Annotated in this window: 46 protein-coding genes (2 of these 46 cut by a window edge); 22 read left to right on the forward strand and 24 right to left on the reverse strand. The window is 62.5% G+C overall.

Annotated features, from left to right (window positions below):
• Positions 1-2,373: the 5' portion of a nitrite reductase large subunit NirB gene (gene nirB, locus TU80_RS12880; protein ID WP_017846423.1), read on the reverse strand. It extends 189 nt beyond the left edge of the window; the window shows 2,373 of its 2,562 coding nt (coding positions 1-2,373); the start codon lies at positions 2,371-2,373; its stop codon lies off the left edge, out of view.
• 517 nt (positions 2,374-2,890) lie between these two features.
• Between nirB and TU80_RS12885 the strand changes: the two genes are divergently transcribed.
• Positions 2,891-6,946 (forward strand): bifunctional nitrate reductase/sulfite reductase flavoprotein subunit alpha, encoded by a 4,056-nt coding sequence (locus TU80_RS12885; protein ID WP_057004618.1) that lies wholly within the window; start codon positions 2,891-2,893, stop codon positions 6,944-6,946.
• Positions 6,947-7,027: 81 nt separating this feature from the next.
• On the opposite strand, the gene TU80_RS12890 is transcribed toward TU80_RS12885, so the two are convergent.
• Together TU80_RS12890 and TU80_RS12895 are read right to left on the reverse strand one after the other, a co-directional pair.
• Entirely contained in the window at positions 7,028-7,507 is a 480-nt protein-coding gene (locus TU80_RS12890; protein ID WP_046383619.1) for a P-loop nucleotide/nucleoside kinase family protein, read from the reverse strand.
• A 94-nt stretch (positions 7,508-7,601) separates the two neighbouring features.
• The gene (locus TU80_RS12895) at positions 7,602-8,510 is read right to left on the reverse strand and encodes a LysR substrate-binding domain-containing protein (protein ID WP_057004619.1); all 909 of its coding nucleotides are present in this window, start codon (positions 8,508-8,510) and stop codon (positions 7,602-7,604) included.
• Between the two features lie 177 nt (positions 8,511-8,687).
• Here TU80_RS12895 and TU80_RS12900 point away from each other — a divergent pair, with 177 nt between their 5' ends.
• Positions 8,688-9,524 (forward strand): alpha/beta fold hydrolase, encoded by an 837-nt coding sequence (locus TU80_RS12900; protein ID WP_057004620.1) that lies wholly within the window; start codon positions 8,688-8,690, stop codon positions 9,522-9,524.
• 70 nt (positions 9,525-9,594) lie between these two features.
• Positions 9,595-10,515: a bifunctional helix-turn-helix transcriptional regulator/GNAT family N-acetyltransferase gene (locus TU80_RS12905; protein WP_057004621.1), complete on the forward strand. Its 921-nt coding sequence runs from the start codon at positions 9,595-9,597 to the stop codon at positions 10,513-10,515.
• A gap of 33 nt (positions 10,516-10,548) precedes the next feature.
• Here the strand turns inward: TU80_RS12905 and TU80_RS12910 are convergent, their stop codons facing one another.
• On the reverse strand, positions 10,549-11,952 hold the full coding sequence (locus TU80_RS12910; RefSeq protein ID WP_057004622.1) for an MFS transporter: 1,404 nt from the start codon (positions 11,950-11,952) through the stop codon (positions 10,549-10,551).
• A gap of 352 nt (positions 11,953-12,304) precedes the next feature.
• Between TU80_RS12910 and TU80_RS12915 the strand changes: the two genes are divergently transcribed.
• From TU80_RS12915 to TU80_RS12940, 6 genes are all read left to right on the forward strand, one after another.
• The gene (locus TU80_RS12915; RefSeq protein ID WP_057004623.1) at positions 12,305-15,013 is read left to right on the forward strand and encodes a type VI secretion system Vgr family protein; all 2,709 of its coding nucleotides are present in this window, start codon (positions 12,305-12,307) and stop codon (positions 15,011-15,013) included.
• Positions 15,010-16,917, forward strand: a complete 1,908-nt coding sequence (locus TU80_RS12920) for a phospholipase D-like domain-containing protein (RefSeq protein ID WP_046383624.1) — start codon at positions 15,010-15,012, stop codon at positions 16,915-16,917. The genes TU80_RS12915 and TU80_RS12920 overlap by 4 nt, the downstream gene beginning before the upstream one ends.
• 86 nt (positions 16,918-17,003) lie before the next feature.
• Complete coding sequence (locus tag TU80_RS12925) at positions 17,004-18,200, forward strand: SEL1-like repeat protein (protein WP_318533473.1); 1,197 nt, start codon at positions 17,004-17,006, stop codon at positions 18,198-18,200.
• 99 nt (positions 18,201-18,299) lie between these two features.
• Positions 18,300-19,583, forward strand: coding sequence for an SEL1-like repeat protein (locus TU80_RS12930; RefSeq protein ID WP_057004625.1), 1,284 nt, complete (start codon positions 18,300-18,302; stop codon positions 19,581-19,583).
• A gap of 108 nt (positions 19,584-19,691) precedes the next feature.
• A complete protein-coding gene (locus TU80_RS12935; protein WP_057004626.1) occupies positions 19,692-20,792 on the forward strand; it encodes an SEL1-like repeat protein in 1,101 nt (366 codons plus the stop codon).
• A 153-nt stretch (positions 20,793-20,945) separates the two neighbouring features.
• Positions 20,946-23,522 carry a bifunctional diguanylate cyclase/phosphodiesterase gene (locus tag TU80_RS12940; protein WP_057004627.1) on the forward strand — a complete coding sequence of 859 codons (2,577 nt, stop codon included), beginning with the start codon at positions 20,946-20,948 and terminating at the stop codon, positions 23,520-23,522.
• A gap of 18 nt (positions 23,523-23,540) precedes the next feature.
• Here TU80_RS12940 and TU80_RS12945 read toward each other — a convergent pair whose 3' ends face one another.
• Positions 23,541-24,380: an AraC family transcriptional regulator gene (locus TU80_RS12945; RefSeq protein WP_017846438.1), complete on the reverse strand. Its 840-nt coding sequence runs from the start codon at positions 24,378-24,380 to the stop codon at positions 23,541-23,543.
• Positions 24,381-24,463: 83 nt separating this feature from the next.
• Between TU80_RS12945 and TU80_RS12950 the strand changes: the two genes are divergently transcribed.
• A complete protein-coding gene (locus tag TU80_RS12950; RefSeq protein ID WP_046383630.1) occupies positions 24,464-25,675 on the forward strand; it encodes an MFS transporter in 1,212 nt (403 codons plus the stop codon).
• 83 nt (positions 25,676-25,758) lie between these two features.
• Here the strand turns inward: TU80_RS12950 and TU80_RS12955 are convergent, their stop codons facing one another.
• A complete protein-coding gene (locus TU80_RS12955; protein ID WP_046383631.1) occupies positions 25,759-26,181 on the reverse strand; it encodes an MAPEG family protein in 423 nt (140 codons plus the stop codon).
• Positions 26,174-26,479 (reverse strand): DUF2834 domain-containing protein, encoded by a 306-nt coding sequence (locus tag TU80_RS12960; RefSeq protein ID WP_057004628.1) that lies wholly within the window; start codon positions 26,477-26,479, stop codon positions 26,174-26,176. Before TU80_RS12960 ends, TU80_RS12955 begins: the two co-directional genes overlap by 8 nt.
• A gap of 83 nt (positions 26,480-26,562) precedes the next feature.
• Between TU80_RS12960 and TU80_RS12965 the strand changes: the two genes are divergently transcribed.
• Together TU80_RS12965 and TU80_RS12970 are read left to right on the forward strand one after the other, a co-directional pair.
• On the forward strand, positions 26,563-27,351 hold the full coding sequence (locus TU80_RS12965; protein WP_057004629.1) for a helix-turn-helix domain-containing protein: 789 nt from the start codon (positions 26,563-26,565) through the stop codon (positions 27,349-27,351).
• 54 nt (positions 27,352-27,405) lie between these two features.
• A complete protein-coding gene (locus TU80_RS12970; RefSeq protein ID WP_169796384.1) occupies positions 27,406-29,115 on the forward strand; it encodes an amidase in 1,710 nt (569 codons plus the stop codon).
• Positions 29,116-29,166: 51 nt separating this feature from the next.
• Here TU80_RS12970 and TU80_RS12975 read toward each other — a convergent pair whose 3' ends face one another.
• From TU80_RS12975 to TU80_RS12985, 3 genes are all read right to left on the reverse strand, one after another.
• Positions 29,167-29,904, reverse strand: coding sequence for a CPBP family intramembrane glutamic endopeptidase (locus tag TU80_RS12975; RefSeq protein ID WP_057004631.1), 738 nt, complete (start codon positions 29,902-29,904; stop codon positions 29,167-29,169).
• Positions 29,901-30,113 carry a DUF6434 domain-containing protein gene (locus TU80_RS12980; RefSeq protein ID WP_046383635.1) on the reverse strand — a complete coding sequence of 71 codons (213 nt, stop codon included), beginning with the start codon at positions 30,111-30,113 and terminating at the stop codon, positions 29,901-29,903. The genes TU80_RS12975 and TU80_RS12980 overlap by 4 nt, the downstream gene beginning before the upstream one ends.
• Positions 30,114-30,189: 76 nt before the next feature.
• Positions 30,190-31,515 carry an aminotransferase-like domain-containing protein gene (locus TU80_RS12985; RefSeq protein ID WP_057004632.1) on the reverse strand — a complete coding sequence of 442 codons (1,326 nt, stop codon included), beginning with the start codon at positions 31,513-31,515 and terminating at the stop codon, positions 30,190-30,192.
• A 91-nt stretch (positions 31,516-31,606) separates the two neighbouring features.
• On the opposite strand from TU80_RS12985, the gene TU80_RS12990 reads away from it, so the two are divergent.
• The 3 genes from TU80_RS12990 to yghX all read left to right on the forward strand — a co-directional run bounded on the left by TU80_RS12990 (position 31,607) and on the right by yghX (position 34,007).
• The gene (locus TU80_RS12990; RefSeq protein ID WP_057004633.1) at positions 31,607-32,497 is read left to right on the forward strand and encodes a DMT family transporter; all 891 of its coding nucleotides are present in this window, start codon (positions 31,607-31,609) and stop codon (positions 32,495-32,497) included.
• 83 nt (positions 32,498-32,580) lie between these two features.
• Positions 32,581-33,075, forward strand: a complete 495-nt coding sequence (locus TU80_RS12995) for a PaaI family thioesterase (protein WP_046383638.1) — start codon at positions 32,581-32,583, stop codon at positions 33,073-33,075.
• A gap of 44 nt (positions 33,076-33,119) precedes the next feature.
• The gene (gene yghX, locus TU80_RS13000) at positions 33,120-34,007 is read left to right on the forward strand and encodes a YghX family hydrolase (protein WP_046383639.1); all 888 of its coding nucleotides are present in this window, start codon (positions 33,120-33,122) and stop codon (positions 34,005-34,007) included.
• 64 nt (positions 34,008-34,071) lie between these two features.
• Here the strand turns inward: yghX and TU80_RS13005 are convergent, their stop codons facing one another.
• On the reverse strand, positions 34,072-34,950 hold the full coding sequence (locus tag TU80_RS13005; protein ID WP_057004634.1) for a LysR family transcriptional regulator: 879 nt from the start codon (positions 34,948-34,950) through the stop codon (positions 34,072-34,074).
• Between the two features lie 128 nt (positions 34,951-35,078).
• Between TU80_RS13005 and ampC the strand changes: the two genes are divergently transcribed.
• Positions 35,079-36,233 carry a class C beta-lactamase gene (gene ampC, locus TU80_RS13010; protein ID WP_057004635.1) on the forward strand — a complete coding sequence of 385 codons (1,155 nt, stop codon included), beginning with the start codon at positions 35,079-35,081 and terminating at the stop codon, positions 36,231-36,233.
• A gap of 34 nt (positions 36,234-36,267) precedes the next feature.
• Here the strand turns inward: ampC and dctM are convergent, their stop codons facing one another.
• From dctM to TU80_RS13050, 8 genes are all read right to left on the reverse strand, one after another.
• A complete protein-coding gene (gene dctM, locus TU80_RS13015) occupies positions 36,268-37,548 on the reverse strand; it encodes a C4-dicarboxylate TRAP transporter large permease protein DctM (RefSeq protein ID WP_017846452.1) in 1,281 nt (426 codons plus the stop codon).
• Positions 37,548-38,180, reverse strand: a complete 633-nt coding sequence (locus TU80_RS13020) for a TRAP transporter small permease (RefSeq protein ID WP_057004636.1) — start codon at positions 38,178-38,180, stop codon at positions 37,548-37,550. Before TU80_RS13020 ends, dctM begins: the two co-directional genes overlap by 1 nt.
• 81 nt (positions 38,181-38,261) lie before the next feature.
• Positions 38,262-39,245, reverse strand: a complete 984-nt coding sequence (locus TU80_RS13025; RefSeq protein ID WP_057004637.1) for a TRAP transporter substrate-binding protein — start codon at positions 39,243-39,245, stop codon at positions 38,262-38,264.
• A gap of 156 nt (positions 39,246-39,401) precedes the next feature.
• Complete coding sequence (locus TU80_RS13030; protein WP_057004638.1) at positions 39,402-40,217, reverse strand: HpcH/HpaI aldolase/citrate lyase family protein; 816 nt, start codon at positions 40,215-40,217, stop codon at positions 39,402-39,404.
• Positions 40,218-40,231: 14 nt separating this feature from the next.
• On the reverse strand, positions 40,232-41,428 hold the full coding sequence (locus TU80_RS13035; protein WP_057004639.1) for a CaiB/BaiF CoA transferase family protein: 1,197 nt from the start codon (positions 41,426-41,428) through the stop codon (positions 40,232-40,234).
• 9 nt (positions 41,429-41,437) lie between these two features.
• On the reverse strand, positions 41,438-42,787 hold the full coding sequence (locus TU80_RS13040) for an MmgE/PrpD family protein (protein ID WP_057004640.1): 1,350 nt from the start codon (positions 42,785-42,787) through the stop codon (positions 41,438-41,440).
• Between the two features lie 10 nt (positions 42,788-42,797).
• Positions 42,798-43,961, reverse strand: a complete 1,164-nt coding sequence (locus TU80_RS13045; protein WP_057004641.1) for an acyl-CoA dehydrogenase family protein — start codon at positions 43,959-43,961, stop codon at positions 42,798-42,800.
• A 28-nt stretch (positions 43,962-43,989) separates the two neighbouring features.
• A complete protein-coding gene (locus TU80_RS13050; protein WP_057004642.1) occupies positions 43,990-44,808 on the reverse strand; it encodes an HTD2 family dehydratase in 819 nt (272 codons plus the stop codon).
• Positions 44,809-45,037: 229 nt separating this feature from the next.
• Between TU80_RS13050 and TU80_RS13055 the strand changes: the two genes are divergently transcribed.
• The 4 genes from TU80_RS13055 (at position 45,038) to TU80_RS13070 (ending at position 49,178) form a co-directional block, all read left to right on the forward strand.
• Positions 45,038-45,928: a LysR family transcriptional regulator gene (locus TU80_RS13055; RefSeq protein WP_017846460.1), complete on the forward strand. Its 891-nt coding sequence runs from the start codon at positions 45,038-45,040 to the stop codon at positions 45,926-45,928.
• 33 nt (positions 45,929-45,961) lie between these two features.
• Positions 45,962-46,450, forward strand: coding sequence for a GFA family protein (locus TU80_RS13060; protein WP_057004643.1), 489 nt, complete (start codon positions 45,962-45,964; stop codon positions 46,448-46,450).
• Positions 46,451-46,544: 94 nt separating this feature from the next.
• Positions 46,545-48,368, forward strand: a complete 1,824-nt coding sequence (locus TU80_RS13065; protein WP_057004644.1) for a serine hydrolase domain-containing protein — start codon at positions 46,545-46,547, stop codon at positions 48,366-48,368.
• 18 nt (positions 48,369-48,386) lie between these two features.
• Complete coding sequence (locus tag TU80_RS13070) at positions 48,387-49,178, forward strand: MipA/OmpV family protein (protein ID WP_057004645.1); 792 nt, start codon at positions 48,387-48,389, stop codon at positions 49,176-49,178.
• A 110-nt stretch (positions 49,179-49,288) separates the two neighbouring features.
• Here the strand turns inward: TU80_RS13070 and TU80_RS13075 are convergent, their stop codons facing one another.
• The 3 genes from TU80_RS13075 to TU80_RS13085 form a co-directional block, all read right to left on the reverse strand.
• Positions 49,289-50,563 carry an ATP-binding protein gene (locus tag TU80_RS13075; RefSeq protein WP_057004646.1) on the reverse strand — a complete coding sequence of 425 codons (1,275 nt, stop codon included), beginning with the start codon at positions 50,561-50,563 and terminating at the stop codon, positions 49,289-49,291.
• Complete coding sequence (locus TU80_RS13080) at positions 50,564-51,271, reverse strand: winged helix-turn-helix domain-containing protein (protein WP_017846464.1); 708 nt, start codon at positions 51,269-51,271, stop codon at positions 50,564-50,566.
• Positions 51,272-51,442: 171 nt separating this feature from the next.
• A complete protein-coding gene (locus TU80_RS13085) occupies positions 51,443-52,045 on the reverse strand; it encodes a MiaE family protein (protein WP_017846465.1) in 603 nt (200 codons plus the stop codon).
• Between the two features lie 149 nt (positions 52,046-52,194).
• On the opposite strand from TU80_RS13085, the gene TU80_RS13090 reads away from it, so the two are divergent.
• Complete coding sequence (locus TU80_RS13090; RefSeq protein WP_057004647.1) at positions 52,195-53,058, forward strand: universal stress protein; 864 nt, start codon at positions 52,195-52,197, stop codon at positions 53,056-53,058.
• A 3-nt stretch (positions 53,059-53,061) separates the two neighbouring features.
• On the opposite strand, the gene TU80_RS13095 is transcribed toward TU80_RS13090, so the two are convergent.
• A complete protein-coding gene (locus tag TU80_RS13095) occupies positions 53,062-53,532 on the reverse strand; it encodes a DUF1289 domain-containing protein (RefSeq protein ID WP_017846467.1) in 471 nt (156 codons plus the stop codon).
• A 396-nt stretch (positions 53,533-53,928) separates the two neighbouring features.
• On the opposite strand from TU80_RS13095, the gene acnB reads away from it, so the two are divergent.
• Positions 53,929-56,529 carry a bifunctional aconitate hydratase 2/2-methylisocitrate dehydratase gene (gene acnB, locus TU80_RS13100; protein ID WP_017846468.1) on the forward strand — a complete coding sequence of 867 codons (2,601 nt, stop codon included), beginning with the start codon at positions 53,929-53,931 and terminating at the stop codon, positions 56,527-56,529.
• Positions 56,530-56,579: 50 nt separating this feature from the next.
• Here acnB and TU80_RS13105 read toward each other — a convergent pair whose 3' ends face one another.
• A protein-coding gene (locus TU80_RS13105; RefSeq protein ID WP_057004648.1) for a SulP family inorganic anion transporter crosses the window boundary here: on the reverse strand, positions 56,580-57,671 show its 3' portion. Its footprint extends 561 nt past the window's final position; only the last 1,092 of its 1,653 coding nucleotides appear in the window; the start codon falls outside the window, past its right edge; the stop codon is at positions 56,580-56,582.

The raw sequence follows: 57,671 nt of genomic DNA on the forward strand, positions 1-57,671 counted from the left end.
CAGTTGCATTTGCGCTTCGAGTTCGGCGCCCAGGCCCAGGCTGTCGTCGAGGATCACGTCCTTGAGGAAATCCAGGCCGCCTTCCAGGCTTTCACGCCACACCGAGGTGCGTTGCAATTTGTCGGCCGTGCGGATGTAGAACATCAGGAAGCGGTCGATGTAGCGGATCAGCGTGGCGTCATCCAGGTCGGTCGCGAACAGCTCGGCGTGGCGTGGGCGCATGCCGCCGTTACCGGCGATGTAGAGGTTCCAGCCCTTCTCGGTGGCGATCACACCGACGTCTTTGCTTTGCGCTTCGGCGCATTCGCGGGTGCAGCCGGACACCGCGAACTTGAGCTTGTGCGGCGAACGCAGGCCCTTGTAGCGGTCCTCGATCAGCAGCGCCATTTTCACGCTGTCCTGCACACCGTAGCGGCACCAGGTGCTGCCGACGCACGACTTCACCGTGCGCGTGGATTTGCCGTAGGCGTGCCCGGTTTCAAACCCGGCGTCGATCAGCTCGGCCCAGATGTCCGGCAACTCATGCAATTGCGCGCCAAACAGGTCGATACGCTGGCCGCCGGTGATCTTGGTGTAGAGCTGGTATTTCTGCGCGACCACACCGATGGCGATGAGTTTTTCTGCGGTGATTTCGCCGCCCGGAATACGCGGCACCACCGAATAGGTGCCGTTCTTCTGCATATTGGCCATGAACGTGTCGTTGGTGTCCTGCAACGGCACCAGCGAGGCGTCCATGATCGGTTGGTTCCAGCACGATGCGAGGATCGAGCCCACCGCCGGTTTGCATACATCGCAACCAGTGTGGCCACGGCCGTGCTTGGCCAGCAACTCTTCGAAGGTGATCACCCCTTCCACGCGTACCAGGGCATACAACTCCTGGCGGGTGTAGGCGAAGTGTTCGCACAAGCTCTTGTCGACGCTGACGCCACGGGCGACCAGTTCATGCTCGAACACCTGCTTGAGCAAACCGGCGCAGCCGCCGCAACCGGTGCAGGCCTTGGTCTGCGCCTTGAGCAGGCCGAGGTCGGCGCAACCGCTGTCGATGGCCGCGCAAATCGAACCTTTGGTGACGTTATGGCAGGAACAGACGGTGGCCGACTCCGGCAACGCGCCAGGGCCGAGGCTCGGTGCGCCGGCGGACGACGGCAAGATCAGGCCGGCCGGTTCGGACGGCAACGCAATGCCGTTCTGCATGTACTGCAGCAAGGTGTCGTAGTAGCTGTTGTCGCCGACCAGCACCGCGCCGATCACCTGCTTGCCGCTGGCGTCCACCACCAGGCGCCGGTAGCTGGCGCTGGCCTCGTCGATGAACTGGTAGCTGCGCGCACCGGGGGTGTGTGCATGGGCGTCGCCGATGGAACCCACGTCCACCCCCAGCAGTTTGAGTTTGGTCGACATGTCCGCGCCGACAAAGGGCTCGGCGGTCTGCCCGCACAACAGGGCGGCCACCCCTCGGGCCATCTGGTAACCCGGCGCGACCAGGCCGAACAGGCTGCCGTTCCACGACGCACACTCGCCGATCGCGTAGATGTCCGGGTCGCTGCTCAGGCATTCATCATTGATCACCACCCCGCCGCGCGGGCCGATCTCCAGGCCGGCCTGGCGGGCCAGTGCGTCCTGGGCGCGGATGCCAGCGGAGAACACGATAAGATCAGTTTCCAGAAATTCGTCATTGGCAAAGTTCATGCGATAGCGGTACTGCTCGCCCGCGCTGATCGATTGAGTGGCGCGGGACAAATGCACGCCCACGCCCAGGCGCTCGATCTGCGCCTTGAGCGCCAGCCCGCCGAAGTCATCCAGTTGCACCGGCATCAAGCGCGGCGCGAACTCCACCACATGGGCTTCAAGGCCCAGGCTTTTCAGGGCGTTGGCGGCTTCCAGGCCGAGCAGGCCACCGCCGACCACCACACCACGCCGCGCATTCGCGGCGGCGCCACGGATGGCATCGAGGTCTTCAAGGGTGCGGTAGACCAGCCGCGAATCGCCTTGCGCGCCGTCGATCGGCGGCACAAACGGATAAGAGCCGGTCGCCAGGACCAATTTGTCATACGCCACGCTGCCTGTAGCGGTGATCACCTCACGGCGGGCGCGGTCGATTTCCAGTACCGGCGCCCCCAGGTGCAGGGTCACGCCCGGCGTCTGGTACAGCGAAGCGTGCGACAACGCCAGCGACTCGGCATCACGGCCAGTGAAGTATTCGGACAAATGCACGCGGTCATAGGCACGCATCGGCTCTTCGCTGAACACATGCAGGCGATAGTGCTCCAGGGCGCCGCGCTCGATCAGTTGCGCCACACAATGATGGCCGACCATGCCATTGCCGACGACGATCAGGGTTTTCAGCTGTTTCAGACTGGCGAGAGTGGAATTCATATCAAGCACCCGACAAAGCTCATCACGGTTTAAAAAGCAAAAAAAAACGCCTGAAACCTTGCGGTTCCAGGCGCCTTTGCCTGTTCTGATGCGGGGTCGATCCGGACGTCTTCGCCGGTTCTACCGCTGGTGCCCATGACCTGTATGGCCTGTCGATCGTCGTTGACCGAGGTGGGTTGTACAGTGTGCTTGCAGGCTCTGTGCCAACCAGCCGCCATGCCCGTCGCAAAGGCTGCAAACGGTGCTCAACCCTGCCAGACACCGCTGGTTGTGCCTCCAACTGGTGCGCTCCGGCGTCATAAAAGTGCACTTCTGCGCGTGACGGGCCCGCGCTGGGGGCAACCAGGCCCGTCACAGCGGCGTGTGAAAAACCTGGCGCGTGACTTGCTAGGAATACGCATACCAAGCAGTCAACGCAGACTGCCACTCACGACAAAGGCGCCGTGTAATCCCCGTTTCCAACGGAGGGTTGCAGGGCGTTTTTTTATGGGCGGCAGAAATGATCCGAGGGTTACCGATGGCAAACCAAAGTGTACGCAGCGTGTGTCCTTATTGTGGCGTGGGCTGCGGCATCGTCATGCAGGTCGAGCACAACCGCGTGGTCAAGGTGATCGGCGACAAGGCCCACCCCACCAACGCCGGCCGGCTCTGCACCAAAGGCACCACCTGCGGGCAAGCCATCGCCGAGTCCGGCCGCATGGAAAACGCCTACCTGCGCCAGGCGCGGGAGCATGACCCGGTGCGGATCGGCATGGACAAGGCCATCAGCGAGACCGCCGGCCGCTTGCGCGCCATCCTCGACCGCGATGGCCCGGACGCCCTGGCGTTCTACGTGTCCGGGCAGATGTCGCTGGAAGCCCAGTACCTGATCAACAAATTGGCCAAGGGCTTTGTGCGGACCGCGCATATCGAATCCAACTCACGCCTGTGCATGGCCAGCGCCGGCAGCGGCTACAAACTCTCCCTCGGTGCCGACGGGCCGCCCGGCTCGTATGAAGACTTCGACCGCGCCGACCTGTTCTTCGTGATCGGCGCCAACATGGCCGACTGTCACCCGATCCTGTTCCTGCGCATGATGGACCGGGTCAAGGCCGGCGCCAGACTGATCGTGGTCGACCCGCGGCGCAGCGCCACGGCCGACAAGGCCAACCTGTTCCTGCCGATCAAACCGGGCACCGACCTCGCGCTGCTCAACGGTTTGCTGCACCTGCTGGTGAAAAACGGGCACACCGACCCGGCCTTTATCGCCGCGTTCACCGAAGGCTGGGAGGCCATGCCCGGCTTTCTGGAAGACTACCCGCCGCATCGGGTCGCCGAACTGACCGGCCTGGCCGAAGCCGACATCCGCCAAGCCGCCGACTGGATCGGCCAGGCCGCCGAGTGGATGAGCTGCTGGACCATGGGCCTCAACCAAAGCACCCACGGCACCTGGAACACCAACGCGCTGTGCAACCTGCACCTAGCCACCGGCGCGATCTGCCGCCCCGGCAGCGGGCCGTTCTCCCTGACCGGGCAACCCAACGCCATGGGCGGTCGTGAAATGGGCTACATGGGCCCCGGCCTGCCTGGGCAGCGCTCGGTGCTGGTCGACGCCGACCGCGCATTTATCGAAGCACTGTGGAACCTGCCCGCCGACAGCCTGCCGCGCCAGGCCGGCAGTGGCACCGTGGGCATGTTCGAACAAATGGCGGCCGGGCAGATCAAAGCCTGCTGGATCATCTGCACCAATCCGGTGGCCAGCGCGCCCAATCGCCAGACCGTGATCGAAGCGCTGCAAAGCGCCGAACTGGTGATCACCCAGGATGCGTTCCTCGATACCGAGACCAATCGCTACGCCGACATCCTCTTGCCCGGCGCGCTGTGGGCCGAAGCCGAAGGGGTGATGATCAACTCCGAGCGCAACCTGACCCTGATGCAAAAAGCCGTGGAGCCACCCGGCGAGTCGCTGGCCGACTGGCAGATCATCGCCAGGGTCGCGTGCGAAATGGGCTTCGCCGACGCTTTCACGTATGCGTCCGCCGCCGAGGTGTTCGACGAGATCAAGCGCGCCTGGAACCCCGCCACCGGCTACGACATTCGCGGCGCCAGCTATGCGCGCCTGCGCGAACGACCGCTGCAATGGCCGTGCGCGTCGATTGAGGCCGCAGAGCGCAACCCGATCCGCTACTTGAACAACGGCATCAACCAGCCCCTCAAGACCGACGCCGACGGCCGCCAGCCGACGATCGTTTTCGCCACCGAACACGGCAAAGCCCGGTTTTTCCCGCGCCCGCACCTGTCCCCGGCGGAAATGCCCGATGAAGCGTTCCCGTTCGTGCTCAACACCGGCCGCCTGCAACACCAGTGGCACACCCTGACCAAGACCGGCAAGGTCGCCACGCTGAACAAACTCAACCCCGGCCCTTTCGTGGAAATCCACCCCGACGACGCCGCCAGCCTGGGCATCAAGCACAAAGACCCGGTCGAGGTGCGCTCACGACGCGGCCGCGCCGTGCTGCCTGCGGTGATCAGCGACCGTGTGCGGGCGGGCAACTGTTTTGCGCCGTTTCACTGGAACGATGTGTTCGGCGACAACCTGGCGATCAACGCCGTGACCCATGACGCGGTCGACCCGATTTCGTTGCAGCCCGAGTTCAAGTTCTGTGCGGTCGCCCTGCAACGGGTCGAGCTGATCGAGCACCAGTTCCTCGATGTATCGGCACCGGCCGCCCACCCCGTTTCCCCCTTAACAGAGGAACTCGCCATGTCGCGCCTCGACGCCTTCGCCGACCTGGTCGGCATCCGCAACCTGCCGTCGCCGTCATTGAGCGACAATGAGCGTACCTACCTCGCCGGTTTTCTCAGTGGCCTGCAATCCAGTGCTGCGCGCCAGGCCAGCGGTGTTCCGACACTGCCGGCGAATGCGCCCGTGGCCAGGGACGCGCGGCTGTGGCTGGACGGCCTGTTGGGCGGCTTGTTCAGCCGCACCGAGGCCAGCGCCGTGGCACCGGCGCCCGCTGCCGACACCCCGGCCGTCACCTTGCTGTGGGCCTCGCAAACCGGCAACGCCGAAGCCTTGGCCGAGCGCTTTGCCCAACGCCTGCGCGCCGGCGGCATCGCGGTGGAGCTGAGCGCGATGGCGGACTTCCCCGCGAGCAAACTGGCGCACACGCAGAACCTCGCGCTGATCAGCAGCACCTTCGGCGACGGCGACCCGCCGGACAACGGCGAAGGTTTCTGGCACAGCCTGACCCTCGCCGAAACCCGCCTGGAGTCGCTGCGCTTCGCGGTACTGGCGTTGGGCGATCCCAACTACGACCAGTTCTGCCAGCACGGCAAACAACTCGACCGGCGCCTGCTCGAATTGGGCGCCACGCGCTTGCTGGAGCGCGTCGACTGCGATACCGAATTCGAAGAGCGCGCCGATGCCTGGTTCACACAGTTCCTACACACCCTCAACCCGGCAACGCCCATCGCGCTCGCCACGCCGAGCGGCAAACCCAAACCTCATGCGTCACGGTTGCTGCTCAACCTGCACCTGAACCAGCAAAGCCCGCACAAGGAAACCCGCCAGTTCTCCCTGGACCTGGCGGACTCCGCGCTGACCTACGAAGCCGGCGACGCCCTGGGAGTGATGCCACGCAACTGCCCGGAACTGGTCAGCGAGTTGCTCGAGCTGACGCGCCTGGGTTCCAGCACCTGCGTAAACATCGACAGACTCGGCGACGTGCCGCTGCACCAGGCCCTGACCGAGCACTTTGAAATTGCCCGGCCCAACAGCGAGACCCTGGCCTTCATTGCCGCACGCAGCGCCAAGCCAGGCCTGAAACACCTGCTCGAACCTGAGCGCAAAGCCGAACTGAAAGATTGGCTGTGGGGCCGGCAACTGGCGGACGTGCTGCACGAATACCCCGTCGACTGCTCGGCGGACGAACTGCTCGGCACGCTCAAGCGCCTGCAACCGCGCTTGTATTCGATCGCGTCCAGCGCCAAGGCGTACCCGCGTGAAGTCCACCTCACCGTGGCGGCCGTGCGCTACGGCAAGCGCAAGGGGGTGTCGTCCACCTTCCTCGCCGACCGTGCCGGCAACGGCGAAGTGCCGGTGTTCGTGCAGCCCTCCAAGCACTTCCGGCTTCCCGCCGACGGCGATGTGCCGATCATCATGATCGGCCCCGGCACCGGCGTGGCGCCCTTCCGCGCGTTTTTGCAGGAACGTCGGGCCCTGGGGCATCAGGGCCGCAACTGGCTGTTTTTCGGTGAGCAACATGCGGCGAGCGATTTTTACTACCAGGATGAACTGCAGGGCATGCAGCGCGACGGTTTGCTCAGCCACCTGAGCCTGGCGTTTTCCCGCGACCAGGCGCAGAAGATCTACGTGCAGGATCGCATCCGCGAACACGGCGCCGAGCTGTGGCGCTGGCTGCAGGAAGGCGCGCAGTTGTATATCTGCGGGGATGCCAGCCACATGGCCAAGGATGTCGACCAGGCGCTGCGCCAGGTTGCCCATCGCCACGGCGGGCTGGGCGTCGAGAGCGCCGTCGATTACTGGCGGCGGATGAGTGAGCAGAAGCGTTACTTGCGCGATGTCTACTGAGCCGTGACAGAACGGTCACGCCGCGTCAGTGTCGGCGTGACCGATGACATCAGCGCTGAAATCCCGCTGGCCATTCCATGCTCATGGGCGATGGACCTCAATGACCAAGCCCTCGTCCTCACTCGGCACACAGAAGTGGCGGGTGATCAGTTCGAACTCGGCATCGGTCGCGGCAAAGTCATGCTCACCCTGGGCATTGCGAGCATGCAGGCGGCTGCGGCAGGTGTCGTCATCCAGCTCCAGATAGTGCAGGCGATGTTCCACCTGTGCGGCCTGGGCCAGGCCACGCAACCACTCGCGACTGGCCAGGGTGTTCGCCGGGAAGTCCAGCACCACGTTGACGCCCGACTGCAGCAGATCGATCACCAGCGGCCCCAGGACCCCGCGAATGCGTTGGGCGCAGCGCACGTAATCGGCCACCGCGAGTATTTCACCGGGATAGAGTTGTGCCAGCCACAGGTCTTCGCTGAGCAAGATGGCGGCGTGTTCACTGACGAGCGCCTTGGCAAGCGTCGACTTGCCCGAGGCGATCTTGCCGCACAGCAGGTGCAGGGTGGGCATAAGGAAAGGCTCCGTTTTCGCTGTCGAAGGATGTTTGAAATACGCGTAGAACGCTTACATTGCCACATGGTTGGCGCAAGCGGTTTCGCTCCCGTCAGCCCTCATTCTGCAACTGCGCCTCAAGCCAGGCCAACAGCGCCATCACCTCGGGGTGGTTGCCGCCTCCCTGCTGCCGGTACACCGAGAGCGCCTGCGGTAAATGCACGCTCTCGACACACGGCCTTACCAGCGCCCCGCTTTCAATCAGCCGGCTCGCGGTGCGCCGCCAGCCCATGGCGATCCCATGCCCTTCGACAGCGGCCTGGAGCATCAGCGGGTAGCTGTCGAACGTGGCGCTGCGCGCGTCGCTGGCCAACGTCTGACCGAACACCTGCAACCAGCTGTCCCACTCCATCAAATGGGGCGGCTCGGAGCTGTGGTGCAAAAACGTACAGGGCTGCAGCTCGCTGAGGTGCAGCGGTCGTTCCGCACTCAGGTAGGCCGGGCTGCACACCGGGAACACCTCGTCGGCGGCAGAGAACATCAACGCATGCGGCCCGCTGGCGCGCCGCGTGCTTTGCAGGGCCACATCGAAGTGGTCATTGAATTCGGCGAGTGGCCGGGTGGACGTCACCACTTGGATTTCGATGGCCGGGTATTGCTGGTGGAAGCTCGACAGCCGCGGCATCAGCCAGTAAAACGCTTCGCACAACTGACAGAGCAGGACCACACGGTTGCGCTGGGGCGTCGCACGCAGAGCGGCGGCCTTCTCGCTGATGCTGAGCAGTGCCTGGCTGACCACCTGCGCCAGTTCACGCCCCTCTTGCGTGAGAAACACCGCGCGATTGCGCCGGCAGAACAGCTTCACCCCGACGTTGTCCTCAAGCCCGCGGATCTGCCGGCTGACGGCGGCCTGGGTGATGTGCAGCTCATCGGCGGCCCTGGAGAAACTCTCCAGGCGCGCCGCCGCCTCGAAGGGCAACAAGCTGGCGAGCGGCGGTAAGGTTTTGCCGAACATATTCATAATCTGAAGTTATGCATTCAGGGCCGAGAACTCGTTTGTAGCACAGCATCGGGGTTATGCACCATGCAGGCACGGCCTCATGGATAAGCCTGATGACCGCTGCGCACTCCTCAACATTCGCCGGTGTCGGGCGGCGTGTTCATAACCGTTCGCATCATCCTCACAGGAGATTCATCGATGACCATCGTGCGTGACGCCATTGCATTACCCGACACCTTTGATTTCCACGGCCAGGCCGTGCGCTGGGGGCACATCGGCACGGCGGGACCGGCGCTGGTGATGGTTCACGGCACGCCCTTCTCGTCCCAGGTCTGGCGGCGTATTGCGCCGTTGTTCGCGCAACGGTGTCGCGTGTTCTATTACGACCTGCTCGGCTACGGCCAGTCGGAAAAAGCCCCCGGCCAGGACGTCTCCCTCGGCATGCAAAACACCCTGCTCACGGCGCTGCTCGAGCATTGGCAACTGGACCGCCCGCACGTGCTCGCCCACGATTTCGGCGGTGCCACGGCGCTGCGCGCCCATCTGCTGGATGGCTGCAACTACGCCAGCCTGACCTTGGTCGATCCCGTCGCGATGGCGCCCTGGGGCTCCCCATTGATCCAGCACGTGCGTCTGCACGAATCGGCGTTCAGCGAAGCACCGGCATATATCCACGAGGCAATTGTGCACGCCTACATCCAAGGTGCCGCCTTCAAGCCGCTGCCGGCCGAGGTGCTGCAAACCTATGTCGCACCGTGGACCGGCGAAACAGGCCAGATGGCCTTTTATCGACAGATCGCACAGATGGATCAACGCTACACCGACGCGATCGAACAGCGACTCGCCGAGATCCGCTGCCCGGTGACGCTGCTGTGGGGCGAGGAAGATCAGTGGCTCGCCGTGGCGCAAGGCGACGCACTCGCGAGCCGGCTGGCGGAGCCGACCTGCATTCGCGTCCCGCACGCGGGGCATCTGGTGCAGGAAGACGCACCGGAAGCCATCGTTGCCGCGCTGATGAAGGTGCTGTTCGGCTGAATTAAACATATTGACATGATTGCCTAAGGCAACAATATAATTGCCCAAGGCAACTATTAGAGCGCACATCATGTCCACTCCCCTGCTTGTGCAGCGCGCCGGTATCGTGCGCGGCTTCAACCGTTTCTATACGCACCAGATCGGCGTGCTGCAGGAACACCTGCTGCAAAGCGACTTCTCCCTCACCGAAATCCGGGTGATGTACGAACTGTCCTCGCGTGGCGACCTGACCAGCGCCGACTTGTGTCAGATGCTCAGTCTCGACGCGGGTTATTTGAGCCGGTTGATAAGCGGGCTAGAGAAGAAGGGCTTGATCCAGAAAGTCCGCTCGATCACCGATGCGCGCGCGGTGCAACTGCACCTCAGCGACCTCGGCCGGTCAGTCCTGGCTCCGCTGGAAGAGAAAACCCAGCAAGAAGTCATGGCCTTATTGAGTGCCTTGCCCGAGCCGCAACAACAGCAATTGACCGCAGCCATGCAGCGCATTCAGACGTTGCTGCAAGGCAGCACGCCGAACTACGTGTTGCGCGACCCCCAACCTGGCGATATGGGCCTGGTGGTGCAGCAGCAATCGGCACTGTATGCGCGAGAATACCAATGGAATTGGGAGTTCGAAGCGTTGGTGGCGGAGATTGTCGCCAAGTACCTGCGCGAGTTCGACCCGACCCGTGAGCGCTGCTGGATCGCGGAGAAAGACGGCGCGGTGGTAGGTTCAGTGTTCGTCGTGCGCCATGACGACAGCACCGCTAAGTTGCGCATGCTCTACGTCGACGCGAGTGCGCGGGGCCTGGGCATCGGCCAGCGTCTGGTGGACGAATGCCTGCGCTTTGCCCGACATGCCGGGTACACGCGCATGATGCTGTGGACCATGAGCGCCCTCACCGACGCACGCAGGCTCTACCAGAAAGCCGGTTTTGAGCTGGTTGAAGAAGAGCCCACTCTCAGTTTCGGCAAGCCATTGATCAGCCAGACCTGGGCGCGTGCGTTGTGATGCGGGGCTGGCACGACTCAAGCCCCGCCCGGTTTACAGGTCGGTGATTTCCTTGTGGCGCGGCACGAGCGTCTTCATCACGCTCCAGGCCACCAGGTACGCCAGCGCACAGATCGCGAACATGATCATGTAGCCGGTGTGGATATCGCCGATGGACTTGTAATAATCGAACACCCAGCCGCCGACCTTGGTCATCACCACCCCGCCCAGGCCACCGGCCATGCCGCCGATACCGACCACCGAGGCCACGGTTTTCTGCGGGAACATGTCGGACACGGTAGTGAAGATATTGCACGACCACGCCTGGTGCGCCGACGCTCCCACGCCGATCAGCAACACCGGCACCCAGAAGCTGATGTAGCCCAACGGTTGCGCCAGCAGCACCACCAGCGGGAACAGCGCGATGACCAACATGGCTTTCATGCGGCCGTCGTAGGGCGCATCACCACGCGCCATGAAGTAGCTGGGGAACCAGCCGCCGCCGATGCTGCCGACCATGGTCATGCTGTACAGCACCGCCAGCGGCATGACGATATCGGCGCCTTTCATGCCGTACTGCGCCGACAGATAAGTCGGCAGCCAGAACAGGAAAAACCACCACACGCCGTCAGTCATGAACTTGCCGAAGGCAAAGGCCCAGGTCTGGCGATAGGTCAGCAGTTTGAACCATGAGACTTTTTGCGACGCCGCGCCTGCAGACTGCGCGGTGAACGGCTGGACCGTCTGATCGCTGCGGATGTAGGCCAGCTCCTCGGCCGACAGGCGTTTTTGCTGATCGGGCTTTTCATACAGCGCGGCCCACACCGCGACCCAGATGAAGCCGAGCATGCCGATGATCATGAACGCCGCTTCCCAGCCCCACACCCCGGCGATCAGCGGCACACAGATCGGCGCCAGGATCGCGCCGACGTTGGCGCCCGAGTTGAAAATACCGGTGGCCAGCGAGCGTTCTTTCTTGGGGAAATACTCGGCGGTGGCCTTGATCGCAATCGGGAAGTTGCCCGCCTCGCCGATCGCCAGCACCGCACGGGCCAGCATAAAGCCCGCGATCGACACCGGAATCACCGCCAGGCCAATCGCGCCGCTCACGGCCGCGATCCCCTCGCCCATCGGCACCGCGAACGCATGCATGATGGCGCCGGTGGACCAGATGCCGATTGCCACGACATAGGCCGCCTTGGTGCCGATCTTGTCGACGAACCGCCCGGCGAACAGCATGGAAATCGCATAGACAAACTGGAACACCGCCGCAATGTTCGCGTAATCGGTGTTGCTCCAGCCAAATTGCGTGGACAACTGTGGCGCCAACAGGCTGAGCACCTGGCGGTCGAGGTAGTTGACGGTGGTGGCGAAGAACAGCATCGCGCAGATGGTCCAGCGATAGTTGCCTACCGCTTGGCCCACGCGATGGGCGTTGATGGGCTCGTTCAAGTTCATGGCATCACTTTTTATTTTTGTTAGATAAGACATATGTAACGTCATATGTCGTCGTACAACTGTGACTTTTATAGCGGGCGCCCTCTGCGCTGTCAATCTGAAATATTGCCGTTTATCTGGGTATTCTGCGGATACAGCGCTGACCATGAAAACCATGGTTGTAGGATGACACGCCAAATTGCCAAGTTCGGCGCCTCACTGAGGACATCGTCGAGCACGCCGCATTCCCTGTGTGAGCGGGAGCGCAAAAACACGTTCAGGAAGTGGCTGTCTCGTAAAGGCGAATCTTCCGACATTAATCACCGAGACCAAATCTTTACTCTTCGGGCTTTCGCGCCTAGGAGTAAAAGGAATGGCTTCCAGCGTATTACCGAGCGTTTTCTTCGACCATCGTCGGCACACGCTCACTGTTTGCGATGTTGACGAGTCGCTCGACGTCCTGGCCTTCGAGGGCACAGAAGGCCTGAGCCAACCATTCAACTATGCTGTGGAATTCACCAGCACCGACGGCGACATTGCCGCTGAAAAGATGCTCGGCCAAAACGCCTGCTTCAGTCTGTACGGGGCGCCGCAGCCTCCGCCCTTTCGCGGCCTGAGCGTGCCCTCGAGCGAACCGCTGCGTGTCTTGCACGGCGTGGTTACCGGCTTCAAACGCCTGTCCGGCTCCGTTGATGAAGCCCGCTACGAAATCACTCTGCAACCGCGCCTGGCCCTGCTTGGGCGAGGCCGCCAGTTCCGCATTTATCAACACCAATCTGTCCCGCAGATCGTCGAAAGCATCCTGCGCAGCCGCCACGACTTTGAAGGCCAGGACTTCCTCTTCAAGCTGGTGCGCGAATACCCCAGGCGCGAGCAGGTCATGCAATATGGCGAAAGCGACCTGGCCTTTATCTCGCGCTTATTGGCCGATGTGGGCATCTGGTATCGCTTCACCCACGATGAGCGGTTGAACATCGACGTGGTGGAATTTCACGACGACCAGCGTCATTACACGTTCGATGTCGAGCTGGCCTACCGTCCGCAATCCGGGCTCAGCAGCAGCGGAAAAGACAGCACGTGGGGCCTGCAATCGAGCCACCACGTGGTGGAAAAACGCGTCAACATCCGCACCTACCATCACCACGTGGCCAACGCTCACCTGAATGGCGAGATCGACCAAACGCGTGGCGCCAGCGGTACCTACGGCGAGGCTTATCACTACGCCGAAGCGTACACGGGGATGGGCGACCGATACGCCCATGACGAAGACCTGCAAAGCGAAAGTGGCTACTTCTATGCTCGCCTGCGTCACGAGCGTTACCTCAACGGCCAGACCCGACTCAGCGGCGTCAGCAGTAGCGCCGCCCTGGCGCCCGGCCAGGTCCTGAACATCTCCGGCGGCGCGCCGCAAGCCTTTGCTCCCGGCGCGGTGATCACGCAACTGACCACCCACGCCGCCCGCGATCGCAGTTTTGAAATCAACTTTGAAGCCATTCCCTACTCGGAAACCGTGTGCTTTCGCCCAGCACTGCCGCCAAAACCTCGGATCGCCGGCACCGTCCCGGCCCGCGTCACCAGCCCGCAGGAGCACGACCCCTACGGCCACATCGACATCGAAGGCCGCTACAAGGTCAATTTCCTGTTCGACCGCGACACCTGGAAACCCGGCGAAGAAAGCCTCTGGCTGCGCCTGGCCAGGCCCTACGCCGGCGACACCCACGGCTTGCACCTGCCGTTGATCCCCAGCACCGAAGTGGCGATCGCCTTTGAACAAGGCGACCCCGACCGGCCCTACATCGCCCATGCCCTGCACGACAGCCAGCATCCTGACCATGTGACCTTGCGCAACTACAAACGCAACGTCTTGCGCACCCCCGCCAATAACAAATTGCGCATGGACGACACGCGAGGGCAAGAACACGTGAAGCTCAGTACTGAGCACAGTGGTAAGAGCCAGCTCAACCTGGGGCATTTGGTTGATGCCAAGCGCCAACCGCGAGGCCAGGGCGCGGAGTTGCGGACCGATGGGCATGCCGCCATTCGTGCCGGCAGTGGGATCTTGATCAGTGCCGACGCACAACCCAAGGCTCAGGGACACATGCTGGAAATGAGCGCCGCGCTGGGCCGGTTGCAACAGGCGAGTGACCAGTTGGAAGGATTATCGACCGATGCCCAGGCCGCCAACGCAGATCCAGCGGATGTGCAAGCGCAACTGAAATTGATGCGAGACCAGCTCGATCAACTCAAGGCCTCGGTCGTATTGCTCAGCGCCCCCCAAGGCGTTGCCGTAACCAGCGGCCAGCACCTGCAATTGGCCGCTCAGGACAACCTGATGATCAACGCCGGAGCCGAGGCGGATATCAGTGTGGTCAAGCGCCTGTTCATCGGCGTGGGACAAGGGGTAAGCCTGTTCGTGCGCAAGCTGGGCATCCAATTGATCGCCAACCAGGGCCCGGTAAAAATCCAGGCACAAAACGACGCGCTGCAACTGATGGCCCGCCATGGTTTGGAGATCATCAGCAGCGAAGATGAAATCCGTATCGTCGCGAAGCAGAAAATCACCCTGAATGCCGGCGGCAGCTACATCACCCTCGATGCGAGCAGCATCGAGTCAGGGACCCTGGGCGACTACCTGATCAAATCGGCGTACTTCGAAGCCCTCGGTCCAGCCAGCCAGAAAGCCGCAGATCCGGAGTACCCACAAAGCCTGTTCAAACAAGCGTTGCGGTTCAACGTGCCGCAAACCCCCAATGCCCCTGATCAAGGCTGGGCAGGCATGCCCTACACGCTCTACGCCGATGGTGCAGTGCTCAATCACGGCGTATTGGACAAGTCCGGGCAAGTGTCGATCGACCACGCGGTCGTGACGCAGCAGTACCGAATGGTGTTGGCCAACGGGGTGAGCTACCAGATCCCGGTGCCTACTGACTATCGCAATGCCGAACAAGCACACCTGGCCAATGGCGGCATGCACAACCACCTCTCGCGAGCCGACACCGAGGTGAGCCAACCCACATCGCACACGGATCACCGTGCCCTGTATGCCGCCGTGATCAATGACCAGGAAGGGAAAACTTCATGACTGAACCCGATATCGTCGCCCCCGTCGCCCTGCAACACACACAGCAGGTGACCTGCTCTGCGCCCTGGTACGTGCCGAACACCGAGTACCCTCCTGCGAAAGCCACCTATAAGCCGCTGATCAACGGTGAAGAAGCCTTCGAGGCCGTGCATCTGGCTATCGCCCAAGCCACTAAAACCATCGACATCATCTGCTGGGGGTTTCAACCGTCGATGTACTTTATCCGCGATGGCAGTGCCCCAAGCATTGGCGAACTGCTGATGACCAAAGCCGGGAAAGGGATCGAGGTTCGGGTGCTCGGTTGGGAGATGCCGTTCAATGCTGCGGGCGCAGGGGGCGAGGCCAACCTTCCCGGTAAAGGACCGCTTCGTATCAAGGATCGGGCGATGCAGAGCTCCACCGCTGACCAATATACCGAAGATCGGAAATGGTTTTCCCGATGTGCATTCGCCGATCACTTAGCGCCCGCGATCCGAGTGGCTCGTAATGTGCCGGTGTTTGTCGGCCGCGGTTTCAGCATGTATGAACGGGCTGAAATTGCCTATCAGGCCAAATACAAAAGCCTCGACCCACAGCTCAGCCTCAGCACGTTGGGCGTGCTGGCCAGCACTGCGACCCACCATCAGAAGACCGTCCTGATCGACTATGAACAGACAGACCGCGCCGTTGGTTTTGTCATGGGCCACAACATGCTCGACGAGTACTGGGACACCGACAAGCACTCAGCACTGAACCGCACCGAGGGCAGCAAGCCTGCACCCAATCGCGGGCCGCGTGGCAACACACCACGCCAGGATATTTCCAGCCAGATCAGCGGGCCGATTCTAGAGCACCTGCACCATAACTTCGCCACTGCCTGGCGCAAGGAAACCGGTGAAGACCTGCTCGCATCGCGCAAAGCGATGGCGGTGGCCCCCCAACTGCAATGCGCCCCCGGCGTCACCCGCCAGCTGGCCCAAATCGTGCGTACCCAGGCACAAGACGGCAAGCGCGATATCGAAAAGATCTACCTGAAGGCGGTCAACAACGCGACCCAATTCATCTACATCGAGAACCAGTACTTTCGCTGGCCGCCATTGGCCGAGGCCATCAAAGCGGCGGCCGAAGTCCAAACCGGCGCTGGGCGTGATCCGGGTCTGCATGGAAACTTACACCTGTTTGTAATCACCAACGCCAGCCCAGACGGCGTGGGGCCGGGGAGCTTGAACACCCAGCGCATGCTCGAAAGCCTCGGACGCGGCGATACCATTCCTGAAATCACCAAGTTGCAGCGCATTGAACAGGCCAAAGCCCAAGCCAACGCGCAGACGCCGACCTTGGCTGAACTGCTTGAGCGACAAGCCTTGCTCACGTTGACCAGCCTGACCGACGCACTGGGGGGTGGCGAGATAAGCGATAAGGCCCGTGAAGCCCAACGGGACGCCGCCAGAAACAATGCGTCTCGACAGATAGCTCTCAAAGCCCAGATCGCGGCGATTGAGCAAAGCACGCTTGAACCAGAGTCGCGCCCAGGCCTGAAAATCCACGTGTGCTCACTGGTCGCGCCTGATTCGCCGGCGGGGCAGCAGTGGATGCCGGTGTACATCCATTCCAAGCTGATGATCGTCAATGACGTGTTCACCACCCACGGCTCGGCGAATATCAACACGCGCAGCATGCAGGTGGATAGCGAGCTGAACATTGCGCATGAGTGGATGAGTGTGACGCGGGCGTTGCGGCGACGGTTGTGGGATCTGCATACGGATGGGAGGGGGGCGCAGGATGATCCGAAGGAGGCGTTCGATGCTTGGACGGGCATCATCAAAAAAAACAAAGATCTACAGGCAGATAAGAAAACAGGAGTGCCCTGGGCCCCACTTGTCAAATTTCACTACGGCGAAAAGATCGTGAAGGACCTTGACTGATGTGCAGACTCCTATTGCTGACAAGCCTGCTGCTGGCTGCCTGCGATAACGGCAGCGCCCCTACTCACCCTACTCAGGACCCTGCCGTGAACCCACTGACCGAGATCAAAACCAAGCTGGCCTTTACCTGTGTACACGAGCAAATTCCTTCGCCGTCCGCCGAGGCCGATGAGCTGTTCCAATACGCTCGCTGGCTCCAGAAAAACAACCTGCTCAAGCAGGATAAGGCGGTCGATCTGGAGATCGAACGGCTGTACCGTATTGCGTCCGAGAATGGCCATTACAAAGCCAACATCAACCTGCAAAACGGCACCATGCGCGGCCACTTCACGCTCAGCGGTGCCGAACACCTGCGCCTGAGTCAGCAACTGATCGACGTGAACGTGGCAATGGGATATTACTTTATCGGCGTTTTCCTGAAGAACGGTTCTGCCGGACTGAAGCAGGATACGGCTATGTCATTGCGCTATTTTCGCAAGGCGGCCGATCAGGGCAGTGCCCACGCTCAGTACTCTGTGGGTGACAAGCTGGCACCGAGCGACATGGCCCCAGAGGTCGCCCGCCAGATGCGCCGTTGCGCCGCCGAGCAGGGACATGGTGATGCGGCTTCCGACCTGGGTGTCAATCTTCAAGGACTGGGCCAGTACCAGAGCGCACTTGAGGCATTCCAATTGGGAGTGGCTGCGGGAGATGACACCTCGGCATCTTTTTTGAGTAAAGGCTTCCTTGGTCCTCCTTCTACCGATGGACTGTACTACCTCGGCCAACAGAAAGACCTCGAACGTGCTGACCGCTATAAAAAAATCTGGAGCCTGCTAGCGGACTACTCCTACGCCAACCCCAAAGTCCCCGAAATCAACGATATCCTCCCCTTACCTCCCGCCAAACTCCCCACCTGGGACGGCAAACTGCAATGGCTGGAAGCACGCCTGGCCAACGTCCCACCAGAAAAGCCCAGCGAAGCGCTGATCCAGCAGTTGGCCAAAGCCAAACTCCTTGAACCTGCAACCGGCAGACCCACACCCGACTCCCCCGCGTTCATCAAGGCCAGCTACCCCGAACCGACCTGCACCAGCGGCCAGGCCTGCCCCCAGACTGGCTATTGGCGGGCATTCAGCCTGAGTCGCGATGTTTATGCGCGGCTCAGCGATGGCGTGATCCGCCGTTTCGAGAAGAACGAGATCATGCCCACCCTGCAGGTTGAGAGTCACAAGCCGCGTTTTTTGCTGCCCGACATCATCACAGTCAATGAGGAAAGCATCGAATGGCGGCTGTTGGGGTGAAGCATCTTTCGCGTCGGCGACAAGACAACCGGCGGCGGTACGGCTCTATCGGTCGCGTCGACATTATTAGGGTGGAAAGATCGTGAAGGAACTCGATTGATGCGCCAATTGCTTCTGCTATCAAGCCTGCTGTTGGCCGCCTGTAATAACGGCGATGCCCTTACTGACCTGAACCAGGACCTTCCCATGAACCCGATCGCCGAGGCTAAGGAAAAACTGACCTTTACCTGCGTACACGAGACTATTCCCCAACCGTCGGCCGGAGCCGACGTTCTATTCCAGTACGCCCGCTGGTTGCAGAAAAATAACCAGCTCAAGCAGGACGAGACCGTTGATGCCGAGATCGAGCGCCTGTACCGGATTGCTGCCGAGAATGGCCATTACAAAGCCAACATCAACCTGCAAAACGGCACCATGCGCGGCCACTTCACGCTCAGTGGCGACGAACACCTGCGCCTGAGTCAGCAACTGATCGACGTGAATGTGGCGACGGGGTACTACTTTATCGGCCTCTTTCTGAAAAGCGGCTCGGCTGGGCTGAAGCAGGATACGGCCATGTCATTGCGTTACTTTCGTAAGGCCGCCGATCAGGGCAGCGCGCAAGCCCAATACGAAGTGGGGGACATACTGGCGCCGATTGACATCGCGCCGGACGTTGCTCGGCAAATGCGCCGCTGTGCAGCAGAACAGGGCAATGGTAAGGCCGCTGGCGCTCTGGGCGTAAACCTTCAAAGCAATGATCAGTACCAGGAGGCACTTGAGGCATTTCAATTGGGCGTGATGGCGGGTGATGAAACCTCTGCGGGTTGGTTGGAAGATGGCTTCCGTGGTCCTCCTCCCTCCGATAAATTGGACTACCTCGGCCAGCAGGAGGACCTTGAGCGCGCCGAGCGCTATGAAAAAATCTGGCGAATTCTCGCAAACTACTCCTACGCCAACCCCAAAGTCCCCGAAATCAACGACATCCTCCCCTTACCTCCCGCCAAACTCCCCACCTGGGACGGCAAACTGCAATGGCTGGAAGCACGCCTGGCTAATGTTCCGCCAAAAAAGCCCAGCGAAGCGCTGATCCAGCAGTTGGCCAAAGCCAAACTCCTTGAACCTGCAACCGGCAGACCCACGCCCGACTCCCCCGCGTTCATCAAGGCCAGCTACCCCGAACCGACCTGTTCCAGCGGCCAGGCCTGCCCCCAGACTGGCTATTGGCGGGCATTCAGCCTGAGTCGCGATGTTTACGCGCGGTTCAACGATGGCGTGATCCGCCGTTTCGAGAAGAACGAGATCATGCCCACCCTGCAGGTTGAGAGTCACAAGCCGCGTTTTTTGCTGCCCGACATCATAACGGTCAATGAGGAAAGCATCGAATGGCGGCTGTTGGGGTGAGGCATGCAAGGCATCTTTCGCGTCGGCGACAAGACAACCGGCGGCGGTACGGCTCTATCAGTCGCGTCGACATTATTAGGGTGGAAAGACCGTGAAGGAACTCGATTGATGCGCCGATTGCTTCTGCTATCAAGCCTGCTGTTGGCCGCCTGTAATAACGGCGATGCCCTTACTGACCTGAACCAGGACCTTCCCATGAACCCGATCGCCGAGGCTAAGGAAAAACTGACCTTTACCTGCGTACACGAGACCATTCCCCAACCGTCGGCCGGAACCGACGTTCTATTCCAGTACGCCCGCTGGTTGCAGAAAAATAACCAGCTAAAGCAGGACGAGACCGTTGATGCCGAGATTGAACGACTGTATCGAATTGCCGCTGAGAACGGTCACTACAAGGCCAATATCAACTTGCAGAACGGGACCATGCGTGGAAAGTTCAAGCTCAGAGGGGATGAGCATCTGCGCCTGAGCCAGCAACTGATCGACGCGAATGTGGCGACGGGGTACTACTTTATCGGCCTCTTTCTGAAAAGCGGTTCGGCTGGGCTAAAACAAGACCCGGAAATGGCTCTGCGCTACTTCCGCAAGGCTTCTGATCAGGGGAGTGCCCTGGCCCAAGCCTTTGTAGGCGACAAGCTGGCACCCATTAATATCGCCCCTGACATTGCTCGACAAATGCGGCGCTGTGCCGCTGAGCAGGGGCACGGTGATGCAGCTGGCGCCCTCGGCATCAACCTAAAAAATATGGGGCTCTTCCAGCAGGCACTCGAAGTGTTACAGATGGGGGTGGCTGCCGGCGACGAAAGTTCGGCCTCTCGTTTGGGCAAAGGCTTTCGTGGCCCTCAGCCTGATGACCAGTTGTACTACATTGGTCAACAGGAAGACTTGGAGCGCGCCGAACGCTATGAAAAAATCTGGCGAATTCTCGCAAACTACTCCTATGCCGCCCCCAAAGTCCCCGAAATCAACGACATCCTCCCCCTACCCCCCGCCAAACTCCCCGCCTGGGACGGCAAACTGCAATGGCTGGAAGCACGCCTGGCCAACGTCCCACCAGAAAAGCCCAGCGAAGCACTGATCCAGCAATTGGCCAAAGCCAAACTTCTTGAACCGACAACCGGCAGACCCGCGGCCGTTAAGCCGCGTTTTTTGCCGCCCGACATCATCACAGTCAATGAGCAAAACATCGAATGGCGGCTGTTGGGATGAGGTTCCATGCCTCGAATCAACTAAGGGCACCCGCCCACACTTGAGCCAGGTACCGGGAGAATGGGCGCGCCGCGCCTCAAACGCTCATTTTCTGCGTAAGGCTGCCGATAGCCTGTCATCACCCTGACAAGCGGCGACGCCCTGCGGGAATCAATGCCAAATACCTTCGCCCCGATCATTCGTAACCTTTCCCAACGCACCAGCCTGTCGATGGCGCGCACGTCGTTGTTCCAGTGCGTGGTGCTGCTCGCCTGTGTGTTTGCGGCGGCCAGCTATTCGCTGGTGTACCTCGCCCAGGAACTGAACCGATTCGAAGACAGCGAAAGCGCCTTCTACACGCGCAAGGCGGTGCAGTCCCTGGAAAAATCCCAGCGCCTGACCGTCAAGGATTACGCATTCTGGGGCGATGCCTACAAACACCTGCACGTTTCCGTGGACACGAATTGGGCCTATACCCGCGAAAACGTCGGGCCCACGCTGTTTCATGATTTCGGTTTCCAAGGCGTGTTTGTCGTCAACGACCTGGACCGCACGGTATACGCGTTGGTCGAGGGCAAGCTGCAACCGATTGAGCTGACCGAATGGCTCGACCAGCCCGTCGCGGCGCTACTCGAACAAGCGCGCGCAGGCGCCGCGACGGACACACCGGTCACGACGTTCATTAACGTGCGCGGCAACCCCACGCTGGTGGCGGCAGCGGCGATAACGCCCGGCACTGACCCCAGCGTGATCGCCGATGACCGAAAAGCCTCGGTATTGCTCTTCATCAACATCCTCGACAGCGCCAAGCTGACCGAAATCGGCAACGATTTTGGCGTCGATCACCTGCACATCGCCACACCCGATGAAATCGGCAAGACCTTGTTGTTCGCCCTTGGTGAGAACGGTGCCGCCGGCAGCCTGCACTGGCACCCCGAGCGGCCCGGTATGCGTTTGATGGCTGTCGGTTTGCCGCTGCTGGGCCTGGCGGCGTTGCTGGTGTGCCTGATGACCTGGCTGATTGTGCGCCGCACCACGGCGGACGCCCAGGCCCTCGACAGCAGCCACACCTCGCTGCAAGACAGTCAAAACGCGCTGGCCACCAGCGAAGCACGCTTTCGCGATGTGGTGGAAGCCAGTTCGGACTGGGTCTGGGAAATCGACGGCGAGTGGCGTTTCACCTACCTGTCGGAGCGCTTCGAAAGCGTCACCGGCCTGGACCGCCAGGCCTGGATCGGCGCCACGCTGTACGACCTGCTGGACACCGATGCCGGCGCCCTTTCTCAGTGGCTGACCACGCCCGGGCGGCTCGCGGATATCAGCCTGCAGTGTCGCTACGTCGACGCCCGGGGACGGGAGCGCACCACCCGGCTGTCGGCGCGCGAGATGCCCTGCGGCGGGTTTCGCGGAACGGCCACCGACGTCACCGAAGAAGTCGAGGCGCGCCGCCGCATCGAGTTCCTGTCCCAGCACGACGCCCTCACCGGGCTGCCCAATCGCACGCGCCTGCAAGCGTTTCTGGACGGTAAACTCAAAGCCTTGCCCACCCTCACCCACCCTTTGGTCATGCTCAGCCTGGACCTGGATCGGTTCAAACCGGTCAATGACTTGCTCGGGCATGCCGCCGGCGACCGGGTGCTCAATGAGGTATCGAGCCGCCTCTCTGATTGCGTGCGCCACGGTGACCTGGTCGCTCGGGTCGGCGGCGATGAATTTGTACTGATCCTGATCGATGCCGGCGCCCAGGACGAAGTCGAAGCCCTGTGCCGGCGCTTGATCGAGTCCGTCGAGCGGGTGATCAGGGTCGACGAGCAGGACGTGTTCATCAGCGCGAGTATCGGCATCGCCCTCGCGCCCAATGATGCCAACGGCGTCACCGAGTTGTTGCGCTACGCCGATATTGCCTTGTACGAAGCCAAGGCCGCCGGGCGCAATACCTGGCGTTTTTACTCCGGCGAAATGAACGCGCGGATCATCGAACGGCGCCGCCTGGAAAGCGACCTGCGGTTTGCGATCAAGCACGCAGAGCTGCGTCTGCACTTTCAACCACGCTATCGCATCAGCGACGGGCAAATGGTCGGCGCCGAAGCGCTGGTGCGCTGGCAACACCCGGAGCGTGGCCTGATCGCACCGGACACGTTCATCCCGATTGCCGAGGAATCGGGGTTGATCCTCTCGCTGAGCGACTGGGTGCTGGAAACCGCCTGCGCGTGCGCCGCGCAGTGGCCGGATGAGCTGTTTGTGTCGGTAAACCTGTCACCCACCGAATTCAAGCGCGGCAACCTGGTGGAGCGCGTGCGGTACGCCCTGAATAAGTCCGGCATCGAGCCAACGCGCATGGAGCTGGAAATCACCGAAAGCGTGATGCTTGAAGATGCCGTCGGCGCGCTTGAAGTCATGCACACCCTCAAGCACCTGGGTATCCGCATCGCCATGGACGACTTCGGCACCGGCTATTCCTCCCTGAGCTATTTGCGCGCGTTCCCGTTCGACGGGTTGAAAATCGACCGCAGTTTCTTGAACCGGCTGGAGGACAGCGCCGATGACAAGGCCATTGTGCAGGCGATTGTCGGCCTGGGACGCGCCCTGTCGCTGACAGTCACCGCGGAAGGAATCGAAACCGCCGAACACCTGGCACTGCTCAAGGCAGTGGCCTGTGACGAAGGCCAAGGCTACTTCCTCAGCCGACCGCTGGACATCGACGCCTTCAACGGCCTGCTGGACGTGTGCGCGAGCACCCCGCCGTGTTAGCACTCGACAGGCCTTGCGCTAGCGGAAGAAATGACTCGGCGTCTTGCCAAACTGTTTCTTGAACATACTGGTAAAGGCGCTCGGGCTTTCATAGCCCAGCTCAAATGCCACATCGATGATCTTCTCGCCCACGGCTATGCGCTCCAGCGCCAGCAGCAACCGCGCTTGCTGGCGCCACTGGCCGAAGGTCAGGCCGGTTTCCCGGCGGAACAGGCGCTGGATGGTGGTCTGGTCCAGGCCCAGGCGCTCGCTCCAATCCGCCACGGTCGAGGCATCGCCCGGGTCGTCCTGCAACGCCAGGCAAATCCGGCGGATGCGCGGGTCTGCAGGCTGGGGCAAGGACAACGGCAAGGCCGGCAATAGCGCCAGTTCGTCGAGGATCAGGTGCATGATCCGCGCGTCGCGCGAATCCTCGGCATACGGCGGCTTCAAGCTGACCGATGCCTTGATCAGTTCGCTGAGCAGCGGTGAAATGCTGACGGCCTTGGTTTCGCTCGGCAGGTTCGGAAAACTCGCGGGGCGCACAAACACACTGCGCATTTTCAACGCCCCGACGCAGCGCAGCGAATGCACATGCCCACTGGGCATCCAGAAGCCGCGATTGGGTGGCACCGTCCACTGATTCTGCGCCGAATGCACCACCATCACGCCTTCGGTGGCGTACAGCAGTTGATGCTTCTCGTGGCTATGGTCGGGGATCACCCAGCTCTCCGGATAGTCGGTGGCCGAGCTGATGACGGCCCACTCGCCCTCATCGATATCCCGCAGAAATTTATCCAGTGTTTTGATGGCTTCGCCTCTTTTGCGATGTTTGCTGCCCGAATTTCGCGAGACAGGCGTTTTCGACAAATCTAGCATAAACGCCGAGTTCATCCATGGAGCGGCGGTTTAAATCATCGCTGCCCGTCCCCGTCGTTCACTGCCTTGTATGGAATGCCTGCATGTCGACCTTGACCGCGTCTCCCGCTGCCACCTCCAGCCCGCCCCAAGTCAGCCCCTTGGTCATGCGCGTCCTCGGCGCCTGCGCCCTGGCGCATTTGATCAATGACCTGATCCAGGCCGTGCTGCCCTCGATCTACCCAATGCTCAAGGCCAACTACGGGCTGAGCTTCACCCAGGTCGGTCTGATCACCCTGACCTTCCAACTGACCGCCTCCCTGCTGCAACCGTGGATCGGCTACCACACCGACCGCCACCCCAAACCCTGGCTGTTGCCGGCGGGCATGGTGTGTACCTTGATCGGCATCCTGATGCTGGCGTTTGTCGGCACGTTCCCGGCAATCCTGCTGGCGTCGGCGCTGATCGGCGTCGGCTCGTCGACCTTCCACCCGGAAACGTCGCGGGTGGCCCGCCTGGCTTCCGGCGGGCGCTACGGCCTGGCGCAATCGACCTTCCAGGTCGGCGGCAACGCTGGCAGCGCGTTCGGCCCACTGCTGGCGGCGGCGATCGTCATTCCCTACGGCCAGGGGCATATCGCCTGGTTCGGCCTGTTTGCGGTGTTCGCGATCCTGGTGCTGTATGGCTTGAGCCGCTGGTACCGCAACCACCTCAATTTGTTCAAGCTCAAGCAAGGCAGCAAAGCCACCCACGGCCTGTCGAAAGGCCGCGTGACCTTTGCCTTGGTGGTGCTGGCCTTGCTGGTGTTTTCCAAGTACTTCTACATGTCCAGCCTGACCAGCTATTTCACCTTCTATCTGATCGAGAAATTCAACCTGTCGGTCGCCAGTTCCCAGCTTTACCTGTTCCTGTTCCTCGGCGCGGTGGCCGCGGGCACCTTCTTTGGTGGGCCGATCGGCGACCGGATCGGACGCAAGACCGTCATCTGGTTCTCCATCCTCGGCGCGGCGCCGTTCACCCTGGCCCTGCCCTATGTCGACCTGTTCTGGACCGCGATGCTCAGCGTGGTGATCGGTTTCATCCTGGCGTCGGCGTTCTCCGCCATCGTCGTCTTCGCCCAGGAGTTGGTGCCGGGCAATGTCGGGATGATCGCCGGCGTGTTCTTTGGCCTGATGTTCGGCTTCAGCGGTATCGGCGCGGCATTGCTGGGGTTGCTCGCGGACAGCCATGGCATCGAGTACGTCTACACGCTGTGCTCGTTCCTGCCGTTGCTGGGGGTTCTGACGATTCTGTTGCCGTCGACCAAAGGCGTTTGATCGGTTGAGCCTGCCGGGGCATCCGGCGGCTCGATCGCACGGGGCCGGCGCCTACAGCTAGCGCTTGAGGACGCCGGTGCCCTTCATATCATTTTCAACACGAGCATCGCGCCCAACCCGATCAGACACGCCACGCCCACCCCATAGGCCAGCGTGCGCCAGGGCTGGCACTCCATCAGGTACATGAGCGTGTGTGCCACCCGCGCCAGGGTAAAAACCCCGAACAGCACTCCCGTGGCTACCGAAGCGGTGCCCGCCACGACACACAGCCCGCCGAGGACAAAAAACAGCGGAATGTTCTCCAGGTCATTGGCCCACGCCCTGGCGGCACGGCCGACTTGCGGCAGTTCGTCTGGCTGCGGCGCACGGTTGAAGAAAGCCGCATCTTCGGGATTAGTGAACGCCCGCGCGCGCAGGCGGAAGAAGCCCTGATAGCAGGAAATCGCCAGCATCTTCAGGCACAGCATCAACACGCACAGTGCATAGACACGCAATAGCTCATTCATCCCGCAACCCCGTGATGACGATATAGAGCAGCGGCCCCACCGAAACGAACAGCACCGTCAGCACCCAGTAAGGCAGCACCGACGCCACCGACCGCCCTCGCCGCCGGGCGTCGCGGTACATCCACACACAAGCCAGCAGCGCCATCAGGTACAGGTCGATCACCACTTGCGCGGTGTCCGGCCGCGACAGCAATTGCCGGCCAAACGCCAGCAGCGACTGCTCCGCGGTCAGCATCGTTATCAGCGTATACAGCGAAAACCCGAGCAAACCGGCCAGGGCGATAAAGGGTCTGTGCATGGTCTCTTCCTTGAAGTGATCGAGGCCCACGATAGTGATAAGGTTCAGCCCCTCGCAATGACCTCGGAGGTCATGGTCACGCCATGGACAATCCTGCTACCGCCGGCGAACACTTGCGCCGGCTACGCCGCCAGGCACAGTTGAGCCAGCTCGACCTGGCCCTGATCACCGGAGTCTCGCAGCGTCATCTCAGTTGCCTGGAAACCGGCCGCGCCAAGCCGAGCCCCGGCACCCTGCACAATCTGCTGAGCGCGCTGCAGGTGCCCCTCGACCAGTGCAACCGCGTATTCCTCGCCGCCGGCTTTGCCCCGCGTTATGCCGCCACCCCCCTCGCCTCGCCGGCCATGGCGGCCATTCGCGAAGCGGTCAGCCATGTGCTGCACGCCAACAACCCCGCCCCGGCGATTCTGCTCGGCAGTGAGTGGCAGGTGCTGGCGGCCAACACCAGCACTGCCGTGCTCTTTGGCTTGGTCGGGATCGACCCGGGCGCCGCCGATGGCGTGAACCTGCTGAGCACCCTGCTGCAATCGGGCGGCCTGGGCGATCACCTGATCAACGCCGAAGAGATCCGCACCCTCGCCTGGCAACGGGCAACCCGCGAGGCCTTGACCAACCCATCGTTGGCGGCGCTGCTGACCAGCCTGCCGGTGCCCGCCCACACCGAACTGCCCAGCGACATGCCGCCACTGGTGTTGACCCGCGTGCGCTCGACCCAGGGCGAGCTGAACTTTCTATCGACCTTCACCACCTTCGGCATGCCCCAGGACATTACCCTCACCTCGCTGCGGATCGAGCATCTGATTCCCGCCGACGACTTCACATGGCAGGTCATGCGCAGCGCTTTCGAAGGTTATGCGGCGCTGGTTTTGTGAAATATCTGTCCGTAGACTGCCGCCATACCCCCACTTGAAGGCGGCGAAAAAAACCTGATGCAAGTTACCGAAGTCTCCATTGCCCAATTGCGCGCGGCGCTTGAGTCCGGCCAGACCACGGCCGTCGAACTGGTCCAGGCTTATCTGGCGCGGATCGACGCCTACGACGGCGCGCAGACCGCGACCGCGCTGAATGCCGTGGTGGTGCGCAACCCCGCGGCCCTGGACGAAGCCGAGGCGTCCGATGCGCGCCGGGCCAAGGGCGCAACGCTGGGACCGCTCGACGGCATTCCCTATACCGCCAAGGACAGTTACCTGGTCAAGGGCCTCACGGCGGCGTCCGGCAGTCCGGCGTTCGCCAAACTGGTTGCCCAGCGCGACGCCTTCAGCATCGAACGGCTGCGGGCCGGTGGTGCCATCTGCCTGGGCAAGACCAACATGCCGCCGATGGCCAATGGCGGCATGCAGCGTGGCGTGTATGGCCGCGCGGAAAGCCCGTATAACGCCGCCTACCTGACGGCACCGTTTGCCTCCGGCTCGTCCAACGGCGCCGGCACCGCGACTGCCGCGAGCTTCGCGGCATTCGGTCTGGCGGAAGAAACCTGGTCGAGCGGGCGTGGCCCGGCGTCCAACAACGGCCTGTGTGCCTATACCCCGTCCCGTGGGGTGATTTCGGTGCGCGGCAACTGGCCGCTGACCCCCACCATGGACGTGGTGGTGCCTTATGCGCGCACCATGGCCGACCTGCTGGAAGTACTCGACGTGGTGGTCGCCGAAGACCCCGACACCCGCGGCGACCTCTGGCGCCTGCAACCTTGGGTGCCCATCCCCAGCGTCGCTTCGGTGCGCCCGGCGGCTTACGCTGAACTGGCCGCGACCGCCGCATCCCTCGCCGGCAAACGCTTTGGCGTACCGCGCATGTACATCAACGCCGACCCCGACGCCGGCACCAGCGAGAAACCCGGCATCGGTGGCCCGACCGGGCAAAAGATCAACACCCGCGCCAGCGTCATCGCCCTGTGGCAAGCCGCGCGCCAGGCCCTCGAGGCGGCCGGCGCCGAAGTCATCGAAGTGGACTTCCCCCTGGTGTCCAACTGCGAAGGCGACCGCCCCGGCGCACCGACGGTGTTTACCCGTGGCCTGGTGTCCAAGGAATTCCTCCACGATGAGTTGTGGGAACTGTCCGCATGGGCCTTCGATGACTTCCTGCGCGCCAATAACGACCCGAACCTGAACCGCCTGGCGGATGTCGACGGGCCGAAGATTTTCCCCCATGACCCCGGCACCTTGCCCAACCGTGAAGACGAACTGGCCGCCGGCATGGACGAATACGTGCGGATGGCCCAACGCGGGATCACCCCGTGGAACCAGATCAGCACCCTGCCCGACGGCCTGCGCGGCCTCGAACAGACCCGGCGCATCGACCTCGAAGACTGGATGGATAAGCTCGGCCTCGATGCCGTGATCTTCCCCACCGTCGCCGACGTCGGCCCTGCCGATGCCGATGTGAACGAAGCGTCCGCCGACATCGCCTGGAGCAATGGCGTGTGGGTGGCCAACGGCAACCTTGCCATCCGCCACTTGGGCGTGCCGACCGTTACCGTGCCGATGGGCGTGATGGCGGATATCGGCATGCCGGTCGGGCTGACCTTTGCCGGGCGCGCCTACGATGACTCCAGGTTGCTGCAGCTGGCGTCAGCGTATGAAGCCACCGGCAGCAAACGCCTGATTCCGCCGCGCACGCCGGCGCTCACGCCACGCTGACGCGCGGTCCAACGGTGGGAGCCACCGCTCCCACTTGGTTGCGCTGCTCATTCAGGCAACCAGAGGCACGGCAATCAACAGGATCGCCGTGCCATGGGCGAGCGTCGCGGCCAACACACCATGACGCATGCGCAACAACGCGCAGGCCAGCCCTTCTATCAGGGTAAACAGCAACACCGGCCAGCCCAATTGAGTGACGCTCAGGGCCAGGAACGCATGGCAGGCCGCGAACGCCACGCCGCTGATCAAGGCCGCCCGCAGTGGCGTCAGTTGTTGTTCCAGATACCCCTGCAGATAACCGCGAAACAACACCTCTTCCAACGCATTGGCGCCATAGGCCAATACCACCATGCCTGGCAGCCACACCCAGTAATCGTGGATCGCTTGCGTATCCACGCCCTGGTAAAGCCGCAGCGGTACGCCGATCAGGCAGCCCACCGCCAGGCCCCTCGCCAGTCCGACGGCGCAATTGCCCTTGGACCACAAGACCAGCCGCGACAAGTCCGGCGCTACCCACGCGAGCCCGGCAACCAGCAACAGCGATAGACCGCCCAGCGCCGCCAGCACAAAGGTGTTGGCGGTGAATGCAATCTGCACATCGTCACTGAGCGCCCACATGCGCAACGGCGTCATCGCATCGCGCATCAGCACAAACGCCGCCAACAGAATCAGGATGCGGATCGCCGTCATCGACCTGGGGGTGAGCGCGAACCACGCGCCGAACAGCAGCAGGCCTGGCGTCAAATGGGTGCCGTAGTTAACCAGTGTCGCCATGCCTTGAGTAATCATAAGCCGGCGTTTCGACGCTGCCACTCATCCACCATATCGCCGAGGGTTTTGGCCGTATCGTTGCGAATCCAGGCCATGAATGCGCGGTCGAACTTAAACCCCGGGCCGCAGTGTTCAAGCATGAAACGGCGCACGTTCTGGGTGTTTTTGTAGCGCGGGGTGATCGGGGTGCTGCGGGTGATGGGGTCGCTGTGCCAATTAAAGTCCATGTTTTCTCACAAGGCGGTTTGTTGTTTTCGCCGTAGCATAGCGATGTGCCAGTTAAGCAGGAAGTGCCGGATAGCGTCACCACGCCACCACCTTGCGTACCGCCAGCAAGGCCTCGCGCAGCGCCGTCATGTCCACCGAGCCCAACGCCAGGCGCAGCGCATGCGGTACATGGGCGGATACGGCAAACGGTTCGGCGGTGGACACGGCGATATTTTCGCGCTGCAAGGTCATGGCGATCTGATCGGCGCGGGCCTCTTCCGCCAGGGGCAACCAGAGAAAATACGAGGAAGGATGGCTGATGTACGTCAGCCCCTTCAGCACCTGTGCCGCCAATGCCTGGCGTGCCCGGGCATCCTGGCGTTTCTGTGCTTCCAGTTGAGCCACCGTGCCGTCGTCGAGCCAGGCCACGGCAATCGCGCTCATTACTCCCGGCACATTCCAGGTCGTGGCCATGATGCTGCGTTCCAGGGCCTTCACCCACGCCGCCGGGGCTGACACAAAGCCGACCCGCAGGCCGGTGGCGACGCTTTTCGAAAAGCCGCCGACATACACCGTGCGTTCCGGCGCGAGGGTCGCCAACGGCGGTGGCGCGTGTTCTGCCAGAAATGCGTAGGCCGCGTCCTCGATGATCATCAGGTTGTGCTGACGGGCGATGGCTACCAACTGCTCGCGCTGCTCCAGGCTCATCACCCAACCCAGCGGGTTATGCACGGTCGGCATGCTATACACCGCGCGGACCGGATGCTTGCGACACAGGCTGTGCAGATAATCGAGGTCGGGGCCGCTGGCGGTGAGCGGGATCGCCAGCATTTCCAGGTGCAGGGTCTCGGCCAGCACCTTGAAGCCTGAATAGGTCAGCGCGTCGACGGCAATCACATCCCCCGGTTTGAGCAGCGCCATCAGCGTCACGGCCAACCCATGTTGCGCGCCGCTGACCAGCAGCACCTGGTCGGCCTCGACCGTCAGCCCTCGACTCAGCAGATGGCGCGCCACCGCCGCGCGTTCATGCTGGCGCCCGGCGTGGGGCTGGTAACGCAGTAACGCTTGCAGATCGCCGGACAGCGCCAGTTGACGCAATGCCGTGCGCAGCAGCTCGGCCTGGCCCGGCAATGACGGGTAGTTGAAATTCAGATCCAGCATGCCCGGCGCCACGCTCATCTGCCCACTGCCCTGCCCCGGCGGCAGCGAGATCTCGCGCACGAAGGTGCCGCGACCGGTTTCACCGCTGACCAGGCCCATCGCCGCCAGCTCGCTGTACACGCGGCTCGCGGTGACCAGCGCGAGGCCGTGGCGCGCGGCCAATTGCCGATGGGTGGGCAGACGCTCGCCGGGCGACAGCCTGCCGCTGCGGATGTCCTCGGCGAAGGTGTCGACCAGGTTTTTGTAACGGGCGCGGGGCATGGGCGATGTATCCATGACAATTTTTTGATTGTCTTAATCTTCCTGCCTAGCATGGCCCGCACGCAACCTCTCCTTTTTTCGGGCCCCCTTCATGGAACAGACCTCACCGCTCAATCCCCTGGCCAACAGCACCCAGGGTTGGATCAATGGCTTTATCGGCGTGGTGATTTTCAGCGGTTCGTTGCCGGCGACGCGCCTGGCGGTGATGGAATTCGAACCGGTGTTCCTCACCCTGCTGCGCGCCACCCTGGCCGGCGTGTTGGCGTTGTGCCTGTTGGTTTTTTTCAAGGAAAAACGCCCAACACGCGCGCAATGGCTGCCCCTGGTCATCGTCGCCCTCGGCGTGGTCATCGGCTTCCCCTTGCTGACGGCGCTGGCCCTGCAATACGTGACGTCCGCGCACTCCATCGTGTTTATCGGCCTGTTGCCGCTGGCCACGGCGCTCTTTGGCGTACTGCGCGGCGGTGAGCGGCCACGCCCGGTGTTCTGGTTGTTTTCGATCCTGGGCAGCGCGCTGGTGATGGGGTATGCCGCCGCCCAGGGCCTGAGCGCCGCCCCGGCCGGTGACCTGCTGATGCTGTTGGCGGTGCTGGTGTGCGGCCTGGGTTACGCCGAGGGCGCCAAGCTGTCGCGCAGCCTGGGCGGCTGGCAAGTGATCTGTTGGGCGCTGGTGGTGTCGTTGCCGGTGGCGCTGCCATTGAGCCTGATGCTCGCGCCGCCGACCTTCACTGGCATCAGCCTGCCGGCGTGGCTGAGCCTGGGCTATGTGGCGCTGTTCAGCATGTTGATCGGGTTTGTGTTCTGGTACCGCGGGCTGGCCCAAGGCGGCATCGCCGCGGTCGGCCAGTTGCAGTTGCTGCAACCGTTCTTCGGCCTGGCGCTGGCGGCGGGCCTGCTGCATGAGCAGGTCAGCCTGGGCATGGTGCTGGTGACAGTCGCAGTGATCGGCTGTGTGGCCGGAGCCAAGCGGTTTGCGCGCTAGCGTCTGCGGCGATGGCATTATTCCCATCCGGCGCGCGTCCTGTTAAACAGGACAGTCCCCTCCCAGAACAATAAGGACTTGGCATGCACACCCCGTCACTGCAAGACACCACCGCCCCCGAAGGCATCTGCTACGGCTGCGGCGGCAACAACCCCCATGGCCTGCATATCAAGAGCCGCTGGGATGCCGACGGCATTCACGTGGTCGCCGAGCACCAACCGGAAGCGAAATACAGCGGCTGGCCGGATCTGGTCTACGGCGGCCTGATCGCCATGCTGGTGGACTGCCACTCGAACTGGACCGCCATGGCCTACCACTACCGCGCCGAACAACGCGAACCCGGCAGCCTGCCGCGTATCGACTGCGTGACCGGGCATCTCGGGATCAAATTCATCAAGCCCACGCCCCTGGGTGTCACGCTGACCTTGCGTGCCCGGGTCGAGGGCGATGTGGGGCGTAAAAGCCGCGTGGTCTGCGAGGTATACGCCGGCGATGTGCTCACGGCGATCGGCGATTCGGTGTTCGTGCGCGTCGATACCGGGCAACTGGCCGCCGCCGCCCACGCTCGCAACGCGTGATCCTGGTCTACATTGACTGGCACCGCTAATCGAGGACTGCACCGATGACTCGTCTCACCGCGAAAGACTTCGCCCCCGAACTGCTGGAGCTCTACGACGGCTACGCCCACGGCAAGATCAACCGCCGCGAGTTTCTCGACCGCGCTGCACTGTTCACCTTCGGCGGGCTCACCGCGTCGGCGCTGCTCGCCGCCCTGAGCCCCAACTATGCGCTGGCCGAGCAAGTGAAATTCACCGACCCGGACATCGTCGCGGACTACATCACCTACCCTTCGCCCAAGGGCAACGGCACGGTGCGCGGCTATCTGGTGCGCCCGGCCAAGGCCACCGGCAAAGTCCCCGCCGTGGTCGTGGTGCATGAAAACCGCGGCCTCAACCCGTATATCGAAGACGTCGCCCGCCGCCTGGCCAAGGCCGGCTTTATCGCCCTCGCGCCGGATGGCCTGACATCCGTGGGGGGCTACCCCGGCAACGATGAAAAAGGCGTAGCGCTGCAACAAAAAGTCGACCCGACCAAGCTGATGAACGACTTCTTCGCCGCCATCGAGTGGCTGATGCACCACGACAACAGCACCGGAAAAGTCGGGATTACCGGCTTCTGCTATGGCGGCGGCGTGGTCAATGCAGCAGCCGTGGCCTACCCGGAACTGGGCGCCGCCGTGTCATTTTACGGGCGGCAGCCAGAGGCCAAGGACGTGCCGCGCATCAAGGCACCGATCATGCTGCATTACGGCGAACTGGATACGCGGATCAACGAAGGCTGGCCGGCCTATGAAAAGGCCCTGAAGGCCGCGGGCACTACCTATGAAGCGTATATCTACAAGGGCGCCAACCACGGTTTTCACAACGACTCGACGCCGCGTTATGACGAGGCGGCGGCGAACCTGGCGTGGCAGCGCACGCTGGGGTGGTTCAACAAATACCTGGCCTGACCGCCTCTGAATGTGTAGAGGTTAGCCGCCGACAAATGTTTCATTTTGCTTCTTGATGAAAATCTCAGCCCTGCGCCGCCATCACCGTCAGCCAGGCCTTGAACGCCTGCATCGCCGAGGTTTCGGCGCGTGACTGCAGGCGCGTCAACCAATAGCTGCCGGTGCTGATGCCCACGTTGAAGGGCTGGCGGATCGCATCACTTTCCAGTTGTCGCGAGAACATCAGCGCAGGGGCCAACGCCACACCGACACCCTGCAGCGCTGCTTCCATCATCGCCAACGATGAGTCAAACACGATGCTGCGCGGCACCAGGGTGTCGGCAGGCAGCCCGGCGGCCTGGAACCACAGGTTCCACTCATCGGCGCGATAGGAGCGCAGCACCGTGTGCTTCAACAGCTCGACCGGCGTGTGTAACTGCTCGGCGATTGACGGCACGCAGAGCACCGTCAGCGGCGCTTCGAACAATGGGCAGGCGTCGGTGCCATGCCAGGCCCCGGCGCCGAAACGGATCGCGTAATCCAGGCCTTCGGCGGCGACATCGACACGGTTGTTGTGCGTCGACAGGCGCAGGTCGATAAACGGGTAGCGGTGCTGGAAGTCCGCCAGGCGCGGCAGCAGCCAGCCCACCGCAAAAGTGCCGACCGCGCCGACGCTGAGCACTTCGCGGTAGTGCCCGCCTTCGAACTGGCCCAGGGTGTGGGCAATGCGGTCGAAGGATTCGCGCAGCACCGGCAACAACGTCTCGCCTTCGCGGGTCAGCATCAGGCCACGCGGCAGGCGTTTGAACAGGGTGACGTTCAGTTGCGCCTCCAGGCTCTTGACCTGGTGGCTGACCGCCGCCTGGGTGACACATAACTCAATGGCGGCCCGCGTAAAACTCAGGTGCCGGGCGGAGGCCTCGAATGCGCGCAGGGCATTGAGAGGCAGATGGGAACGCAGCATGCTTGCCCCTAATTTTTCTAATGGCTGGTGCGAAATATCATCGTTTGCCCAGGCCCGGCGAACTGTCTACCTTTGGCACGCCCGCGCAGGCTGTTCATTCAATCGATCATACTCATGGAAGCGATATCATGCCCCAACAAGCGGTATTTGGAGTGCGTCATTTAACGGCGCTGGCAATGTTTCTCGGCGCCGGCCAGTGCCTGGCCGCCACCGACCTGCAGGCCGTGGTAGACGCCAGCGTCAAACCGCTGATGCAGCAACAGGCTATTCCCGGCCTGGCGGTGGCGGTGGTGCAGAACGGCAAGGTGCAATACTTTAACTACGGCATGGCATCGAAAGAAGCGCAGCAACCGGTCAACCAAAACACCTTGTTCGAAATCGGCTCAGTGAGCAAAACCTTCACCGCAACCCTGGGCGGTTACGCCCAGGCCATCGGCAAGCTCACGCTGTCGGACAAGGCCAGCCAATACTGGCCTGCGTTGGCCGGCAGCGCCTTTGACCGCATCAGCCTGCTGCAACTGGCGACCTACACCCCCGGCGGCCTGCCGCTGCAGTTTCCGGATGCCGCCGACAACGCCGACGCCATGCTCGGCTACTTCCAGCGCTGGAAACCCAGCTACGCCCCAGGCGCGCAACGTCTCTATTCCAACCCGAGCATCGGCCTGTTTGGCTACCTCGCGGCGCGAAGCCTGGGCCAGCCGTTCAATGTCGCCATGGAGCACACCCTGCTGCCCAAGCTGGGGTTGAGCAACACCCACCTCAGCGTGCCCACCGCGCAATCCGGCGAGTACGCCCAAGGCTACGACAAGCAGCAGAAACCCGTCCGTGTAAGCCCGGGCGCACTGGACAGCGAAGCCTACGGCATCAAGACCAGCACCCACGACCTGGCGCGCTATGTGATCGCCAACCTGCACCCGCAAACCCTGGAAAAGCCGCTGCAACAAGCCATCGCCAGTACCCACGCTGGTTATTACCGCGTGAACGGCATGACCCAGGGCCTGGGCTGGGAGTACTACCCCTACCCCATCGCCCTGCAAGCGCTGATTGACGGCAACTCGACACCGATGGCCATGGAACCTCACCGCCCCGATTGGCTGGCGACGCCGCAAGCGCAACCGGCCAACGTGCTGTACAACAAAACCGGCTCAACCGCAGGCTTTGGCGCGTATGTGGCGTATGTGCCAAGCAAGGACATGGGCGTGGTGATCCTGGCGAACAAGAACTATCCGAATGCCGAGCGGGTCAAGGTCGCCCATGCGATCCTGAGCGCGCTGGATCACTGAGCAAGGTGGGAGCCAGGCTCCCACATCGTGAGGTCTACATCCCCAGCCAGTGCGGCAGCGCCAGCGAGATGAACGGCAGGTAGGTGACCATGATCAGGAACACCAACAGGATCATCAGCCACGGCATCGCCGCACGAATGGTCTGCCCCAGCGTCAAGCCGGTCACCGCCGAGGTCACGAACAGGTTCAAGCCCACCGGCGGGTGGACCAGGCCGATTTCCATATTCACCACCATCACGATCCCCAAGTGAATCGGATCGATGCCCAGCTTCATCGCGATCGGAAAGAAGATCGGCGCCAGGATCAACACGATCGCCGACGGTTCCATGAAACTGCCGGCGATCAGCAAGACCACGTTGACCATGATCAGGAAGCCAATCGGCGTGAGCCCTTCGGACAGCACCCAGGCGGTGATTTCCTGGGGGATCTGTTCGGTGGTCAACACATGGGCGAAGAGCATCGCATTGGCGATGATAAACATCAGCATGATCGCCAGCCGCCCGGACTCCAGCAGCACCTTGGGACAGTCGCGCAGACTCATGTCCTTGTAGACGAACAGCGCGACAAACGCCGAGTACACCGCTGCCACCGCCGCGGCTTCGGTCGGGGTGAACATCCCGCTGTAGATGCCGCCGAGGATGATCACCAGCAGCAGCAAGCCCCAGAACGCACGGCGCGCGCAGGCCAGCCACTCGCGAAAGCTCGCCCGTGGCTGCGCCGGCAGCTTCTTGATGCGCGCCACGATATAGATCGCGACCATCAGCATCAGGCCCAGCAGCAGCCCCGGGATCACCCCGGCCATGAACAACTTGCCGACCGACGTTTCCGTGGCGGCCGAATACACCACCATCACGATCGACGGCGGAATCAGGATGCCCAGGGTGCCGGCGTTGCAGATGATGCCCGCGCCGAACGCCTTCGGGTAACCGGAGCGCACCATCCCGGCCACCGCAATCGAACCGACGGCCGCCACGGTGGCCGGTGACGAACCGGACAACGCGGCAAACAACATGCACGCCAACACCGCCGCAATCGCCAGGCCGCCACGGATATGTCCGACACACGCATTGGCGAAGTCGATCAGACGCTGCGCCACGCCGCCGGTGGTCATGAACGCACCGGACAGCAGGAAGAACGGAATCGCCAGGAAGGTATAGGCATCCGAGGTTTCGAACAGCTTGATCGCCAGGGAACTCACCGAGTCCTGGCTGAACATCAGGATCGACACCGCGCCGGACAATCCGAGGGAAATCGCGACGGGCACGCCGAGGAACATGAACACAAACAACAGCAGAAACAGACAGAGCACGGCCATCAGTGACGCTCCTCATGGCCGCCGGCCAATTTGCTCGCCTCACCGGCCTCGTCGGCCAGCCCCAACCCGACCTGGCGGTGGGTGAACAGGCGATAGAAAATTTCCAGGTAGCGGATAAACACCAGAGCAAAACCGACCGGCACGATGAGCACGATGTCGCCGACATCGATGCCGAACTGGTCGAGGTCTTCGGCGCCGATGTGTGCTGTCATCACCGCACTCACCCACCTGTAACTGGCGACCATGAACAGCCCGGCGTAGGCCAGGCAGCACAGGCAGGCAAGCATCCCAAGCAAGCGCTGCACCCGGCGTCCGGTCAGCTTGACCAGCGCATCCACCCCAAGGTGGCCGGCGGTACGCACGCCGTAGGAAATGCCGAAGAAAATCAGCCAGCCGAACATGGCCTTGGTCAGCGCCACGCTCCAGGTCATGTCCTGGGCCCAGGTCATGGTGCCGTCGCCCAGGGCGTTGAAAAAATGGCTGCTCCAGGCCCACTGGTCGGCCAGGGCAAAGAACAGCGTGTAGATGTTGTTGAGCATGACGTAGACGAATGTCACCAGGGTCATGGCGGCCAGCAGGAAGGCAATGACGCCTTCCTCCAGGTGCTCCCAGACGCGCCTGAGCGTTTGCATGGCAAAACCTCGCGAAGCGGGAATAGGTTTCAGAGTGGAAACCGGATCAACCTGTGGGAGGGATCTCGGTATGCCCCGGCATTACAGGTTGGACGCATCCGCCGCCTTGATCAGGTCAGCCCCGATCTCGCCTTCGAACATCTGCCAGACCGGGCGCATGGCTTCGCGCCATTGCTGGCGTTGCGCGGGGGTCAGTTCGATGATTTCGCTGGTCTTGGCGTCGACGATTTTCTGTTTGGCCGACTGGTTCAGCGCCTCGGCCTGCTTGTTCACCTCAACGGTGACCTCGGCCATGATCTGCTCCAGGGTGCTGCGCACATCCGCTGGCAGGCCGTTCCAGAACTTCGCGTTGGTGATCACCATGTAGTCGATCAGGCCATGGTTGGACTCGGTGAAGTACTTCTGCACCTCGTTGACCTTCTGGCTTTCATAGTTCGACCAGGTGTTTTCGGTGCCGTTGACCGTACCGGTCTGCAAGCCCTGGTAGACCTCGGCAAAGCTCATCTTGCGCGGGTTGGCGCGGATCGCCTTGAACTGTTCTTCAAGCACGCTGGAGGCTTGCACGCGGAACTTCAGGCCACGGGCGTCCTTGGGTTCGTGCAGGGCTTTGTTGGCCGACAACTGCTTGAGACCGTTGTGCCAATAGGCCAGGCCGAGGATGTTCTTGTTCTGCATCGAGATCAGTAACTGCTTGCCTTGGGCGGCCTGGAAGCGGTCGACGGCGGCCAGGTCGTTGAACAGGAACGGCAGGTCATAGATCTGCACCTGTCTGGTGTATTGCTCGAACTTGGCCAGGGACGGCGCGAGCATCTGCACATCGCCCAACAGCAGCGCTTCCATTTCCTTGCCGTCGCCGAACAGCGACGAGTTAGGGTACACCTCGACCTTGACCACGCCCGGCAGGCGTTCTTCGGCAAGTTTCTTGAACAGCAACGCGCCCTGGCCTTTGGGCGTGTTTTCGGCGACCACATGGGCGAACTTGATCACAATCGGGTCCGCCGCCTGGGCCAGGCCCGCGACGAACAAGGTGGAGGCGCAGAACAGCGCCCGGGAGAGCTTGAGCATGGGAAATCACCTTCTTATTGTTGTGTTGTAGGGCAAGGTGCCTGATATGGCGCGTGTAGTGAATTTCGAATTTTTGATACCTGCGTTCGGCCTAGATGAACGCCAGCCCGAACGAAAATGCAGATCATCTCTCGCCTCTGGCTTTCGCTGCGCCCGTCAGCGCTGGGCGGCGAGCAGCCGTTGTGCGCGCAACAGAACCGGGGCATCCACCATCTGCCCATCGATCTGATACGCGCCTGCCCCGTGGGCTCCGCCCGCCACCACGCGCTTGGCCCAGGCCAGGTCTGCGGCGCTCGGTGCCAAGGCCGCATGGATCACCGCCACCTGCCGGGGATGGATGCACAGCGCGCCGGCAAAACCCATTTCATAGGCATGCCGGATCGAGCGACGCAGGCCTTCAGGGTCGTCGATGGCCGGGTGGACGCCGTCCAGCGGGGCCACCAGGCCGGCGGCGCGGGAATGCACGATCAGCGCCAGGCGCGCCTGGTCCAGGGCAAAGTCAGCCGCTGGCGAAGGGCTGCTCAAATTCAAGTCGAGCGCCAGGTCCAGGCCGCCGAACGACAGGCGCTCCACCTGCCGCGCATGGGCAATCGCGGCCACCGCCAGCAGGCCCTTGGCGCTTTCGATAATCGGCCAGATCCGTTTGCCGGCGGCGGCCACCACCGCGACCTGGGCGGCACTTTCGACTTTCGGCAGCAGCACGCCCGCCACGTTTGCATTGGCGTTGCAGAACGCCACATCGTCAGCGTGTTCGGCGTGCTCCGGCGCGTTGATCCGCACCCACACCCGGGCGTCGGGGTTGGCGCACAAAAACGCGCCAAGGTTCTCCCGCGCCTGCCGCTTGAGCGGCTCTTCTACCGCGTCTTCAAAATCCACAATCACCGCGTCGGCACCGCTGGCCAGCGCTTTGGAAAACCGCTCCGGGCGGCTGCCGGGAACGAACAGGGCTGAACGAACTACAGGCGTTGGCATCACCACACTCCTTGTCAGATAACGCCGCGCGCGCGCAGGTCGTCGATGGTTTCGCCCGAATAACCGAGCTGATCGAGAATGCCCTGGCTGTGCTCGCCTAACGCGGGCACCGCATCCATGCGTGGGCTGAATGCCGTATTGCGCGCTGGCGGCAACAGCGCTGGCAGCGGACCGGCCGGGCTCGCGACTTCGCGCCAGCTGTCACGTGCCTTGAGTTGCGGGTGGTCCCACACGCCGTGCATATCGTTGACACGGGCACTGGCGATCTGCGCATGTTCCAGGCGCTGGATGACGGCCTCGGCGTCGAGCCGGGCGAAGCTGTCGACGATGATCCGGCGCAGCGCCTCGCGGTTGGCCGAGCGCTTGAAGTTGGCGCAGAAGCGCTCGTCCGTGGCCAAGGCCGGGGTGAGCAGCACCTTGTCGCAGAACGCCGCCCATTCGCGCTCGTTCTGCAAGCCGAGCATCACCGTACCGCCGTCGCCGGTGGGAAACGGCCCGTAGGGATAAATCGTCGAATGCGCCGCTCCGGCACGCGGCGGTGGCGGTGCTCCGTCGAAGGCGTAGTACATCGGGTAGCCCATCCACTCCACCAGGCTTTCCAGCATGCTCACGTCGATACGGCTGCCCTCGCCGGTCTTGCCGCGCAACAACAGCGCCGAGAGGATGCCGCTGTAGGCGTACATGCCGGCGGCGATGTCGGCGATGGAGCAACCGGCCTTGGCCATCTGGTCGTCAGCGGGCCCGCCGGTCACCGACAGAAAGCCGCCCTCGCTCTGGATCAACAGGTCATAAGCCTTCTTTTTCGCGTAGGGCCCGCCTTCGCCATAGCCGGAAATATCGCAGACGATCAAGCGCGGGAAGCGCGCATGCAGCGTCTCGAACGACAGGCCCATGCGCGCCGCCGCACCGGGTGCGAGGTTCTGCACCAGTACATCGGCGTCGGCGAGCAAGCTGTCGAGAATGGCGCCCGCCGCGTCTTGCTTGAGGTCCAGGGTCAGGCTTTCCTTGGAGCGGTTGGTCCACACGAAATGCGACGCCAGGCCGCGCACGCGTTCGTCATAGCCACGGGCGAAGTCACCGCTACCGGGGCGTTCGATCTTGATCACACGCGCGCCGAGATCGGCCAATTGGCGTGTGCAAAAGGGTGCGGCAATCGCATGTTCCAGGCTGACAACGGTGATACCGTCCAGCGGTCGTTGATTAGCAGTCATGACGATTCCTCAAAGCCAGTGGGCCATGCACGGGGTGTTGCGCAACTGCCAGACCTTGGCGATCAACGCGTCGGCCTCGGCCGGGGTGCGCGCGCCGCTGAACTGGCTGAGGCGCTGGAATTTATCCGCCAGCTCGGCGCGGCTGAGGCTGTTGCCGGGGTCGCCCTTGGGCTCGTCGATAGCGCCGTGCAGCGTGCGGCCATCCTCGGTGGTGACGGTGACGCGGCCCAGCCAACGCTGCGGATAGGCGTCGTCGACTTCGCGATCGAGGGTCATGCTGACCTTGTCGCGAAAGGCCGAGACGGCGGGATCGCTCAGTGCCAGCGTGTGGAACTCAACCAGCCCGGCCTTGCCATGCACGGCGATCAGGCCCAGCACGGTGCCCATGGAGAACTTGGCCTGGTGGACGGTGGCCGGCGTAGTGACGCGCCCCAGCACATCGATGGCGCCCTGATGCACGCGGGTCTGCACCTTGGCGATCGCGGCGGCATCGAGGCCTTCACGCTGCATCAACTGCAGCAGCGCATCGGCGGCAGGATGGGTGTGGCGACACGAGGCATGGAACTTGAACGAGGTTTCCAGCAGCGCCCAGCGCCGGCCGAGGTCGGCGGACAGCTTGTGCGGTTCGGCATCGCGGGACATCCCGGCCGCCAGGCCCTGGTCGCCTTCGAGGATATTGCGCGCGCCGGTCAGCCCGTCCGCCGTCAGGTACGCGGCGAGCAAGCCATCCGCCGCCGCCTTGGCCGTGTGCAATTGCTTGGAGTCGGCGGCATCGCGCAAAAACTCCCACAGCCCGGCAGCCTGGGTGCCGGCGCTGCCGAGCAGGTTGATGAATTGCTCCTGATCGAACCCCAGCAATTTGCCCACGGCCACCGCCGCCGCCAAGGTGCCGACGGTCGCGGTGGTGTGGAAGATGCGGTAGTGGGAGCGGCCCATGAATTCGCCGATGCGAATCCCGGCTTCATAACCGGCCACCGCGGCCAGCAGCAGTTCACGGCCGGATTTGCCGAGGTCCTGGGCCGCCGCCAGGGCCGCGGGAAAGACCACCGTCGCCGGGTGCAGCACCGAGCTGTTGTGCAGGTCATCCTGCTCCACCAGGTGCGACGAGGCGCCGTTGACCAACGCGGCGAAATACGCGCTGCTGCTGCGGCCATTGACGATCACCTGCGCCGGGCCGCTGCTCGGCCCCATTTTCCGCGCGTAGCGTTCAAATAGCGGGATCGGGTGCGCGCCCTGGCTGGCCAGCGCCGACGCCAGCCAATCGAGAAAAAGGTCTTCGGTGCGCGCCAGCACCGGTTCGGGCAACTGCGCATAGGTCAATTCGGCGAGGAACCGACACAGGGCTTGGGTATGGCTCATGTTCAGGCCCTCAGAAACTGCGTGGCAGCTCGAGCAAGTGCTCGGCCACGTAGGACAGGATCAGGTTGGTGGAGATCGGCGCCACCTGGTACAGGCGGGTCTCGCGGAATTTGCGTTCCACGTCGTACTCGCAGGCAAAACCAAAGCCGCCGTGGGTTTGCAGGCACGCATTGGCCGCCTCCCAGGACGCCTTGGCCGCCAGGTACTTGGCCATGTTCGCGCTGGCCCCGGCAGGCGCGCCACGGTCGTATTCCTCGCAGGCACGCCAGCGCATCAGGTCGGCCGCTTCGATTTCGATATGCGCTTCGGCAATCGGGAACTGCACGCCCTGGTTCTGCCCGATGGGCCGGCCGAACACCACGCGGTCGCGGGCATAGGCGCTGGCCTTTTCGATAAACCAGCGGCCATCGCCGATGCACTCGGCGGCGATCAGGGTGCGCTCGGCATTCAGGCCGTCGAGGATGTACTTGAAGCCCTTGCCCTCTTCGCCGATCAGGCTGTCCAGAGGCAGTTCGAGGTTGTCGAAGAACAGCTCGTTGGTTTCGTGGTTGACCATATTGGCGATGGGTTGCACGGTCAGGCCGTTGCCGATCGCCTCGCGCAGGTCCACGAGGAAGATCGACATGCCTTCGGACTTTTTCTTCACGTCGGCCAGCGGCGTGGTGCGCGCCAGCAGGATCATCAGGTCGGAATGCTGCACCCGCGAGATCCAGACTTTCTGGCCGTTGATTACGTACTTGTCGCCGCGCTTGATCGCGGTGGTCTTGATCCTGGTGGTGTCGGTGCCGGTGCTGGGCTCGGTGACGCCCATCGATTGCAGTCGCAATTCGCCGCTGGCCAGTTTGGGCAGGTAGAAGCGTTTTTGCGCGGCGCTGCCGTGGCGCAGCAGGGTGAACATGTTGTACATCTGGCCGTGGACGGTGCCGGAGTTACCGCCGCAACGGTTGACCTCTTCAAGGATCACCGACGCTTCAGCCAGGCCGAGGCCGGAGCCGCCGTACTCTTCCGGGATCATCGCCGACAGCCAGCCGGCGGCGGTCAAGGCCTTGACGAAGGCATCGGGGAACGCTTTTTCTTCGTCGATCCGACGCCAGTACGCCGCATCGAATTCGGCGCACAAGGCGCGCACGCCCGCGCGGATGGCATTGAGTGCTTCATTGTCATTCGGGTTCATTAACGGCTCTCCGCCTGTTGTTCTGGTGTTATTCGAAATGCACACGGGCCTGCTGGGCCAAGCCATCGTGATTACCGGCCCACAGTTCTGCCACGCCGGCTTGGCTGATACGCCCGGCGACTTCAAACGGTTGCGCAGCGATCAGCGGGCGCACGCCGCGATAGTCGAAACGGCGCACCGTGGCGCTGGGATGGGCCCGACAAAAGGCGCGCAGGCTCAACGTGGCAATCAACGGCCCATGCACCACCAGGCCCGAATAGCCTTCCGTGCCGGTGACGTAGGGATAGTCGTAGTGAATGCGGTGGCCGTTGAAAGTCACGGCGCTGTAGCGGAACAGCAGGGTCGGCGTCGGCTCGATCGCTTCGCACCACTCACCCGCCGCCAGCGCCGCGCCGTTGCCCGGCTTGGGTGGGGTCGGTTCGCGGTAGACGATGTCTTGTTCTTCGCGGATCGCCAGGCGGCCGTCCTGGGTGTAGTCATGGCGCACGGTGACAAACAGCAACGCACCGGTGCGGCCGGTCTTTTCTTCGACCTGGGTGATGGTCGACACACGGCTGGCCGCCTCGCCGGCGCGCAGCGGATGCAAGAACTCGAGACGCCCACCGGCCCACATGCGATTGCGGTTATCCGCCGGCGGCAGGAAGCCGCCACGGGCCGGGTGGCCGTCGGTGCCCAGGGCCGATTCCGGCCGCGGGTCTTGGAAGAAACACCATTGCCACAACAGCGGCACCGCCGCGCCGTGTTCGGGCACGGGCTCGCCGAATGTCGCGGCGATGCGTGTGAGCAGGTTGTGGCTCAGGTGGTCGTGGGCAGTTTCGCTTCGGCCGATCCAATCAGTGGCGCTCATCGGGTGCAGGTCCTCGGGCTGTGAATGTGTGCCCCGGATCATGCAAGCGCCCGACCGTTCTGAGAATTTGCATTTCAATAAGCCAGCGTTCGGCTATGCTGAACGCCACGCATTGATGGGCAACGGGCTCGCTTCGGTTGGTTGGCATTTTCATCGCCGGCACACTGTCAGCGCAGGCAAGCCCCGCACCGCCGCTGCACCGAACAGCCCTGTCCACCCCGGAGCCGCCATGCACTTCGATCTCGCCGACCTGCGCCTGTTTATCCATATCGCCGAATCACCCAGCCTGACCCAGGGTGCCAAGCGCGCCTTCCTCTCGCCGGCGGCTGCGAGTGCGCGCATCAAGGCCCTGGAAGGCCAGTTGGAAACACGTCTGTTGTACCGTGACAGCCGCGGTGTGGAGATCACCCCGGCAGGCGAGCGGCTGCTGCACCATGCGCGGCTGATCATGCGCCAGGTGGACTACCTGAAAAGTGAGTTCACCCAATACGGCGTCGACTCTGCCGGACATATCCGCATCTTCGCCAACACCACGGCGGTCACTGAGTTTCTTCCCGAAGTGTTGGCCGGTTTCCTCTCCCAGCGGCCCGGTGTCACTGTCGACCTGCAGGAGCGCCTGTCCCGCGATATCGTGCGCGGCGTGCTCGATGGCACCAGCGACATGGGCATCATCGCCGGTCCCGTGGAAGCCGCGGGCCTGCAGGTGCTGCACTTCAGCACCGATAAACTGGTATTGATGGTGCCCGTGGGCCACCCCTTGGCGGACCAACCCTCGGTGACGCTGGAACAGACCCTCGCCTACCAGCATATCGGCCTGCACGAAGGCAGCACCTTGCTGAGTTTCCTGCGCGAGCACGTCGAGCGGGTCGGCAAGCAGTTGTCGCTGCGCATCCAAATGTCGAGTTTCGAGGCGATCTGCCGGATGGTCGAGGCGGGCGTGGGCATTGGCATCATCCCGGAATCCGCCGCCGTGCGGCACAGCCGGACCATGCAGTTGGTGGCGGTGAAACTGAATGAGCCATGGGCGATTCGCGAGCGCAGTATCCTGGTGCGCGAGCTGGAAGCGCTGCCGGGGACCATTCGTGCCCTGATCGCGACCTTGATGCCGCAAAGCGCCTAGACTCCAGAGTCACCTTGCCAGAGGAGACTGCCCATGCAACTCGAAGGTTCCTGCCATTGCGGCGCTGTGACGTTCAGCCTGACCAGCGCCCACCCCTACCCTTACCAACGCTGCTATTGCTCGATTTGCCGCAAGACCCAGGGCGGCGGCGGTTACGCGATCAACCTCGCGGGCGACAGCAACAGCCTGAAAGTGCGCGGGCGCAAGCTGATCTCGATCTACCACGCCAGGCTCAAGCCCGAAGGCGCCAGCCGCGCCCATGCCAGCAGCGCCGAGCGGCATTTCTGTTCACAATGCGGCAGCGCGCTATGGCTGTTCAGCCCGCAATGGCCGGAGTTGATCCATCCGTTTGCCTCGGCCATCGACACACCGTTGCCGGTGCCGCCGCAGCACACGCACCTGATGCTCGGTTCCAAGGCGCCCTGGGTCGAAGTCAGCGTGCGCAAGGGCGACCTGCAGTTCGATGAATACCCGCAGGAATCGATCGCGCAGTGGCATGAGCGGTTGGGGTTGGTGCGTTAACAGTCTTTGACAGTTTTCCGACAAAGCTTGCAAAGATTGTCGGACAGCCCTTCCCTAGCATTCGAGCATCCAAACAGCCATCTGGGTGCTCTTCATGTTTCGCACATTGCGCGGTATTCCGCTGCTGGGCTGCCTGCTCGGCAGTATCGGTTGCCATGGCCAACCGCCTGCCCCGCCGCCGATCCCCAAGGGCGACTACAACGCGATCATTCGCTATCTACAAACCCGCATTCCGTGGGAGATGGCCCGGGAGCAGGTGCCCGGACTGTCCATCGCCCTGGTCAATGGCCAGGAGTTGATCTGGGCCAGTGGTTTCGGCGTGGCCGACAAGGCCCGGGGCGTACCGGTGACGCCGAATACGGCGTTTCGCGCCGGCGCGATCTCCAAGCTCCTCACCGCCGCCGCTGCGCTGCAGCTGGTGGAACAACAGCAACTGGCGCTTGACGCACCGATCCAGCAAACCTTGCGCGAGTTCTATGTGCGCTCGCGCTTCCATGACGAGCAGGCCGACGCCGACCGCGCCATCACCCTGCGCCGCTTGCTCAGTCATCAGTCGGGCTTGCCCAGCGAACACCTGTGCGGCCTGCGCAACACCTTCGCCATGGGCCAGATGCCAATGCGTATGTCGGGCGTGTGGCTGAGCACCCCGCCGGGTTCGCAGGTAGCCTACTCGAATCTCGGCTATGCGTTGGTGGGCGCGGCTATCGAACGCAGTAGCGGCAAGGCATTCGAGACCCAGTTGCAAAACAGCCTGTTCAAACCGTTGAAGATGAACCAATCGAGTTTTGTCGGCGTCGGCGCACACGTGGCCCACCGCGCGCTCGGCTATCAGGACGGCAGCGCCAGCACCGATGCCCAGGTGCGCGACCTCGCCGCCAGCGGCTTGTGGACCAGCCCCAAGGACCTCAGCCGCTACGTACAGATGCTGTTCTCCCAAGGCCTCTACAACGACACCCGCGTAATGGACCGCGCTTCCATCGAGCAGATGTTTACCCAACAAAATATCGGCAACGTGCTGGACTTCGATTGCCAGATGGGCCTGGGCTGGTTTCTCTCGCCCTGTGGCGACAAGCCGGTCAGCCCCGGCATACGCACGTTCCAGCACAGCGGCGGGGGCGACGATTTTGCCGCGCAGGTGACGGTGCTGCCGGACCAGCAGTTGGCAGTGATCATCATGGCCAACGACAGCAACGCCGAAGACATGGTGGTCGCGCTGAGCACCGACACCCTGCGCCTGATGCTCCAGGCGCAAACCGGCGCGCCGGTATGCGCCGACGACTGCCAGGCGCCCAAGCACGGGGGCAAGTTGCGCCAGGTGCCCGCCGCCATCGACCGTAAGCGCCTGGCCGGGTTCTACGCCACGGCCTGGGGCGTATTCAGGATCAGGGATACCCCTACGCGATTGTCCGGCGAGTTGGCCGGATACACCTTCGAACTGCTGCGCGATGAAGACGGCTGGTTGCGCGCGCAGCAAAAGGTCCTGGGGTTCTGGCTCAAGGATCTCGGCGGGCTGGGCCGCGTGCAACTGGACGTGGTGACGGTGCAAGGCCGGCAGATACTCACCGCGCGCAGTCACGGCCAGCGGGTGGCCGTGGGCGAACGCATCGACCCACCGTCCCTGCCACTGGCCTGGGCCGACACCGTCGGCACCTATCAAGTGCTCAGCACCCACGAACCCGACGCGCCACTCAGCGGCATCAGCGTGCGCCTGGAAGAAGGCTTCCTGGTGATTCGCGGCCAACTGCACGACAAGCCGCTGACCGATTACATCCTGCTGCCCGTGGACAACGCCCATGCCGTGCTTGCCGGCAACGGCTATGGCCTGGGCGACACCGTCAGCCGCCAGGTCAACGGCCTCAGTGCCTCGGGCTACGCCTTCAAACGCACGCACGCGCCCCGTAAACCCTTGATTTTATAACCACGGATGAACCTCCTTATGCGCTCGAAACACCTTTGCCTGTCCATCACCTCAGTGTGCCTGTTGGCAGGCGCCGACACGGTGCTGGCACAGGACTGGGCATACAGCTTGAAAGCCGGCGTAGCCAGCATGCCCCGGTATAGCGGCAGCGATGAACGCAGGACCGAACCGCTGCTCGGCGGCGCCATCGTCAGCCCCTGGGGGATTTTCCTCGACTCCGACAAGGGCCTGGGCTGGCGTTATAAAGACGATGCCCTGAGCTTCAGCGCATACGTCGGCGCGAGCGCCTCACGCATGGACAAAAACGAACGCCTGCGCGCCGGCTCGAAACGGCTCAAGGGCATGGGCGAAATCAAATCACGCACGCAATTGGGCGTGAGTGCCAGCTATAACTTGGGCGGCGTGATTGTCGGCGCCACCTTGGAACATGCACTCAAGGAAGATGATCACAAAGACAGCGGCAAGGCATTTACCCATCTGGAACTGAGCGTTGGCACCAACCTGTATGACGGGCGCTATGGCGTGATCGACGCCAGCCTCAGCAGCCACTTTGGAGACCGTGACTACCTGCAGACCTGGTATGGCGTGACCACCGGCCAGACGGCACAGAGCCGCTTCAAGGCCTACAATGCGGACGGGGGCAATATCAGCAACGGCATGAGCCTGACATGGAGCGTGCCGATCAGTGAGCACACCCAGTTCTCGACCTTGCTGGATGTGCAGTACCTGGCGAATGAAGCGGGCAACAGCCCGATCGTGGAGCGGCGGTTGCAGACATCGGTGATGGGTTCGCTGAAGTACAGCTTCTGATCCGACAACCCGATTGAAACGACGGAAGGAGCCAACCGTGGCGAGGGCGCTTGCTGCGGTTGACTGCACAGCGGTCTCCGGTTTTTTAACCGTTGCCCCCCCAAAAAGCCTTATTCGGTATACGCCCAACTCATCCGAAACGACGCCCCGCCCCACTCCGAATCGAATACCTGGACCTGCCCGCCATGCCATTGGCAAACCCGCTGCACCAGCGCCAGGCCGAGGCCGAAGCCGCCGGTGCGGCGGTCGCGGCTGGCGTCGAGGCGGATGAACGGCTGGAAGATCTTCGCCCGGCCTTCCTCGGGGATGCCGGGGCCGTCATCGCACACCCGCACTTCATAACCACTGCCGAACTTGACCAGCGACACTTCCACGCGGCGCTCGGCGTAACGAATGGCGTTGCGCAGCAGGTTGATCACCGCACGTGCCATGAAGCGCGGTTCAATTTGGATAACGTCGACTTCACAGGTACGCAAGGACAACTGCACGCCTTCCGCCTCGGCCTCCAGGGCCACGCTGCCGATCACACTGTCGAGCCAGCTGTGGGCCTCGATATTTTCCTGCGTGACCTGGGTGGCGCCGCGCTCCAGGCTGGCGTAGGTCAACAACTCAGAGACCATTTCCTCCAACTCGCCAAGATCGGCGTACATGTCGGTGATCAGTGCAAGGCACTGCCGGGGATCGGCCTGTTGTTTGAGCTGGTCGAGTTCGAACGACAAGCGTGCGATGGGCGTGCGCAGTTCGTGGGAGACCGCGTTGGTCAACTCACGCTGGTTGGCGATCAGGCTTTCGATGCGTTCGGCCATCTGGTTGAAGTGCCCGGCCAATTCGCGCACGGTGGAGCGACGCGGCAACAGGATGCGCGAGCCGAGATCGTTATCGCCGAAGCGCTGGGCGGCCAGGCGGATATGTTCCAGGTCGCGCCAATGCGGGCGTACCCAAAAATACAGCACGATAGCCAGGCACAGCCCGAGAAGAACATAGGCCCAGAGGTATATCTTGGGTTCTTGCGGCAGTTTGATTTCCAGCAACTGCGCGCCACCGTCGATAGGAGTGATGAACTCGCTAAAGTCACCACGCACCAACAGCGAGCCGTCGGTCAGGAGTTTTTGTTCACGCTCGGTCAGCGCCAGAGCGTCCTTTTCAATCAGCTTCAGGTGCAGCCCATAATGGCGTTGCAACTCAGCCAAGCGGGCTTGCCGCGCTTCGCCGAGCAGCGGCCGCAGTTGTTCGACCAGACCATAGGCGGGGCCGCGCAGGATCTCGCGGCTATACGTTTCGTTAGCGTCGGGCAGCAACTCGTCGAACGTGTAGTTGACCAGCCAGATCGCTCCCGCCAGGCCCAGGGCCAGAATCACATACAAGCGTAGAAACAGGCGCAGCATCTAGACCTCCCACGCAAACGGATTGAACAGATAGCCCTTGCCCCAGATGGTCTTGATGCACACCGGTTCACGGGGGTTATCGTTGAGCTTGCCGCGCAGTTTGCTGATGTACACGTCGACGCTGCGGTTCAGGCCATCAAAGGCGATGCCGCGCATGCGGTTGAGGATGTCATCGCGCGAGAGGATCTTGCCGGCGCTGCTGGCCAGCAACCACAACAGTTCGAACTCCATGGTGGTGAGGTCGATCTTCTCGCCGCCCAGGCTGACCACCCGGCAACTGCGATCAATGACCAGGCGCCCGAACTCGATGGCGCCGCGCACCGTCGGCTCTGGCGCCTGGCGCCGTTGCAACGCTCGCAGGCGGGCCAGCAGCACCGGCGGTTTGATCGGTTTGATCACATAGTCGTCGGCGCCGGACTCCAGGCCGAGAATGTGGTCCAGGTCGTCTTCCTTGGCGGTGAGGATCACGATCGGCGTGTCGGACACCGCGCGAATCGCGCGACACACATGCAAGCCGCTCTGGCCCGGCAGCATCAGGTCGAGCACGACAATCTTGGGCTTGAAGTCAAGAAAGGCCGCCAAGGCCGCATCGCCGCGATGCACCGCCCGTACCTCAAAACCGTGCTGTGCCAGAAAGTGCGCGATCAGCCCTGCCAGCTTCTCATCGTCCTCAACGAGCAATACCTTGCCCAGCCCCAGGTTTTCCATAAGTTCTCAGTGCACAACGCGGATTGAAGTGCGCGCATTATAGGTGGCAAGTTGCCCGCCAGCAGCGCTTGACCGGCTACGCGCTATGAAGCTTCATGCTTTTAAGAGTTTTTAACAAATAGCCTGCAATTTTTAACGCCGTCACCGAGCGTTGTATGCGCAGCCGTCGCCTCAGGCTGGCACGCCACTGTGAAAGCGGAACTCGACGTCAGGGGACTCGATCAGCTCCTGCTCGGCCGCCCTCACCCGTTCGATCACCTGGGCAATATCCTTGGCCTCGCCATACTGATAAGCCAGTTTCAAGTAACCCTGGTAGTGCCGCGCCTCGCTTTTGAGCAGGCCGAAGTAGAACTTGCCGAGTTCTTCGTCCAGATGTGGCACCAGCGCCTCGAAACGCTCGCAACTGCGCGCCTCGATAAAGGCGCCGACCACCAGGGTGTCCACCAGTTTGACCGGCTCGTGGCTGCGCACCACCTTGCGCAAGCCCGAGGCATAACGCCCGGCGTGCAACTGACGCAGCGCGACCTTGCGCTTCTTCATCAGGCGCATGACCTGTTCGTGATGGACCAGCTCTTCCCGGGCCAGGCGCGACATCATATTGATCAAGTCAACATGGCTATGATACTTAGCGATCAGGCTCAAGGCAGTGCTGGCGGCCTTGAATTCGCAGTTCTTGTGGTCGATCAGCAGGGTTTCCTGATCGGCCAACGCGGCCTGGACCCAGGCGTCAGGGGTGGGGCAACCGAGGAATTCGTGGATTTCGGGCAGGTTCATCGGGCTCACGGGCAAAGGATCACAAAAGGTCGCCGATTATACCGACCGCGCCGCAGACCACCAGCCACTGGCCTTGATGTGCATCAACATGACGTCTGGCGGGCAGCAACTATAGTTGTTCAACGCCCCCTTTCTGGAGAGTCCCGACCATGCAAGCCATCCGCAGCATCCTGGTGGTCCTTGAGCCCGAGCATTCGGAAAGCCTGGCCCTCAAACGCGCCAAACTGATCGCCGGGACTACCGGCGCGCGCCTGCACCTGCTGGTGTGCGACAAGAAACATGAGCATTCGGCGCTGTTGAGCCTGCTCAAGTCCGGCCTGACCGAAGACGGCTACAGCGTCACCACCGAACAGGCGTGGAATACCAGCCTGCATGAAACCATCATCGAGGTGCAGCAGGCCGAAGGCTGTGGCCTGGTGATCAAGCAGCACTACCCCGACAGCCCGCTGAAAAAGGCGCTGCTGACCCCGGCCGACTGGAAGCTGTTGCGCTACTGCCCGGCGCCGGTGCTGCTGGTCAAGACAGCAACGCCATGGAACGACGGCGTCATTCTCGCCGCCATCGATGTAGGCAATACCGACACCGAGCATCGCGCGCTGCACCACATGATCATCGACTACGGCTTCGACATCGCCAGCCTGGCCAAGGCGTCACTGCATGTCATCAGCGCCCATCCATCGCCAATGCTCTCGGCCGGCGACCCGGTGTTTCAGCTCAAGGAAACCATCGAGGCGCGTTATCGCGAGCAGTGCAAGGCATTCCAGGCCACGTTCGATATCGACGACGCCCACCTGCATATCGAAGAAGGCCCGGCGGATGTGCTGATTCCCCATGCCGCCTACACCTTGAAAGCGGCCGTGACGATCATCGGCACCGTGGCGCGCACCGGGCTGACCGGCGCGCTGATCGGCAATACGGCGGAAGTGGTGCTCGATGCGCTGGAAAGCGATGTGCTGGTGCTCAAGCCCCAGGCACTGACGGATCAACTGGAAAAGCTGGCCAACAAAGCCTGATCATCAGGCGCCCAACACATCCTTGAGAAACCCCGGCGCAATATAGCGCTGGTAGTGCGCCTCGGACAGGATGAAAAACTCACGGTCGATGGCATCGCGCAGCTGCGGCAGGTTCCACTCGCGGAACTCCGGCAGCAGCACCATGCCATAGGCCTCCAGGTTGGAAATCACCCGTGCCCCGCGGGCGATCAACTGGTAGGCCCAGCAGTACTCGGACTGGTGCGGCACAAAGCGGATCTTGCGTTGCTCCAGCTGGCTGCGCAGGGTCTTGGGGTCGAAAACCTCCAGCTTGCCGGCCATGACCTGCACCAACAATTGCTCGAGCCGCAGCCACACCGCACGTTTTTCTTCTTCGTTATAGCCGTTCCACTGGATTACTTCGTGGTGGAAACGCTTGCAGCCGCGACACACGAGGTCACCGTAAACCGTGGAGCACAGGCCTACGCAGGGGGTCTTGATGGCTTGGTTGGACATGGGCGGCAACACGCAAATCAGCGAAACAGGGCGCCATGTTAGCCCTTTGTCTAAGGTTGATCACCCAGCAAACTTGGCTTGGCAACTTACGTTTAGATTTTTTTTGCCGTAGAATCATCCGGCCTTATAAGGCGCCAATAATCCGCTGGAAGCTGTTTTCAAAGCGTCACGAGCACAGTCGTTCCTTCAGAACGGTGTTGGCGATGGTCAATGACCCGGCAGGTCAAGCCAGCGCCAACCCTCATCAGCTCCGTTCTGCAGGCGTAAAACTTTGAAAGCAGCTTCTGTGAGGAATGTCGGCAGCGCTGGCTTTGCGGCCCAAAAAGCCCCCGAGCGCATGCGTGCCGTTCATTTCTGGATGAGCGTCCCGTGGGACCACTGATGAGGGTAATAACTGTGCTTGAAGCCTACCGCAAACATATCGAAGAGCGTGCAGCCCTGGGTATTGTTCCCCAGCCGCTTAATGCCGAACAAACCGCAGGCCTGGTCGAGCTGCTGAAAAATCCCCCGGCTGGCGAAGAAGAATTCCTCGTTGACCTGATCACCAACCGCATTCCACCAGGCGTTGACGAAGCTGCCTACGTCAAAGCCGGTTTCCTGTCTGCCCTGGCCAAGGGCGAAGCCACTTCTCCCCTGATCGACAAGAAACGCGCCGTTGAACTGCTTGGCACCATGCAAGGCGGCTACAACATCGTGACCCTGGTCGAGCTGCTCGACAACGCCGAACTGGCGCCTGTTGCCGCCGCTCAACTCAAGCACACCCTGCTGATGTTCGATGCGTTCCACGACGTGGCTGAAAAAGCCAAGGCCGGCAACGCACACGCCAAGGCCGTGATCCAGTCCTGGGCCGACGGCGAGTGGTTCAAGAACCGTCCGACCCTGGCCGACAAGATCAGCCTGCGCGTGTTCAAGGTCTCCGGCGAAACCAACACCGACGACCTGTCGCCTGCGCCGGACGCCTGGTCCCGCCCTGACATCCCGCTGCACGCCCTGGCCATGCTGAAAATGGCTCGCGACGGCATCGTGCCGGACGAGCAAGGCAAGACCGGCCCGATGAAGCAGATCGAAGAAATGCGCGGCCAAGGCTTCCCGATCGCCTACGTCGGTGACGTGGTCGGTACCGGTTCGTCGCGTAAATCGGCAACCAACTCCGTACTGTGGTTCTTCGGCGACGACGTTCCTTACGTGCCGAACAAGCGCGCCGGTGGTTTCTGCTTCGGCAGCAAGATCGCTCCGATCTTCTACAACACCATGGAAGATGCTGGCGCACTGCCGATCGAATTCGACGTCACCAACATGAACATGGGCGACGTGATCGACCTGTACCCGCATGCTGGCAAAGTCTGCAAGCACGGTACCGATGAAGTCCTGACCACCTTCGAAATGAAGACCCCGGTGCTGTTGGACGAAGTCCGTGCCGGCGGCCGTATCCCGCTGATCATCGGCCGTGGCCTGACCGAGAAGGCGCGTGCCGAACTGGGTCTGCCACCGTCCGACCTGTTCAAGAAGCCGGAAGCTCCGGCCGAAAGCACCAAGGGTTTCACCCTGGCACAGAAGATGGTCGGCAAGGCATGCGGCGTGACTGGCGTTCGTCCAGGCACCTACTGCGAGCCTAAGATGACCACCGTGGGTTCCCAGGACACCACCGGTCCTATGACCCGTGACGAACTGAAAGACCTGGCGTGCCTGGGCTTCTCGACCGATCTGGTGATGCAGTCTTTCTGCCACACCGCGGCGTATCCTAAGCCGATCGACGTGACCACCCACCACACCCTGCCTGACTTCATCATGACCCGTGGCGGCGTGTCGCTGCGCCCAGGCGACGGCATCATCCACAGCTGGCTGAACCGCATGCTGCTGCCGGACACCGTCGGTACCGGTGGTGACTCCCACACCCGTTTCCCGATGGGCATTTCGTTCCCGGCCGGTTCCGGCCTGGTAGCGTTCGCCGCAGCCACTGGCGTGATGCCACTGGACATGCCGGAATCGATCCTGGTGCGCTTCAAAGGCAAAATGCAACCTGGCATCACCCTGCGTGACCTGGTTCATGCCATTCCTTACTACGCGATCCAGGCTGGCCTGCTGACCGTAGAGAAGAAAGGCAAGAAGAACGCCTTCTCCGGCCGCATCCTGGAAATCGAAGGCCTGGACAACCTGAGCATCGAACAAGCTTTCGAGCTGTCCGACGCCTCGGCTGAACGTTCGGCTGCCGGTTGCACCATCAAGCTGTCGAAAGAGTCGATCACCGAGTACCTGAACTCCAACATCACCCTGCTGCGCTGGATGATCGGCGAAGGCTACGGCGATGCACGTACCCTGGAACGTCGCGCCCAAGCGATGGAAGCCTGGGTTGCCAACCCGGAGCTGATGGTGGCCGATGCCGACGCGGAATACGCCGAAATCATCGAGATCGACCTGGCCGACATCAAGGAGCCTGTGCTCTGCGCGCCAAACGACCCGGACGACGCCCGTCTGCTGTCCAGCGTTGCTGGCGAGAAGATCGACGAAGTGTTCATCGGTTCGTGCATGACCAACATCGGTCACTTCCGCGCTGCCGGTAAACTGCTGGATCAGGTCAAGGGTCAGCTGCCAACCCGTCTGTGGCTGTCGCCGCCGACCAAGATGGACGCTCACCAACTGACCGAAGAAGGCTACTACGGCATCTACGGCAAGGCTGGCGCGCGCATGGAAATGCCGGGCTGCTCGCTGTGCATGGGTAACCAGGCACGTGTAGAACCGAATTCGACCGTCGTGTCGACTTCGACCCGTAACTTCCCGAACCGTCTGGGCGATGGCGCCAACGTCTACCTGGCTTCGGCCGAGCTGGCGTCGGTGGCTTCGATCCTGGGTCGCCTGCCGACCGTCGAGGAGTACATGGAATACGCCGCGAAGATCAACACCATGGCCAGCGATGTGTATCGCTACCTGAGTTTCGATCAGATCGCCGAGTTCCGTGAAAGCGCTGCAAACGCCAACATCCCGGTGCTGCAAGCCTAAGGGTGTGTTGATGTAAAGGACGCCGCGTATCGCAAGATACGCGGCGTTTTTTATGCTTGGGGATGGCTGTGCAACGCCAGTTGCACCGCACCATCGACGCTCAAGCCGCTGAGCAACACCTCGGGCGCCTTGGCCTCGGGCAGCGCCTGCAAGACTTCATGGGCGTCATGGCGCACCCGCGCCAGCACCAGTTGCTTGCCCTCCCCGCGCACCTGGGCAAAAAAAGCGGCCAGCGCTTCGACGCTGGTGCCGTCGAGGTCGGGGGATTCTTCCAGGCTCAACACCACCGTCTGCGCGGATGACTGACGCATCAGGCGCAGGGCGGCGCCGAGGATGCGCTCGGCATTCGCAAAAAACAGCGCCTCGCTTGGCCGTATGATCAACACGCCGGGAACGGTCAGCGCATCGGCATGGTGTTGACGGTCCACGAAATCATGAGTGTCGCCCAGGCGCCCAAGCACCTGGATATCCGCCGCCGACATCTGGCGCAACATCAACACCACGCTGATCCCGACCGACAACAACAAGCCATCCAGCACGCCGAGCACCAGCACCGCCGCCACCGCACACACCACCAGCAAACGGTCGCGTCGCCAGAGGAAGTAACGCCCCAGGGGCTGCAGGCTCAAACCCCGGCCCAGGGCATAGATGACCACCGCCGCCAACACCGGCTCCGGCGTGAGCGCAACATACGGCAGCACCGTCAACACAATCACCAGGATCACCAGCGCCGCGACGATCCCCGCCAAACGCGAATAGGCGCCAGCCGCCTCATTCGCCGAAGTCGCCGAATACCCGGCGCCCGTCGGCATGCCGTGGAACAACCCAGACACCAGGTTGGCCGCGCCCAGCGCCAGCAAGTCGCGGTTGGACGACACCCGGTCGCCGTGCTTGAGAGCGAACGAACTGATGGACCCGTAGGACTCAGCGTACAAAATCATGACCAACGCAAACGCCAACTCGCCCAGGCGCAGCCAATCGGCAAACGGCAGTACCGGCAAATGCCCCAGCTCCAGGCGCAGGTCGATCAGGCCGATCAGCGCGACGCCGTGGGCCTGCAGGTTCAGGCCCTGGCCGGCAATAACGCCGAGCACGATCACCACCAGCCCGCCGGGCAGGCGCGGAACGCGGGCGCATAACCA

It is taken from the genome of Pseudomonas veronii (assembly GCF_001439695.1).
GTDB lineage: Bacteria > Pseudomonadota > Gammaproteobacteria > Pseudomonadales > Pseudomonadaceae > Aquipseudomonas > Aquipseudomonas veronii.

Excerpts from the sequence above, each read along its gene's own strand:
- TU80_RS12885 (WP_057004618.1), top strand. The coding sequence starts at position 2,891 with ATGGCAAACCAAAGTGTACGCAGCGTGTGTCCTTATTGTGGCGTGGGC.
- TU80_RS12890 (WP_046383619.1), bottom strand. The coding sequence starts at position 7,507 with ATGCCCACCCTGCACCTGCTGTGCGGCAAGATCGCCTCGGGCAAGTCG.
- TU80_RS12895 (WP_057004619.1), bottom strand. The coding sequence starts at position 8,510 with ATGAATATGTTCGGCAAAACCTTACCGCCGCTCGCCAGCTTGTTGCCC.
- TU80_RS12900 (WP_057004620.1), top strand. The coding sequence starts at position 8,688 with ATGACCATCGTGCGTGACGCCATTGCATTACCCGACACCTTTGATTTC.
- TU80_RS12905 (WP_057004621.1), top strand. The coding sequence starts at position 9,595 with ATGTCCACTCCCCTGCTTGTGCAGCGCGCCGGTATCGTGCGCGGCTTC.
- TU80_RS12910 (WP_057004622.1), bottom strand. The coding sequence starts at position 11,952 with ATGAACTTGAACGAGCCCATCAACGCCCATCGCGTGGGCCAAGCGGTA.
- TU80_RS12915 (WP_057004623.1), top strand. The coding sequence starts at position 12,305 with ATGGCTTCCAGCGTATTACCGAGCGTTTTCTTCGACCATCGTCGGCAC.
- TU80_RS12920 (WP_046383624.1), top strand. The coding sequence starts at position 15,010 with ATGACTGAACCCGATATCGTCGCCCCCGTCGCCCTGCAACACACACAG.
- TU80_RS12930 (WP_057004625.1), top strand. The coding sequence starts at position 18,300 with ATGCGCCAATTGCTTCTGCTATCAAGCCTGCTGTTGGCCGCCTGTAAT.
- TU80_RS12935 (WP_057004626.1), top strand. The coding sequence starts at position 19,692 with ATGCGCCGATTGCTTCTGCTATCAAGCCTGCTGTTGGCCGCCTGTAAT.
- TU80_RS12940 (WP_057004627.1), top strand. The coding sequence starts at position 20,946 with ATGCCAAATACCTTCGCCCCGATCATTCGTAACCTTTCCCAACGCACC.
- TU80_RS12945 (WP_017846438.1), bottom strand. The coding sequence starts at position 24,380 with ATGCTAGATTTGTCGAAAACGCCTGTCTCGCGAAATTCGGGCAGCAAA.
- TU80_RS12950 (WP_046383630.1), top strand. The coding sequence starts at position 24,464 with ATGTCGACCTTGACCGCGTCTCCCGCTGCCACCTCCAGCCCGCCCCAA.
- TU80_RS12955 (WP_046383631.1), bottom strand. The coding sequence starts at position 26,181 with ATGAATGAGCTATTGCGTGTCTATGCACTGTGCGTGTTGATGCTGTGC.
- TU80_RS12960 (WP_057004628.1), bottom strand. The coding sequence starts at position 26,479 with ATGCACAGACCCTTTATCGCCCTGGCCGGTTTGCTCGGGTTTTCGCTG.
- TU80_RS12965 (WP_057004629.1), top strand. The coding sequence starts at position 26,563 with ATGGACAATCCTGCTACCGCCGGCGAACACTTGCGCCGGCTACGCCGC.
- TU80_RS12975 (WP_057004631.1), bottom strand. The coding sequence starts at position 29,904 with ATGATTACTCAAGGCATGGCGACACTGGTTAACTACGGCACCCATTTG.
- TU80_RS12980 (WP_046383635.1), bottom strand. The coding sequence starts at position 30,113 with ATGGACTTTAATTGGCACAGCGACCCCATCACCCGCAGCACCCCGATC.
- TU80_RS12985 (WP_057004632.1), bottom strand. The coding sequence starts at position 31,515 with ATGCCCCGCGCCCGTTACAAAAACCTGGTCGACACCTTCGCCGAGGAC.
- TU80_RS12990 (WP_057004633.1), top strand. The coding sequence starts at position 31,607 with ATGGAACAGACCTCACCGCTCAATCCCCTGGCCAACAGCACCCAGGGT.
- TU80_RS12995 (WP_046383638.1), top strand. The coding sequence starts at position 32,581 with ATGCACACCCCGTCACTGCAAGACACCACCGCCCCCGAAGGCATCTGC.
- yghX (WP_046383639.1), top strand. The coding sequence starts at position 33,120 with ATGACTCGTCTCACCGCGAAAGACTTCGCCCCCGAACTGCTGGAGCTC.
- TU80_RS13005 (WP_057004634.1), bottom strand. The coding sequence starts at position 34,950 with ATGCTGCGTTCCCATCTGCCTCTCAATGCCCTGCGCGCATTCGAGGCC.
- ampC (WP_057004635.1), top strand. The coding sequence starts at position 35,079 with ATGCCCCAACAAGCGGTATTTGGAGTGCGTCATTTAACGGCGCTGGCA.
- dctM (WP_017846452.1), bottom strand. The coding sequence starts at position 37,548 with ATGGCCGTGCTCTGTCTGTTTCTGCTGTTGTTTGTGTTCATGTTCCTC.
- TU80_RS13020 (WP_057004636.1), bottom strand. The coding sequence starts at position 38,180 with ATGCAAACGCTCAGGCGCGTCTGGGAGCACCTGGAGGAAGGCGTCATT.
- TU80_RS13025 (WP_057004637.1), bottom strand. The coding sequence starts at position 39,245 with ATGCTCAAGCTCTCCCGGGCGCTGTTCTGCGCCTCCACCTTGTTCGTC.
- TU80_RS13030 (WP_057004638.1), bottom strand. The coding sequence starts at position 40,217 with ATGCCAACGCCTGTAGTTCGTTCAGCCCTGTTCGTTCCCGGCAGCCGC.
- TU80_RS13035 (WP_057004639.1), bottom strand. The coding sequence starts at position 41,428 with ATGACTGCTAATCAACGACCGCTGGACGGTATCACCGTTGTCAGCCTG.
- TU80_RS13040 (WP_057004640.1), bottom strand. The coding sequence starts at position 42,787 with ATGAGCCATACCCAAGCCCTGTGTCGGTTCCTCGCCGAATTGACCTAT.
- TU80_RS13045 (WP_057004641.1), bottom strand. The coding sequence starts at position 43,961 with ATGAACCCGAATGACAATGAAGCACTCAATGCCATCCGCGCGGGCGTG.
- TU80_RS13050 (WP_057004642.1), bottom strand. The coding sequence starts at position 44,808 with ATGAGCGCCACTGATTGGATCGGCCGAAGCGAAACTGCCCACGACCAC.
- TU80_RS13055 (WP_017846460.1), top strand. The coding sequence starts at position 45,038 with ATGCACTTCGATCTCGCCGACCTGCGCCTGTTTATCCATATCGCCGAA.
- TU80_RS13060 (WP_057004643.1), top strand. The coding sequence starts at position 45,962 with ATGCAACTCGAAGGTTCCTGCCATTGCGGCGCTGTGACGTTCAGCCTG.
- TU80_RS13065 (WP_057004644.1), top strand. The coding sequence starts at position 46,545 with ATGTTTCGCACATTGCGCGGTATTCCGCTGCTGGGCTGCCTGCTCGGC.
- TU80_RS13070 (WP_057004645.1), top strand. The coding sequence starts at position 48,387 with ATGCGCTCGAAACACCTTTGCCTGTCCATCACCTCAGTGTGCCTGTTG.
- TU80_RS13075 (WP_057004646.1), bottom strand. The coding sequence starts at position 50,563 with ATGCTGCGCCTGTTTCTACGCTTGTATGTGATTCTGGCCCTGGGCCTG.
- TU80_RS13080 (WP_017846464.1), bottom strand. The coding sequence starts at position 51,271 with ATGGAAAACCTGGGGCTGGGCAAGGTATTGCTCGTTGAGGACGATGAG.
- TU80_RS13085 (WP_017846465.1), bottom strand. The coding sequence starts at position 52,045 with ATGAACCTGCCCGAAATCCACGAATTCCTCGGTTGCCCCACCCCTGAC.
- TU80_RS13090 (WP_057004647.1), top strand. The coding sequence starts at position 52,195 with ATGCAAGCCATCCGCAGCATCCTGGTGGTCCTTGAGCCCGAGCATTCG.
- TU80_RS13095 (WP_017846467.1), bottom strand. The coding sequence starts at position 53,532 with ATGTCCAACCAAGCCATCAAGACCCCCTGCGTAGGCCTGTGCTCCACG.